The organism is Streptomyces sp. JN8, assembly GCF_055808075.1.
The window spans coordinates 1,826,121-1,883,791 of record NZ_CM147852.1 but is presented as its reverse complement, the minus strand read 5'-3'; the positions used below and the strand labels follow the sequence as shown (position 1 = coordinate 1,883,791).

34 protein-coding genes (1 of these 34 only partly in view) are annotated in these 57,671 nt (G+C 73.9%); 22 read left to right on the top strand and 12 right to left on the bottom strand.

The features are described 5' to 3' along the window. Positions 1-37: 37 nt before the first annotated feature. Entirely contained in the window at positions 38-1,441 is a 1,404-nt protein-coding gene (locus ACY0MR_RS08140) for a DUF7507 domain-containing protein (RefSeq protein ID WP_473560002.1), read from the bottom strand. Between the two features lie 466 nt (positions 1,442-1,907). Next, positions 1,908-2,906 (bottom strand): Gfo/Idh/MocA family protein, encoded by a 999-nt coding sequence (locus tag ACY0MR_RS08135; protein ID WP_473560000.1) that lies wholly within the window; start codon positions 2,904-2,906, stop codon positions 1,908-1,910. Between the two features lie 139 nt (positions 2,907-3,045). Between ACY0MR_RS08135 and ACY0MR_RS08130 the strand changes: the two genes are divergently transcribed. The 6 genes from ACY0MR_RS08130 (at position 3,046) to ACY0MR_RS08105 (ending at position 8,577) form a co-directional block, all read left to right on the top strand. Beyond that, positions 3,046-3,774, top strand: a complete 729-nt coding sequence (locus ACY0MR_RS08130; RefSeq protein ID WP_388807145.1) for a GntR family transcriptional regulator — start codon at positions 3,046-3,048, stop codon at positions 3,772-3,774. 122 nt (positions 3,775-3,896) lie between these two features. Continuing rightward, a complete protein-coding gene (locus ACY0MR_RS08125; protein ID WP_473559998.1) occupies positions 3,897-4,916 on the top strand; it encodes a sugar ABC transporter substrate-binding protein in 1,020 nt (339 codons plus the stop codon). Next, positions 4,913-5,968, top strand: a complete 1,056-nt coding sequence (locus ACY0MR_RS08120; RefSeq protein WP_388807116.1) for an ABC transporter permease — start codon at positions 4,913-4,915, stop codon at positions 5,966-5,968. The genes ACY0MR_RS08125 and ACY0MR_RS08120 overlap by 4 nt, the downstream gene beginning before the upstream one ends. Continuing rightward, the gene (locus ACY0MR_RS08115) at positions 5,965-6,759 is read left to right on the top strand and encodes an ATP-binding cassette domain-containing protein (protein WP_473559996.1); all 795 of its coding nucleotides are present in this window, start codon (positions 5,965-5,967) and stop codon (positions 6,757-6,759) included. The genes ACY0MR_RS08120 and ACY0MR_RS08115 overlap by 4 nt, the downstream gene beginning before the upstream one ends. Before the next feature lie 67 nt (positions 6,760-6,826). Next, positions 6,827-8,002 (top strand): ROK family glucokinase, encoded by a 1,176-nt coding sequence (locus tag ACY0MR_RS08110; RefSeq protein ID WP_388807118.1) that lies wholly within the window; start codon positions 6,827-6,829, stop codon positions 8,000-8,002. Next, positions 7,999-8,577 (top strand): hypothetical protein, encoded by a 579-nt coding sequence (locus tag ACY0MR_RS08105; RefSeq protein ID WP_473559994.1) that lies wholly within the window; start codon positions 7,999-8,001, stop codon positions 8,575-8,577. The genes ACY0MR_RS08110 and ACY0MR_RS08105 overlap by 4 nt, the downstream gene beginning before the upstream one ends. A gap of 97 nt (positions 8,578-8,674) precedes the next feature. Here the strand turns inward: ACY0MR_RS08105 and ACY0MR_RS08100 are convergent, their stop codons facing one another. Beyond that, positions 8,675-9,112, bottom strand: coding sequence for a MarR family winged helix-turn-helix transcriptional regulator (locus tag ACY0MR_RS08100; RefSeq protein ID WP_388807121.1), 438 nt, complete (start codon positions 9,110-9,112; stop codon positions 8,675-8,677). A 146-nt stretch (positions 9,113-9,258) separates the two neighbouring features. Between ACY0MR_RS08100 and ACY0MR_RS08095 the strand changes: the two genes are divergently transcribed. From ACY0MR_RS08095 to ACY0MR_RS08065, 7 genes are all read left to right on the top strand, one after another. Next, positions 9,259-10,773, top strand: a complete 1,515-nt coding sequence (locus tag ACY0MR_RS08095; RefSeq protein ID WP_473559992.1) for an MFS transporter — start codon at positions 9,259-9,261, stop codon at positions 10,771-10,773. Between the two features lie 414 nt (positions 10,774-11,187). After that, positions 11,188-11,406 (top strand): hypothetical protein, encoded by a 219-nt coding sequence (locus ACY0MR_RS08090; protein WP_055600716.1) that lies wholly within the window; start codon positions 11,188-11,190, stop codon positions 11,404-11,406. A 130-nt stretch (positions 11,407-11,536) separates the two neighbouring features. After that, the gene (locus ACY0MR_RS08085) at positions 11,537-12,343 is read left to right on the top strand and encodes a hypothetical protein (RefSeq protein WP_473559990.1); all 807 of its coding nucleotides are present in this window, start codon (positions 11,537-11,539) and stop codon (positions 12,341-12,343) included. Continuing rightward, a complete protein-coding gene (locus tag ACY0MR_RS08080; RefSeq protein ID WP_473559988.1) occupies positions 12,328-14,640 on the top strand; it encodes an NHLP family bacteriocin export ABC transporter peptidase/permease/ATPase subunit in 2,313 nt (770 codons plus the stop codon). The genes ACY0MR_RS08085 and ACY0MR_RS08080 overlap by 16 nt, the downstream gene beginning before the upstream one ends. A gap of 1 nt (position 14,641) precedes the next feature. Next, a complete protein-coding gene (locus ACY0MR_RS08075; protein ID WP_473559986.1) occupies positions 14,642-17,596 on the top strand; it encodes an NHLP bacteriocin export ABC transporter permease/ATPase subunit in 2,955 nt (984 codons plus the stop codon). Positions 17,597-17,770: 174 nt separating this feature from the next. Beyond that, entirely contained in the window at positions 17,771-18,325 is a 555-nt protein-coding gene (locus ACY0MR_RS08070; protein WP_404086199.1) for a hypothetical protein, read from the top strand. A gap of 121 nt (positions 18,326-18,446) precedes the next feature. Further along, positions 18,447-20,159, top strand: coding sequence for a long-chain-fatty-acid--CoA ligase (locus ACY0MR_RS08065; RefSeq protein WP_473559984.1), 1,713 nt, complete (start codon positions 18,447-18,449; stop codon positions 20,157-20,159). Between the two features lie 209 nt (positions 20,160-20,368). Here ACY0MR_RS08065 and ACY0MR_RS08060 read toward each other — a convergent pair whose 3' ends face one another. The 8 genes from ACY0MR_RS08060 to rpmB all read right to left on the bottom strand — a co-directional run bounded on the left by ACY0MR_RS08060 (position 20,369) and on the right by rpmB (position 47,241). After that, a complete protein-coding gene (locus ACY0MR_RS08060; protein ID WP_404086195.1) occupies positions 20,369-20,803 on the bottom strand; it encodes a hypothetical protein in 435 nt (144 codons plus the stop codon). Next, on the bottom strand, positions 20,800-21,888 hold the full coding sequence (locus ACY0MR_RS08055; RefSeq protein ID WP_473559982.1) for a flavin-containing monooxygenase: 1,089 nt from the start codon (positions 21,886-21,888) through the stop codon (positions 20,800-20,802). The genes ACY0MR_RS08060 and ACY0MR_RS08055 overlap by 4 nt, the downstream gene beginning before the upstream one ends. Positions 21,889-22,061: 173 nt before the next feature. Then, positions 22,062-35,222, bottom strand: coding sequence for an amino acid adenylation domain-containing protein (locus tag ACY0MR_RS08050; RefSeq protein WP_473559980.1), 13,161 nt, complete (start codon positions 35,220-35,222; stop codon positions 22,062-22,064). A 168-nt stretch (positions 35,223-35,390) separates the two neighbouring features. Next, on the bottom strand, positions 35,391-44,849 hold the full coding sequence (locus ACY0MR_RS08045; protein ID WP_473559978.1) for a type I polyketide synthase: 9,459 nt from the start codon (positions 44,847-44,849) through the stop codon (positions 35,391-35,393). Between the two features lie 575 nt (positions 44,850-45,424). Beyond that, positions 45,425-45,790 (bottom strand): hypothetical protein, encoded by a 366-nt coding sequence (locus ACY0MR_RS08040; protein ID WP_388796281.1) that lies wholly within the window; start codon positions 45,788-45,790, stop codon positions 45,425-45,427. A 47-nt stretch (positions 45,791-45,837) separates the two neighbouring features. Further along, a complete protein-coding gene (locus ACY0MR_RS08035; protein WP_392864105.1) occupies positions 45,838-46,419 on the bottom strand; it encodes an RNA polymerase sigma factor in 582 nt (193 codons plus the stop codon). Positions 46,420-46,699: 280 nt separating this feature from the next. Then, positions 46,700-47,005 (bottom strand): 30S ribosomal protein S14, encoded by a 306-nt coding sequence (gene rpsN, locus ACY0MR_RS08030; protein WP_473559976.1) that lies wholly within the window; start codon positions 47,003-47,005, stop codon positions 46,700-46,702. Next, complete coding sequence (rpmB, locus tag ACY0MR_RS08025; RefSeq protein WP_388796154.1) at positions 47,005-47,241, bottom strand: 50S ribosomal protein L28; 237 nt, start codon at positions 47,239-47,241, stop codon at positions 47,005-47,007. The genes rpsN and rpmB overlap by 1 nt, the downstream gene beginning before the upstream one ends. A 78-nt stretch (positions 47,242-47,319) precedes the next feature. On the opposite strand from rpmB, the gene rpmG reads away from it, so the two are divergent. The 7 genes from rpmG (at position 47,320) to ACY0MR_RS07990 (ending at position 54,467) form a co-directional block, all read left to right on the top strand. Then, entirely contained in the window at positions 47,320-47,484 is a 165-nt protein-coding gene (gene rpmG / locus ACY0MR_RS08020) for a 50S ribosomal protein L33 (protein WP_388796151.1), read from the top strand. Between the two features lie 250 nt (positions 47,485-47,734). After that, positions 47,735-47,980, top strand: a complete 246-nt coding sequence (locus ACY0MR_RS08015) for a type B 50S ribosomal protein L31 (RefSeq protein WP_361859411.1) — start codon at positions 47,735-47,737, stop codon at positions 47,978-47,980. Continuing rightward, the gene (locus ACY0MR_RS08010) at positions 47,980-49,128 is read left to right on the top strand and encodes a CobW family GTP-binding protein (protein WP_473559973.1); all 1,149 of its coding nucleotides are present in this window, start codon (positions 47,980-47,982) and stop codon (positions 49,126-49,128) included. Before ACY0MR_RS08015 ends, ACY0MR_RS08010 begins: the two co-directional genes overlap by 1 nt. Before the next feature lie 50 nt (positions 49,129-49,178). Beyond that, complete coding sequence (gene rpsR / locus ACY0MR_RS08005) at positions 49,179-49,415, top strand: 30S ribosomal protein S18 (RefSeq protein ID WP_361859405.1); 237 nt, start codon at positions 49,179-49,181, stop codon at positions 49,413-49,415. Between the two features lie 346 nt (positions 49,416-49,761). Further along, positions 49,762-51,996 (top strand): choice-of-anchor A family protein, encoded by a 2,235-nt coding sequence (locus ACY0MR_RS08000; RefSeq protein WP_473559970.1) that lies wholly within the window; start codon positions 49,762-49,764, stop codon positions 51,994-51,996. Positions 51,997-52,271: 275 nt separating this feature from the next. Beyond that, positions 52,272-53,585 carry a hypothetical protein gene (locus tag ACY0MR_RS07995; RefSeq protein ID WP_392864103.1) on the top strand — a complete coding sequence of 438 codons (1,314 nt, stop codon included), beginning with the start codon at positions 52,272-52,274 and terminating at the stop codon, positions 53,583-53,585. Positions 53,586-53,591: 6 nt separating this feature from the next. Next, complete coding sequence (locus tag ACY0MR_RS07990; RefSeq protein WP_392864102.1) at positions 53,592-54,467, top strand: YhjD/YihY/BrkB family envelope integrity protein; 876 nt, start codon at positions 53,592-53,594, stop codon at positions 54,465-54,467. On the opposite strand, the gene ACY0MR_RS07985 is transcribed toward ACY0MR_RS07990, so the two are convergent. Further along, complete coding sequence (locus tag ACY0MR_RS07985) at positions 54,468-55,469, bottom strand: PucR family transcriptional regulator (RefSeq protein WP_473561737.1); 1,002 nt, start codon at positions 55,467-55,469, stop codon at positions 54,468-54,470. A gap of 287 nt (positions 55,470-55,756) precedes the next feature. On the opposite strand from ACY0MR_RS07985, the gene ACY0MR_RS07980 reads away from it, so the two are divergent. Together ACY0MR_RS07980 and ACY0MR_RS07975 are read left to right on the top strand one after the other, a co-directional pair. Beyond that, positions 55,757-55,915 (top strand): hypothetical protein, encoded by a 159-nt coding sequence (locus ACY0MR_RS07980; RefSeq protein ID WP_388796134.1) that lies wholly within the window; start codon positions 55,757-55,759, stop codon positions 55,913-55,915. 161 nt (positions 55,916-56,076) lie between these two features. Then, positions 56,077-57,671, top strand: the 5' portion of a protein-coding gene (locus ACY0MR_RS07975; RefSeq protein WP_473559968.1) for a flotillin family protein. The gene runs 466 nt beyond the window's last position; the window shows 1,595 of its 2,061 coding nt (coding positions 1-1,595); the start codon lies at positions 56,077-56,079; the stop codon falls past the right edge of the window.

Sequence of the window (57,671 nt, the reverse complement as noted above, 5' to 3'; positions counted from 1 at the left end):
TTCCCGGCGAAGGCCCGCCCTCCCGGCCGGGGACCCGTCAGGCGCGGGGCGCGCAGGGGGTGCAGCAGGCGGGTGCCGGTTCGACGCACACGGTGACCGCGTCGGTGTTGTCGGACGGGTCGGGGTCCTTCTCGGCGGCGGTGACGGTGGCCGTGTTGGTGACACTGCCCGGCCGGGTGGCCTTGGCCCACACGGTGAGGGCGGCGCGCGCGCCGACGGCCAGCGCGCCGACGGACCACCGGCCGGTCTCCGGGTCGTAGCCGCCCGCGTCGGTGTCGGCGGAGAGGAGGACGAGACCGTCGGGAAGGCGGTCGGCGACCGTGACGCCGGAGGCCGGGCTGGGACCGGCGTTGTGGACGCTCAGGCGGTACGTGACGGTCTGGCCGACCGTCACGGTGGTCGCGTCGGCCGCCTTGGTCACGGCCAGATCGGCGGCCGGCCTCACCTCGGTCACCGCCTCGTCGGAGGTCGACGTCAGCGGCTCCGGCGTGGAGCCGAGCCGGTTCTCGTACGCGGCGACGGCGGTGTTGGTCACCCGGGTGCCCGCCGTCTCCAGACCGAGGGTGACCCGGTACTCGACGGTGGTGCCCCCGGGCAGAGCGGCGGTGTTGGCCAGACTGCCGCCCTGGGTGGCGGATGCTCCGGTGCCGAGCCGGAAGACCACCGTGTCGCTCGCGGCGTCGTACGCCGCCTCGTCGTCACCCGCCGGATCGGACTTCACGCCCGCGTTCGGGCCGTCGATGATCCGGAGCGAGCCGGGAACGTACGTCGTCCCCGGAGGCAGTACGTCGGTCAGGGTGAGCCGTTCGGCGGCTCCGCCCCCCTCGTTCCTGGCGGTGATCCGGTAGGTGACGACGTCGCCGACGTCCAACGGGCCGGCCGGGACGGCGGTCTTGGTGAGCACCACGTGGGGAGCGGTGCCGAAGAACACCCCGTCGAGGAAGTTGCCGACTCCCCGGTTGCCGCCGGCCGCCGAGACGGACCGGAAGGCGAACCGGGTGACGGTCTGCCCGGCCGGGACGGTGTAGGTGCCGGTGTAGTACCCCCACGCGGTGTTGCCGTCGGTGATGGAGCGCTGCTCCACCGTGTTGCCCGGAGCGCCGATGTCCAGGGCCATCGTGTCCTGTCCCTGCCGGCCGCGGTGGTACAGCCGCCAGTACAGCTTGGTGCCCGGGGTGGTGGGCAGGTCCTGGTAGAGGGTGGAGACCTGGTTGGCGTTGAGTTCGGCGAACTGCTCGCCCTCCGCGGAGGGCACGCCGTTGAAGCCGGAGTGCCACAGCTCGACCATGTGGTCCGTGGCGGTGGTGAGCCAGCCCGGGACGTGCCGGGGAGCCTGGGTCTGCGAGGCGTCCGGGAGGAACGCCATGTCGGTCACGGACGGCTGCTCGAAGGATCCGTTGACGAGGGCGACACGGAGGGGGACGGAAGGAGGTGTGCTCATGGTGACGTCTCCGATCGGTCGACGGTGCGCGAGGGCCCACCGCCCCGGACACGGGCCGAGGGGTGGGAACGCCCCGTAGCTCACCGCCCCCGCACCGCCGGGTACAGCGGGGCCCGGGACCTCCCGGCCAGCGCCGGCGGTCGGGTTTGCCCGCGGCGGACACCGCGCGTGACGGTGCTCCCGCCCCTCGCCGCCTCCCTCCGGCGACCTCACCGGTCACCCGTGGACCACGGCGCACGCGGGTATCTCCCGCGCTGACCGGATGACATGGCACTCTGGCGTTCACGCGCCACCGGAACGAGTGAACCGGTGATCGCCGAGTTGACGCTTGACGGCGGTCGGGCCGCGCCGACCGGCGGTCTCCGGTGCCTCGCACGACCGTGGACCCGGCCGCGACCGGCCGCTCGACCGCCCCGGCGGTCCGGCGACGGGACAGGCAGCCCCTAGCCGATGTCCGCCACCCGTCCTAGCCGATGTCCGCCACCCGCACCGGGCGCCGCTCCCGCCGCGACCGCTCGCAGGCCTCCGCGATCCGGAGCGCCGCCAGGGCCTCCCGACCGTCGCAGGGATTGGGCGCCTCGCCGCGTACCAGGCGCACGAAGGCGTCCAGCTCCGCCTCGTACGCGGGGGCGAACCGCTCCAGGAAGCCGGACCACGGCTTCCCCGGCGGGGCCGGCGCCCAGGGCTCCACCGAGGTGAGCGGGGTCCGGTCGTCCAGGCCGACCGCGATCTGGTCCAGATCGCCCGCCAGCTCCATGCGGACGTCGTACCCGGCGCCGTTGCAGCGGGTCGCCGTCGCCGTCACGAGGGCGCCGTCGTCCAGCGTGAGCAGCGCGGCGGCCGTCGACACGTCGCCGGCCTCCCGGAACATCGCGGGCCCGCCGTCCGACCCCGTCGCGTACACCTCCACGACCTCCCGCCCGGTCACCCAGCGCACGACGTCGAAGTCGTGCACCAGGCAGTCCCGGAAGAGGCCGCCGGAGAGGGGCAGGTACGCGGCCGGCGGCGGCGCCGGATCGGAGGTCGCCGCCCGTGCGGTGTGCAGCCGGCCGAGGCGCCCCGAGCGGACCGCCTCGCGCGCCGCCCGGTACCCGGCGTCGAAGCGCCGCATGAAGCCGATCTGGAGCTCCGTGCCCGCCGCGGCCACCGCCGCCAGCGCGGCCGCCGTCCCCGGCACGTCCAGGGCGATCGGCTTCTCGCAGAAGGCCGGCAGCCCCGCGCCCGCCGCACGGGCGATCAGCTCCGCGTGCGCGGCGGTCGCCGAGGCGATCACCACGGCGTCCAATGCGTGGGCGAACAGCGAGGGGACGTCGGGGGCGGCCTCCGCCCCCAGCGCGCCCGCGACCCCGGCCGCCCGCGAGGCGTCCGCGTCCGCCACCACCAGCGACCCGACCTCCGGGTGGCGGGCCAGCACGCCCGCGTGGAAGCTCCCGATCCGGCCCGTACCGATGAGTCCGATGCGCATGGCCCCACCGTGGAGCCGTCCGCCCCCGGTGTCAAGGATTTGTCAGGACAACCGGACGTCACGACTTCCCGTCATCCACGCACCGGGCTACGCTCCCCCCGTGTCCAAGCAGTCCGGCTCCTCCCTGCCCCCGCTCTCCGTGGACCGCAGCAGTCCGGTCCCGCTGTACTTCCAGCTGGCCCGGCAGCTGGAGAGCGCCGTGGAGAACGGCACGCTGACCCCGGGCACCCTCCTCGGCAACGAGATCGACCTCGCCACCCGCCTCGGCCTCTCCCGCCCCACCGTCCGCCAGGCCATCCAGACCCTCGTCGACAAGGGCCTCCTGGTCCGCCGCCGGGGCGTCGGCACCCAGGTCGTGCACAGCACGGTCCGCCGCCCGCTGGAGCTCAGCAGCCTCTACGACGACCTCGACGCCGCCGGCCAGCTCCCCGCCACCCGGGTCCTGGTCAACCGCGTCGAGCCCGCCACCGGCCCGGTCGCCGCCGCCCTCCGGCTCCCCGAGGGCAGCGAGGTCGTCTACCTCGAACGGCTCCGCACCGCCCACGGCGAGCCCATGGCCTACCTGCGCAACCACCTGCCCGCCGAACTCCTCGGCCCCGGCGGACCGGACACCGCGCGCCTGGAGGCCACCGGCCTCTACCGGCTGCTCCGCTCCGCCGCGCTCACCCTGCACAGCGCCCGCCAGGCCGTCGGCGCCCGCGCCGCGACCGCCGCCGAGGCCGCCCTGCTGGACGAGCGGGAGGGCGCCCCGCTGCTCACGATGGAACGCGTCACCTTCGACGACACCGGCCGCGCCGTCGAGTACGGCTCCCACCTCTACCGGGCCGACCGCTACACCTTCGAGTTCCAGCTGATGGTCCGTCCGTAGGCCGTACCCCACCGGCGGACGGGCCGGACACCCGCCCCCTGGCGAACGCCACGACCCGCATGACCGATACTGCAATGCACGCCTGCAATGCACGCAAAGGACACAAAGGAGGGCACGGCCTCGTGACCAGGCTTCGGACAGGAGGGGTACGCGCCGCAGTCGGCGCCGTGCTCGCGCTCGCGCTCACCGGGGCGCTCGCCGGGTGCAGCAGCACCGGCGGAAAGCGCGCGGAGGACGCCCGCAAGGCCGCCGAGGCCCAGGGCAGGGCGGTCGTGGACACCCCCCGCTGGACCTTCGCCATGGTGACCCACTCGGGCGACGGCGACACCTTCTGGGACATCGTCCAGAAGGGCGCCAAGCAGGCCGCCGCCAAGGACAACATCAACTTCCTGTACGCCCACAGCGACGAGGCCCAGCAGCAGGCCCAGCTGATCGACTCGTACGTCGCCAAGGGCGTCGACGGCCTGATCGTCACGCTCGCGAAGCCCGACGCCATGAAGAGCGCGGTCGAGAAGGCCGTCAAGGCCGGTATCCCGGTCATCACCGTCAACTCGGGCGCCGAGCAGTCCAAGGCCTACGGAGCCCTCACCCACATCGGCCAGGACGAGACCGTCGCCGGCGAGGCCGTCGGCGAGGAACTCGACAAGCGCGGCAGGAAGAAGGCCCTCTGCGTCCTGCACGAGCAGGGCAACGTCGGCCACGAGCAGCGCTGCGCCGGAACGAAGAAGAGCTTCGACGGCGAACTGGTCAACCTCTACGTCGACGGCACCAACATGCCGGACGTCAAGGCGTCCATCGAGGCCAAGCTCCAGTCGGACAAGGACGTGGACGCCGTCGTGACGCTCGGCGCCCCCTTCGCCGACGCCGCCGTCCAGGCCGCCAAGAGCGCCGGGAGCAAGGCCGAGATCGACACCTTCGACCTCAACGCCAAGGTCGCCGCCTCCCTCAAGGCCGGCACCCTCGGCTTCGCCGTCGACCAGCAGCCCTACCTCCAGGGCTACGAGGCCGTCGACCTCCTCTGGCTGTACCGCTACAACGCCAACGTCCTCGGCGGCGGCAAGCCGGTCCTCACCGGCCCGCAGGTCATCACGAAGGACGACGCGGCGAAGCTCGTCGAGTACGCCGAGCGGGGCACCCGATGAGCTCCACCGCGCCACCGTCGGACGGACTCGACCACGTCGACGAGAGACTGCTGCGCACCACCCCGCTGAAGAAGCTGCTCGCCCGCCCCGAGCTCGGCTCGGTCGTCGGCGCGATCGCCGTCTTCGTCTTCTTCTCCCTCACCGCCGACAGCTTCCTGAACCCGTCCAGCCTCGGCACGGTGCTCTACGCGGCGTCCACCCTCGGCATCATGGCGGTGCCCGTCGCGCTGCTCATGATCGGCGGCGAGTTCGACCTGTCCGCCGGCGTCCTGGTGACCAGCTCGGCCCTCGTCTCGTCGATGTTCAGCTACCAGATGACGGCGAACGTCTGGGTCGGCGTCGGCGTCTCGCTGCTCGTCACCCTGGCCATCGGCGTCTTCAACGGCGTCATGCTGACCCGTACGAAGCTGCCCAGCTTCATCATCACGCTGGGCACCTTCCTCATGCTGACCGGCCTGAACCTCGGCCTCACCAAGCTCATCAGCGGCACCGTCTCCACCAAGAGCATCGCCGACATGGAGGGCTTCCCCTCCGCCCGCGCGCTCTTCGCCTCGCAGCTGACCATCGGCGGCGTCGAGTTCAAGGTCACCATCCTCTGGTGGTTCGGCCTGGTCGCGCTCGCCACCTGGATCCTGCTCCGCACCCGCTTCGGCAACTGGATCTTCGCGGTCGGCGGCAGCGCCGACGCGGCCCGCGCGGTCGGCGTCCCGGTCCACCGGACGAAGATCGGCCTCTACATGGGCGTGGCGCTCTGCGCCTGGATCTCCGGCCAGCACCTGCTCTTCTCCTTCGACGTCGTCCAGTCGGGCGAGGGCGTGGGCAACGAGCTGATCTTCATCATCGCGGCCGTCATCGGCGGCTGCCTGATCACCGGCGGCTACGGCTCCGCCATCGGCTCCGCGATCGGCGCCCTCATCTTCGGCATGACGAGCAAGGGCATCGTGTACGCCGAGTGGAACCCGGACTGGTTCAAGTTCTTCCTGGGAGCGATGCTCCTCCTGGCGACCCTGCTCAACGCCTGGATCCGCAAGCGCGTGGAGGCCACCAAGTGACGGAGAAGACCGCGCCCCTCGTCGAGCTCGACGACGTCAGCAAGTACTACGGCAACATCCGCGCCCTCGAAGGGGTCTCCCTGGAGGTCCGCGCCGGCGAGATCTCCTGCGTCCTCGGTGACAACGGCGCCGGCAAGTCCACCCTCATCAAGATCGTCGCGGGCCTCCACCGGCACGACACCGGGACCTTCCGCATCGAGGGCGAGGAGGTCACCCTCGCCAACCCGCGCGACGCCCTCGACCGGGGCATCGCCACCGTCTACCAGGACCTCGCCGTCGTCCCGCTCATGCCGGTCTGGCGGAACTTCTTCCTCGGCTCCGAGCCCACGAAGGGCTCCGGCCCCTTCAAGCGGCTCGACGTCGGCCTGATGCGGACCACCACCCGCGAGGCGCTGCTCCGCATGGGCATCGACCTGCGCGACGTCGACCAGCCCATCGGCACCCTGTCCGGTGGCGAGCGGCAGTGCGTGGCCATCGCCCGGGCCGTCCACTTCGGCGCGAAGGTCCTCGTCCTCGACGAGCCGACCGCCGCCCTGGGCGTCAAGCAGTCCGGCGTCGTCCTGAAGTACGTCGCGGCCGCCCGCGACCAGGGTCTCGGCGTGGTCCTCATCACCCACAACCCGCACCACGCGTACCTCGTCGGCGACCGCTTCGTCCTGCTCAAGCGGGGCGTGATGGCCGGCAGCCACAGCAAGGGCTCCATCACGCTCGACGAGTTGACCCGCCAGATGGCCGGCGGCACCGAGCTGGAGGACCTGCGGCACGAGCTGGAGCGGCCGTCCGCGACGTGACGGACCCCCCGCGGCCCGCCGCCGAGGTAACGGCCCCTTGACACCGCACCTGGCAGAATCGGAGCCGATGAGTACCTACCGTGACCTCGCCCACCGGGGATCGGCCCGGGGCACCGTGCTGCGGACCGTCGGCTCCCGGGAGCGGCGCTCCCACCTGACGGCGCCGCGGGTGCCGACCGTCGGCATCGACATCGGCGGTACGAAGGTGATGGCCGGCGTCGTCGACGCCGACGGCAACATCCTGGAGAAGCTCCGCACGGAGACCCCGGACAAGTCCAAGAGCGCCAAGGTCGTCGAGGACACCATCGTCGAGCTGGTCCTGGACCTCTCCGACCGGCACGACGTGCACGCGGTCGGCATCGGCGCGGCCGGCTGGGTCGACGCCGACCGGGCCACGGTGCTCTTCGCCCCGCACCTCGCCTGGCGCAACGAACCCCTCAGGGACGCCCTCCAGAGCCGCCTCGCCGTCCCGGTCATGGTGGACAACGACGCCAACACCGCGGCCTGGGCCGAGTGGCGCTTCGGCGCCGGACGCGGCGAGGACCACCTCGTCATGATCACCCTCGGCACCGGTATCGGCGGCGCCATCCTGGAGGACGGCCAGGTCAAGCGCGGCCGGTTCGGGGTGGCCGGCGAGTTCGGCCACATGCAGGTCGTCCCCGGGGGCCACCGCTGCCCCTGCGGCAACCGCGGCTGCTGGGAGCAGTACAGCTCCGGCAACGCGCTGGTCCGCGAGGCCCGTGAGCTGGCGGCCGCCGACTCCCCGGTGGCGTACGGGATCATCGAACGGGTCAAGGGGAACGTCCCCGAGATCACCGGACCGCTCATCACCGAGCTCGCCCGCGAGGGCGACGCCATGTGCGTGGAGCTGTTCCAGGACATCGGGCAGTGGCTCGGGGTCGGCATCGCCAACCTGGCCGCCGCCCTCGACCCCTCCTGCTTCGTCATCGGCGGCGGCGTCTCGGCCGCCGACGACCTGCTCATCGGCCCCGCCAGGGACTCCTTCCGCCGCCACCTCACCGGCCGCGGCTACCGTCCCGAGGCCCGCATCACCCGCGCCCAGCTCGGCCCCGAGGCGGGGATGGTCGGCGCCGCCGACCTCGCCCGCCTCGTCGCCCGCCGCTTCCGCCGCGCCAACCGGCGCCGGGTGGAGCGGTACGAACGGTACGAGCGCTACGCCCAGGCCCTGCGCAGCGGGACCTCGGGCCGGGCCGCCCGTACCCCCGAGGATCCGCCTTCATGACCCGGCCCCACCAGTCCACCCCGCCGCGCGACCCCGGGGGCAAGCTCCCCGAGGACCACCGGCACATGATCCGCCGCCGCTGGCTGACCGCCGTCATCATCGTCCTGCTCGTCGGCATCCCGGCCGGCTACCTCGTCATCTCCGCGGGCCAGAGCCGCGACAGCGGCCGCGACAAGGAGCGCGAGTCGTCCGCGGCGGGCCTCCAGGACAACTGGCCCTCGCTCATGAAGCGCCGGATCTTCGAGGTGCCGATCCCCGCGGGGGCGTGGGACGTCGCGTACTACGAGACGAGCAACTGGAAGACCAGCCGGCTGTACGTCCAGTTCTCGACCACCGCCGCCGGCCTGGACGCCTTCCTGGCCGAGTCCGGCACGAGCCGCGCGGCCCTCACCCCGGGCCGCATCACGGTCGGCGACCGTGACGCCGACATCGTGGGCTGGCGCTTCGCCGAGGGCATGAGCTGGGCGGGCACGACGGTACGCCGCGAGGACCCGCGCCCGGCGACGGACCTGACGGTCGACCTGACGGAACCGGCGTTCCCCCGGGTGTACGCGGTCTCGACGACGAGCCCCTGAGCGGCGCCGGGTCCGTGGGGGAGGGCCCGCGCCGGTGCGAACGCCCCGACCGCGGGGCCGGGCGTCCCCGTCCCCCGCGCCCGCGCGGCGCGCGGAGTCAGGCGTTCTTCTCCATGCCCGGGCGCAGGCGGGCGAGCAGGTCGTAGAGGGTCGCGCTCTCGGCGGGGTCGAGGGTGTCGAGTGCGCCGCTCGTCGCCTGCATCTCCTCGCGCACGCGGCGGATGACGTCCCGGCCCTCGTCGGTCGCCACGACGTTCTTGACGCGGCGGTCTGAGGGGTCGGGTTCGCGGCGGACCAGGGCGCGCGCCTCCAGGCGGTCGATGATGCCGGTGACGTTGGAGGCGTCGCAGACCAGCAGGGTGGCCAGGGCGCGCATCGGCAGCGGGCCGTCGAGCTGTGCGAGGACCTTCGCCTGGGTGGAGGTCAGGCCGTGGTGCGCCGCGGCGGACGCGAAGTCGCGCCACTGGGCCGTGCCGATGGCGGCGAGGAGCTCCATGAGCTGGAGCCTGGTGGGCCGGGAGGTCGTCGCGCTCATGGGTCGAGGGTACTCAGAACACTTGACATTATCAATTGTTTACTTGACCACCTCAAGCATTCCGGTCTACCGTCGCGAAGTACTTGATGACATCAAACATCGATGATCTGAAGCTCCCGCGCCACCGGAAAAGGCCCCTCCCTGCCATGAGCCACGCCCCCACGCCGCCCGCCGCCGACCCCCGGCGCGAGACGGTCGTCGTCTTCGCCCTGAGCCTCGCCGCCATGGTCGTCTCGATGATGCAGACCCTGCCGGTCCCGATCCTCGGCCTCATCCGCACCGACCTCGGCGCCTCGACCGCCGACGTCAGCTGGGTCACCACCGCCACGCTGCTCTCCGCCGCCGTGTTCACCCCGCTGCTCGGCCGCTTCGGCGACCAGCACGGCAAGAAGCCCACCCTCGTCGCCGTCCTCGGCGTCATGGTCGCCGGCTCGGTCGTCGCCGCCCTCGCGACCTCGCTGCCCCTGCTGATCCTCGGCCGCGTCCTCCAGGGCGCCGCCACCGCGATCTTCCCGCTCGCCCTCTCCGTCCTGCGCGAGGAGGTCGGGCCGCAGCGGCTGCCCGGCGCCATGTCGCTGGTCAGCGGCACCCTCGCCTTCGGCAGCGGCCTCGCCCTCGTCGCCACCGGCCTGCTCACCTCCGGCGCCGACGCCGACTACCGCAGCGCCTTCTGGATGGCGACCGGCTTCGCGGCGCTCGCCCTCATCGCCGTCGCCCTCCTCGTCCCCGCGACCCGCCACAAGACCGGCGGCCGGACCGACCTCCTCGGCGCCCTCACGCTCGGCATCACCCTGCTGCTGCTCCTGCTGCCCGTGTCGCAGGGCCACGAGTGGGGCTGGGCCTCGGCCCGGACGCTCGGCAGCTTCGCCGGCGCCGCCGTCATGGCCGCCCTCTGGGTCCTCGTGGAGCGCAGGGTCCGCGAACCCCTCGTCGACATGAAGATGTTCGTCCACCGCCCGGTCCTCATGGCCAACCTGGCCGGCGTCCTCGTCGGCTTCGGCATGTTCGCGAACTTCCTGGGCGTCTCGTACCTGGTCCAGATGCCCGAGGCCCTCACCGGCTACGGCTTCGACGCGTCCATCCTGCGCGCCTCCGTCCAGTTCCTGCTGCCCGGGGCGATCGTCTCGCTGCTCGCCTCCCCGATCGGCGGCCGGCTGGTCCGGCACCGCGGCCCCCGCGCCGCCCTCGCCCTGGCCGCGGGCCTCGGCGCCGTCGGTTTCGCCTGGCTCGCCCTCGACCACGGCCACACGCTCTCCGTCATCGGCGCGGGGATCGTCGTCGGCGCGGCCGTCAGCTTCGGATACGCCGCCATGCCGGCCGTCATCATGTCGAGCGTCCCGCACCACCAGAGCGGCATCGCGAACGGCATCAACTCCATCTCCCGCTCCACCGGCAGCGCCGTCGGCAGCGCGGTCGTCACGACGATCCTCGCCTCGCAGACCGTCGCCCACCTCCCGGCCGGAGTCCCGCCGCTGCCCGCCGAGTCGGGCTTCACCCTGACCTTCTGGATCGGCGCCGCGGCGTTCGCCCTGGTCGCGGTGATCGCGGGCCCCGGCCTGCGCACACGGGCCGCCGGGACGGCGCCCGTCTCCGTCGGGGAGGCGCGGGGTCCGGCCGCCGCGGCCGGACCCGCCGCCCCCGAGAAGGCGCCGGTGTCCTAGCGGGCCCGAGGAGCCGCCGACACCCTCCGTGTCGGCGGTCTCACCCGGCGTCGCTCCGGCGAATCTTCACAGCGTGCGAGTGGAGGGGATCCTTCCCCTTGCCTCGTCCATCGGCCTTCCGGTCCCCCGCCCCTCGATTGAGGGGCGTATGTCCCCTTGCGTTCCCGGGGGTCGCCGGAGGGCCGATTTCTGTTACTCGATCCTGCGGAGAACCTGTGACGATCCCCGGGTGATCCGTCGCGCAGATCGAAACGCACTCCGTTCCGGTGACGAATCCGTGTGCCACGACCCGTCAACTCGGTTGGCCGGAAAACCCGTTCGCGTGCTTACATCTGCACATCGCGGCCGCCGTGTGAACGGTGCTTGATTCCGGCCGCGACAAAGAAATTCACACGAATTGAAGGGTGCGCCTCCATGCGTAACGACATCGAGACCCGTGAGATCGCCGACGCCGAGCTGGACGCCGTCTCCGGCGGCCTCGCCATCTCCGGTGGCCTCGCCGGCGCCGTGGTCGGCGACGTCAGCACCGTGCTCGGCACCGTGACCTCGCTCCAGACCGTCCAGGGCGTGCAGGCCCTGCCGGGCGTCGTCACCGGTCTCGCCGGTGTCAACGTCGGTGTCGCCGGCCTCTGAGCGACATCTTCGTGAACCCCGGAACGCTTTCCCGTTCCGGGGTTCACGGCTGCCTTTCCCGACCCTCGCGGGCGGGGAATCCACCGGGAATTCGGCAGGCCCGTGAAGAATGCGGTCGGAGGAAGGTTCCGTGCAGTTCCGTCAGAAGGCGCTTTCCAAGCTGCAATCCCCCGAAGAACTCGACCTGCCGGTGCGGTTGGCCCGCCCGCAGGGGCGACTCGTCCTGGCCGTCACCGTCGTCGTCATGGCCGCCGCGACCTTCTGGGCCTTCACCGGATCCGTACACGCGAAGCTGAACGCGCCCGGCGTCCTCACCCGGGCCGAGGGCAGCTACCTCCTGCAGAGCCCCTTCGCGGGACAGATCACCGCCGTACGCGCCGAGGAGGGCCGGACCGTCGCCGCCGGCGCGCCGCTGCTGACCGTCCGGACGCCGCAGGGCGACCGGGACGTCCGCGCGATCGACGGAGGACGGGTCACCACCCTCCTCGCCAAGACCGGACTCGTCGTCACCACCGGCGCCGACGTCGCGACCGTGGAGCGCGTGAAGGACCCGGACGCCCCGCTGGTCGCCATGCTCTACGTACCGGGCGGCAGCGGCGCGACGATCCCCGTCGGCGCCCAGGTCGACCTCGGCGTCCCCTCCGCGCCCCGGCAGCGCTACGGCGTGCTCCGCGGACGGGTCGAGGCGGTCGGCCGCGTCCCCCAGACACCCGCCCAGATCAGCGGCTTCCTCGGCGACCGGTCCCTCGCCGAGGAGTTCGCCCGGGACGGCGACCCCGTCGCGGTCCTCGTCCAGCTGGAACGCTCGACCGCGACCCGCTCCGGCTACCGGTGGTCCAAGGCCGACGGCCCCCCGTACGCCGTCGACTCCACGACCCCCGTCACCGCGACCGTCCACCTCGCCGCAGCGCGGCCCGTCGATTGGCTGCTCCCGTGACCGCGCCCGCCGACACGAGCCGGACCCCGCGCCCCGGGCCCGGCGCACGGCGGCGCCAACGCCCCACGCCCCGCGGCGGCGACCGCCGCCGCGCCGCGCCGTCCGGCCGGAGCCCCCGGCGCCGGCCCGTCCCCAAGGGCCGCACGCCCCGCCCCGTGCGCACCCCCACCGTGCTCCAGATGGAGGCGGTGGAGTGCGGCGCCGCCGCGCTCGCCATGGTGCTCGGCCACCACGGCCGGTTCGTCGCCCTGGAAGAGCTCCGCATCGCCTGCGGCGTCTCCCGTGACGGATCCCGGGCCAGCAACATCCTGAAGGCCGCCCGCAATTACGGCCTCACGGCCAAGGGCATGCAGATGGACCTGGCGGCCCTCGCCGCAGTGGGGCCGCCGGCCGTCCTCTTCTGGGAGTTCAACCACTACGTCGTCTACGAGGGCATCGGCCGCCGCCTCGGGCGCCGCGGCGTCCACATCAACGACCCCGCCAACGGCCGCCGTTTCGTGCCCATGGACGAGTTCGACACCAGCTTCACCGGCGTCGTGCTCACCTTCGAGCCCGGCGAGGGCTTCCGCCGCACCGGCCGGAAGCCCGGCGTCATGGGCGCGATGCCCGCCCGGCTGCGCGGCACCTCGGGCACCCTGCTCGCCGCCGTGCTGGCCAGCCTCCTCCTGGTCGTCGTCGGTGCGGCGATCCCCGCGCTGAGCCGTACGTACATCGACATGTTCCTCATCGGAGAGCAGACGTCGCTCCTCGGCGTGCTCTTCGCGTCGACGGCGGCGGCCCTGCTGCTCACGGCGGTGCTCACCCACCTCCAACAGGCGAACCTGCTGCGCGGCCGCGTCATCTCCTCCACCCTCGGCAGCGCCCGCTTCCTGCGGCACCTGCTCCGCCTCCCCGTCTCCTTCTTCTCCCAGCGCAACCCGGCCGACCTCGTCCAGCGCCTCCAGTCGAACGACGCGGTCGCCGAGACCCTCGCACGCGACCTCGCCGCCGCCGGCGTGGACGCCGTGGTCGTCGTCCTCTACGCGGTGCTGCTCTGGACGTACGACCCGCAGCTGACGCTCGTCGGCATCGGCGTCGCGCTGCTGAACGTCCTGGCCATGCGGATCGTGGTCCACATGCGGGCCACCGACACCCAGAAGCTCCGCGCCGAGAGCGCCCGGCTGACCAACACCGCCTACAGCGGACTGCAGCTCATCGAGACGATGAAGGCCACCGGCGGCGAGGACGGCTTCTTCCGCCGCTGGGCCGGGCAGCACGCCGTCACCCTCGACGTGCAGCAGCGGCTCGGCGTCCCCAGCATGTGGCTGGCGATCGTGGCGCCGACGCTCGCCGCGCTCAACAGCGCGCTGATCCTGATGATCGGCGGCCTGCGCGCGGTGGAGGGTCACCTCTCCGTCGGCCTGCTCGTCGCCTTCCAGGCCCTCGTCACCAGCTTCACCACACCGATCACCCGGCTCAACGGCGTCGCGGGCCGCATCCAGGACTTCGCCGCCGACGTCGCCCGCCTCAAGGACGTCGAGAACTTCCCCGTCGACCCGCTGTACTCCCGGCGCGAGCCGCCCGCCGCCACCCGCCGGCTGACCGGCCACGTGACGCTGGACGGCATCACGTTCGGCTACAGCCCCCTCGACGCCCCGCTCCTGAAGGACTTCTCGCTCGCCGTCGGCCCCGGGCGGCAGGTCGCGCTCGTCGGAGGCTCCGGCAGCGGCAAGTCCACGGTCTCCCGGCTGGTCTCCGGTCTGTACGCACCCTGGGAGGGCGCCATCCGCATCGACGGCATGCGACTGGAGGACATCCCCCGCGGCGCGCTCGCTGCCTCCGTCTCCTTCGTCGACCAGGACGTCTTCCTCTTCGAGGGGAGCGTCCGCGACAACATCGCCCTGTGGGACCCCTCCATCCCGGACGAGGCCGTCGTCGACGCCCTCCGGGACGCCGCCGTGTACGAGGTGATCGCCCGCCGGCCCGGCGGCATCCACAGCCGGGTCGAGCAGGACGGCCGCAACTTCTCCGGCGGCCAGCGCCAACGCCTGGAGATCGCCCGGGCGCTGGTCCGGCGCCCCAGCGTCATGGTCCTCGACGAGGTGACCAGCGCCCTGGACGCGGCGACCGAGCGGCTCGTCATCGACAACCTGCGGCGCCGGGGCTGCGCCTGCGTGGTCATCGCCCACCGGCTGAGCACCGTCCGCGACAGCGACGAGATCGTCGTCCTGGAGCGGGGCACCGTCGTCGAGCGCGGCCGCCACGAGGACCTGCTCGCCGCGGGAGGCGCGTACGCCCGACTGGTCAAGGAGCACTGAGGTGACCTCCCCCCACCCCGCACCCGTCGCCGCGGACCCGGTCGTCGCCGCCCTCGGCGGGCTCGGCACCCCCGTCGACTGCGCACAGCTGCGCAGTCTCTCCCTGGAAGGGCCGCTCGTCCTCTGGCTCGTCGTCGAGGGCGGACTCGACCTGTTCGCCGTCGACGCGGCGCAGGAGGGCCACTGGCACTTCCTCGGCCGCCTGGCCCCGGGCGCGCTGCTGCTCGGCCCCGCCGAGGGCCCCGGCCACACCCTGATCGGCCGTCCGCTCCAGGGCTGCCTGCTGCGCCGCATCGAGCTGCGCCGCCTCGCCCCGCACGGGCCGGGCGAGGCCGGGTACGGCGCGTACGGCCAGGACGTCCACGGCGGCGATCCGTACGGCTACGGGCCGTACGGCTACGGGCCGGACGCCTCCGCGTACGGCGGCGGGTTCGCGGCGGCGGGGTACGGGCCGGGCGCCCACGGCGTCGCCGGGGCGCCGCTGAGTCCGCTGGAGAACGCCTTCGCGCTCGGCGTCGGGCGCGGACTGCGCGTCCTCTACCAGGCGCCGCTGGAGAGCCGCGCCACCACCGGCCCGGGCGCGGCCGACGACGACGTGCTGTGGATGCAGATCGCCCCCGGCAGCGTGCAGTACGGCGCCGTGTACGAGGGGTACGACACCGCGGCCGCGCTCCTCGTCGACGGGGAGATGTGGCAGGGGATGGTCGATCAGCAGTACCGCCTGCTGTACGCCCTGGACGACTGGATCGAGCAGGTCGAACGCGCCCACGAGGACCGGACGGCGGCCGGCATCGAGGCCGGCGAGGCCGCCCGTACGCAGGCCGACCGGGCCCTGCTCGCCTCGATCGGCCGCCCCGGCGGACGGTCCCGCGGGGCCTCGGCGCGCGGTGGGGGCGACGACGCGGCCTTCGCCGTGTGCCGGCTGGTCGCGCGCGAGGCGGGCGTCTCCCTGACGGAACCGGTCGGAACCGCGGCCGGAGCCGACCGCGGCGACCCCGTCGAGCGCCTCGCTCGCGCCTCCCGGATCCGCACCCGGACCGTCCGGCTCCAGGGCCGCTGGTGGCGCGAGGACAGCGGGCCGCTGGTGGGCCGCCGGGAGGAGGACGGCGCGCCGGTCGCGCTGCTGTGGCGGCGCGGCGGGTACGTGGCCGTCGACCCGGCGACGGGGCGGCGCGAGCGGATCGGCGCCGCCCACGAGGGCGCGTTCGAACCCGGCGCCGTCATGCTCTACCGCCCGCTGCCCGAGGGACGCCCGGGAGTGCTGCGGCTGGTCCGCTTCGGGCTGCGGGGGACCGGCCGGGACCTGCGCGGCCTGTTCCTGGGCGGTCTGGTGGCGGTCGGACTCGGCGCGCTCGTCCCCCTGGCCACCGGCCGGGTCCTCGGCGCGTACGTCCCGCAGGCCGAGAGCGGACTCATCGTGCAGACCGCGTGCGCGCTCATCGCGACCGCCCTCGTCTCCGCCGCCTTCATGCTGCTCCAGAACATGGCGATCCTGCGGGTGGAGGGCCGGGTCGAGGCGACCCTCCAGCCGGCCGTCTGGGACCGGCTGCTGCGGCTGCCGGTGACCTTCTTCGCCGGCGGCTCCACCGGGGAGCTGGCCGGTGCGGCGATGGGCGTCAGCGCCATCCGCAGCGTGCTCTCCGGCATCGGCTCCGTCTGCCTGCAGGCGAGCACCGTGGGGGCGGTCAACCTCGTCCTGCTCCTCTTCTACAGCGTGCCCCTCGCCCTGGTCGCGCTCGCGATGCTGCTGGTCGTCGCCGGCCTCTTCCTGGGGCTCGGACTCTGGCAGCTGCGCTACCAGCGGCGGCTGCTCGCGCTCGGCAACAAGCTCAACAACCAGGCGTTCCAGACCCTGCGGGGACTGCCCAAGCTGCGCGTGGCCGCGGCCGAGAGCTTCGCCTACGCCGCCTGGGCGCGGGAGTTCGCCCGCACCCGGGAGCTCCAGCAGCGCATCGGCCGGATCAAGAACGCCGTCACCGTCCTCAACGCGGTCTGCCCGCCGCTGTGCATGCTGGTGATGTTCATGCTCCTCGCGGGACCGGCGCGCGGCAGCATGTCCGCCGCCGAGTTCCTCACCTTCAGCACCGCCGTGACGATCCTGCTGTCCTCGGTCACCCAGCTGACCGGCGCGTTGATCTCGGCCGCCGCCGTACAGCCGATGTTCGAGCAGCTCGGCCCGGTCCTCCGGGAGCCGCCCGAGGTGCGCGGCTCCAGCACGCAGCCGGGCGTGCTGAGCGGGGCGATCGAGGCGAGGAACGTCTCCTACCGGTACACCGAGGACGGGCCGCTGGTCCTGGACGACGTGTCGGTACAGGTGCGGCCCGGTGAGTTCGTCGCCATCGTCGGGGCCAGCGGATGCGGCAAGTCGACCCTGCTCCGCCTGCTCATCGGCTTCGACCGGCCGGTGGAGGGCGGTGTGCTCTACGACGGCCAGGACCTGGCGGCGCTCGACCGGGCGGCGGTACGCCGCCAGTGCGGTGTCGTCCTGCAGAACGCGCAGCCGCTCTCCGGCTCGATCCTCGACTGCATCCGCGGGGCGGAGCCGTACACCGCGGAGGAGGCCTGGGAGGCGGCCGCGATGGCGGGGCTCGCCGAGGACGTCAAGGCGATGCCGATGGGCCTGCACACCATGCTGTCCGACGGCGGGGGGACCGTGTCCGGCGGTCAGCGCCAGCGGCTGATGATCGCGCAGGCCCTCATCCGCAAGCCGCGGATCCTCTTCCTGGACGAGGCCACCAGCGCCCTGGACAACGAGGCCCAGCGGGTCGTCATCGAGTCCACCCGGGCCCTGCGCGCCACCCGCGTCGTGATCGCCCACCGGCTCTCCACGGTCATGGACGCCGACCGGGTGGTGGTGATGGAGGAGGGCCGGGTGGCCCAGCAGGGCCCGCCCGCCGCACTGCTCGCCGACACGGGCGGCGCCTTCCACACCCTCGTACGCCGCCAGCTCGGCTGACCGGACGCCTCCCCCCGGGGACGCGCCCGGACCGGGCCCGTCCACGGAATCCGGGCCTCCCCCGGGCAAAAGCCGGAATGCCTCGACGGAAGCCCTTTCGATCGGGGAAGCTGTCCCCAACAGGCCTTCAAACAGGCGTAGTTGAGCAGCTTCCGTATCATTCCGGGGGAGAAGATGGCAAGAGTCGCACAGCGATGGTTCGCCCGCACCGCAGGCATGTCCGCCGCGACCTTACTGATAGCCGGCGGTACGGCCGGCGTCACCTTCGCGGCGGAGGCGGACACCGCGACCGCGTCCGTCGTGGCGTACGACCCCAGCGTCAACAGCACGGCCAACTTCGCGGTGATCGCGACCACGCACCCCGACACCGTCGGCTGCAACGGCTACAACGTGACCGGGACGGGCACCGCCAGCGGCAAGCCCACCACCGGCGGGACGTGGACGCAGGACGAGGTGGTGTGTACCGCGACCATCCCCGGCAAGTACGACATCAAGGGGACGGCGACCATCACGGAGGCCGACGGGGACAAGCTCACCCTGACCTACCAGCTCACCGCGCCGCTGACCGCGGACACCCTGGTCTACCCGACCGGCACGTTCACGATCACCGGGGGGACCGGCAACTACGCGTTCGCGACCGGCAGCGGCAAGATGAACGCCCGGGTCAACCTCCTGGACCACGACCACGTCACCTCCAAGATCATGGGAGAGATCCTCTTCACGGGCTGATCCCGGCCTGATCGAGCAGCGGCGTGCGCCGGCGGATCGCCCCGGAGCACGCCGTCGGAGCCGGTCCCGCCTCGGGGCCGGCTCCGTCCTTCTGACGGCGCAACCTCCAAGGGGCCGCACCATGAAGAGCACGATGCAGGACCGCGAACTGCTCGTCCGTGACCTCCTCGGGCACGGGCAACGCGTCTACGCGGACAGCCGGGTGATCCGATGCGCCGACGGGCGCGGGGAACGTTCCTCGCAGACCTTCGCCGAGATCGCCGCCCAGGCCGAGCGACTCGCCGCGGCGCTGGCCCGACTGGGCGTCCGACTCGGCGAACGGGTCGCCACCCTCGCCTGGAACACCCCCGAACACCTGGTGGCCTACCTCGCCGTCCCGAGCATGGGCGCCGTGCTGCACACCCTCAACCTGCGCCTCCACCCGGACCAGGCGGGCTACATCGTCGAGCACGCGGAGGACGCGGTCCTCCTGGTCGACGCCACCCTCCAGGACATGCTCGTCCCCCTCGCCGGACGCCTCGGCCGCGTACGCCACGTGGTCGTCATCGGTGGCGAACCCGAGGTCGAGCTGCCCGGGCACATCGCCGTGCACCGCTGGGACGACCTGCTCGCCGCCGAGCGGCCCGGCTACGTCTGGCCCGACCTCGACGAACTGGAGGCCGCGGCCCTCTGCTACACCACCGGCACCACGGGGGACCCCAAGGGCGTGGCCTACAGCCACCGCTCGATCTCCCTGCACACCCTCGGCGTCTCGGGCGGCTCCGGCTTCGCCATGCACGAGGGCGACCGCGTCCTGCCCATCGTCCCCATGTTCCACGCCAACGCCTGGGGCTGGCCGTACTCCGCCTGGCTCGCGGGCGCCGACCTCATCATGAACGGCCCCCAGCTGCACACCCCCGACCTGGCCCGGATCATCAACGAGGAACGGCCCACCGCCGTGGCCGCCATCTGCACCATCTGGAACAGCCTGGTCCACCACGGCGAACGGCACCCGCTGGACCTCGGCTCCGTCCGGCTCGCCGGCTGCGGAGGCGCCACCCCGCCGCGCGCCCTGCTCCAGCGGCTCAAGGACCGCTACGGGGTCCGGCTGATCCAGGGCTGGGGCCTCACCGAGACCAGCCCCCTCGCCACCTTCGCCGTCCCGCCGCACGGCACCCCCGACGAGGAGGAGGTCGGCTGGCTGGCCAAGAGCGGCCGGGTGATGCCCTACGTCGACGTCCGGCTGATCGGCGAGGACGGCACCGAGCAGCCCTGGGACGGCACCTCGGTCGGCGAACTGGAGCTCCGCGGGCCCTGGGTCACCGGCTCGTACCACAACACCCCCGACTCCGCCGAGAAGTTCCACGACGGCTGGCTGCGCACCGGCGACCTCGGCGTGATCGAGCCGGGCGGCTGGGTCGTGGTCAGCGACCGCCTCAAGGACGGCATCAAGAGCGGCGGCGAGTGGATCTCCACCATCGAGCTGGAGAACGCGATCGTCGAGCACCCGGCGGTCCTGGAGGCGATCGTCGTCGGCGTGCCCGACCCCCGCTGGGAGGAACGCCCGCTGGCCTGCGTGTCGTTGGTACCGGGCGGCGAGGTCGACGGAGCGGGGCTCCGGGAGTTCCTCGCCGGACGGGTCGCCCGCTGGTGGGTGCCGGAGCGCTGGGCCTTCGTGGACGCCGTGCCCAAGACCAGCGTCGGCAAGTACGACAAACGGGCGGTGCGGGCCCGGTACGCGGAGGGCGCCCTCGACGTCTGGACACCCGGCCCGGCCGGCCCGGGCCCGCAGGCGGCGCCCGCGAAGCCGGGGGAGTCGGGGGAGTCGGGGGAACTGGGGGAGTCGAGGCGGTGAACGGCGGGGCCGCGCACGGGCGGTGAGCGGCGGGGCCGCTCCCTGGCTGTGAGCGGCGTGGCGGCGCCCCGGACGGCCCGGCGCCCCGGACGGCCCGGCGCCCCGGACGGCCCGGCGCCGGGACCGGCCGTGGGGGGCTGCCGGCCCCGATCCGTCGGGCCGCCCCCCGGCCCGTCCGTCGGCCGCAGCCCCCGGCCGGCCCGTCGGCCTCAAACCCCCAGCCGGTCCGCCGTCTCCGCCAGCAGCTCCCGCTGCCCGTCGGCGTCGAGACCGAGCTCCCGTACCAGCCGGAGCGTCAGCACCAGCCTGGCCTGGAGGGCCGCCTCGGGGTCCGGGAGCCCGCCGGCGGGCTCCTCCTCCCCGGCGAGGCCGGCGGCCAGCAGCGCCTCCAGGAACGCCGGGTCGAAGTCCTCCGCCCCCGCGTCCAGCGAGCCGAGGACCTCGGCGACGTACCCGCTGATCTCCCGGGGCTCCGCACCGTGCGGGAACCGCCGCCGGGTCGCCGTCCCGAAGGCGGCGCCGACGGCCCGGCCGTACGCGGCATCGGCGGGGTCGAGCGCGGCCGACTTCTGGGCGAACCCGATGAAGTCGAACGCCAGCAGCGCGCCCAGCACGTCGAGTTCGGTGGAGAGGGCACGGGTCATGAGGGCAGGCCTTCGGTCGTGGGCGGAGTGGTCGTGGCGTCCTTGCCGCGGACGCCGGCGGCGATCGCCCCCGCGATGTGCTCGGCGTCCCGGCCGACGAAGCCGATCAGCGCCGAACCGCGGGTGCGCATCCGGTACAGCCCCAGGTAGTAGCTGCCGGGGACCGCGCCCACGCCCTCGGTGTGGCGAGGCTGCCCCTCGTCGTCCAGCATGTCCGGGTCGAGCCAGCTCCAGTCGGTGCGGAAGCCGGTCGCCCAGATCACCGTCGACGGTTTGACGCGCTCGCCGTCCGCGGTCAGCAGCTCGGCGCCGTCGGCCGCGGTGATCCGGCCGACCGTACGGATCGAGCCCGCCGCGACGAGCCCGGGCACCCGGTCGCCGACCACCGGGTCGGGCGCCTGCATGCTCACCGGCAGCCGCATCACCCCGAGCACGCTCATCCACCAGAACATGTCCCGGCCCACGACCGTCTGCGGCAGCGGCGGGGAGACCGCCCCGCCGCGGCTGAGCACCACCTCGTGGGTCCCGGACAGCTCCGCGGCGATCTGCCGGCCGGAATTGCCGTCACCGACGACCACCACCGTCCCCGGCGCCAGCTGCGCGGGGCTCCGGTACTCGCTCGTGTGCAGCGCGGACACGTCCGCGCCCAGCGCCCCGGCGAACTCCGGGACACGCGGGACGCCGAACGCCCCGGTCGCGATCACCACCCGACCGGCCCGGCACGCGCCCCGCGTCGTACGCAGCAGGAAGCCGTCACCGTCCCGCCGCACCGACAGCACCCGGTGGTCCGCCAGCACCGGCAGGTCGAACCGCTCGGCGTAGTCCCGCAGATACGCCACCACCTCGTCCTTGCCGGGGTAGTGGCGGCCCTCGCCCGGGAAGGGCAGGCCCGGCAGCCCGGAGAACTGCGCCGACGTGAACAGCGTCAGCGAGTCCCAGCGCCTCTCCCACGTCTCGCCGACCTCACCGCCCGCGTCCAGCAGCACGCACTCCACCCCGGCCCGCCGCAGGTGGTACCCGACGGCGAGCCCGGACTGGCCCGCGCCGACGACGGCGACCGGCACGGAGGCCGGCAGCGCCCTCATCGGCCCGCTCCGGCGCCCCTGGCGGGATCGCCGCCGCTCCGCCGCCGTATCGGGGCGGCCTGATCACTTCGCATACCGATCGTCCTTACGTCGTGGACCCGGTCCGTGGAACCCGAGGACCGGTCCGGGGCTGGTCGGCCGGGCCGCCGCGCGGGCGGCCCGGCCGGGTCGGTTCAGTGGGCGTCGAGGGCCCGGCGCAGCTCGTCCGCGAGGACGCGCAACCGCTCCCCGCGCATCACCGTGTAGTGGTCGCCGGGCACGTCGACGAGGGCGGCGTCACCGGGGAAGTACTCCATCCAGCGGGACGCCGTCTCGACCGACGCACCGCCGTCCGCCGCCCGCAGCGACAGCACCCGTCCGGCGAAACCGCTCGGCGCGTACCGCAGCAGGGCCCGGTAGTTGCTCTGGAACCGGCCCACGATGGAGCTCAGCGTGTCGAGGTCGATGTCCTCCGACAGCGCCCCCGCCGCACGCGCCTCCGCGTGCAGCACCTCCACCGGCGGACGTCCGTCGAACGCCTCCGCCGGCAGCTCCCACGCCACCCCGGCCAGGCCCGCCAGGTCCCGGGCGAACCAGGACAGCAGCACCTCGTCGGAGACCGGCGCGCCCACGGCCGGCCCGGGCCGCTCCATCAGGTCGACCACGGCGAGCAGCTCGACCTCGGCACCCGCCGCGGTGAGCTGGGCCGCCATCTCCAGGGCGATCACCCCGCCCATGGACCAGCCGCCGAGCCGGTACGGGCCCTCGGGCAGCACCTCACGGACCGCCGTGACGTAGTGGGCGGCCATCTCCTCGACGCTCGGAAGTTCCCGGTCCGGGAGCTGCAGCGCGTAGAACGGCTGATCGTGGCCCAGGAGTTCGGCGAGCTCCGCGTAGCACAGCACGTCCCCGCCGACCGGGTGGACGAACACCAGCGGCGTCCGCCGGCCCGTCGTCCGCACCGGGACGAGCGCCCGCCGGCCCTCCTCGCCGCTGCCGGCCTCCCGGACCGCCTGCGCGAGCAGCTCGATCGTGGGCCGGGCGAACAGGCTGGACAGCGGCAGGCTGCGGCCCAGACCGCGGGCGATCCTGGCCATCAGCCGCACCGCGAGCAGCGAGTCCCCGCCGAGGTCGAAGAAGCTCGCGGTCACCCCGATCTCGGCCACCCCGAAGAACTCCGCCCAGATCTCGGCGAGCCGGCGTTCCACCTCGTCGCGGGGGGCGACGAAGCCGGCGCCCTCGGCGGCGACCTCGTCGGGCGCGGGCAGCGCCGCCCGGTTCACCTTCCCGTTGTCGCTCAGGGGCAGCTCGTCCAGGACCAGGATCCGCTGCGGCACCAGGTGCTGCGGCACCACCTTGCGCAGCGCGTCGGTGATCCGCTGCTCGGAGTCGTCCCGCCCCTCGTCGAGGACGACGTACGCGATCAGCCGCTTGGGGCCGTGCTGCTCGCCCGCCGCGACCACCGCGGCCGCCCGCACGCCCTCGCACTGGGTCAGCGCGGCCTCCACCTCGCCCAGTTCGATCCGGTAGCCCTGGATCTTGACCTGGGAGTCCTGCCGGCCGAGGAACTCGATGGCGCCGTCCGGCAGGAAGCGCCCCAGGTCGCCGGTGCGGTAGAGCCGTTCACCGGTGACCGGGTGGTGCAGGAACGCGGCGGCGGTCTTCGCCTCGTCGTTGAGGTACCCGCGGGCCAGGCCGACGCCGGCGATGTAGAGGTCGCCGGGGACCCACACCGGGCAGGGGCGCAGGGCGGCGTCCAGCACATGGAAACGCTGGTTCCGCATGGCCTTGCCGTAGGGGATGCTCACGCAGTCCTCGGCGACCTCCCCGATCGGGTGCAGGATCGACCAGATCGATGCCTCGGTGGCGCCGCCCAGGCTCCACAGCTCGGCGTCCTCCAGGAGCAGCCGGATCCGGCCCGGCAGCGTCACCGGGATCCAGTCCCCGCTCATCATGACCAGTCGCAGCGGCAGCCCGGAGAGCCGGTTCGCCAGGGCGTGCTCGGTGAACATCTCCATGAGCGCGGGCACGCTGTTCCAGATCGTCACCCCGTGCTCGGTGACGAGCTCCGCCCAGCGCGCGGGCTCGCGGTGCGCGGACGGCTCCGGCAGGACGAGGGCGCCGCCCGCCGACAGCAGGCCGAAGACGTCGTAGACGGACAGGTCGAAGTGCATCGCGGACAGTCCGAGGGCGCGGTCCGCCGCGGTGACCCGATAGCGCTCGTTGACGTCGACGATCGTGTTCAGGGCCGCGCCGTGCTCGATCATCACGCCCTTGGGCAGTCCCGTGGATCCCGACGTGAAGATCACATAGGCGAGGTCCGTGGGCGCGGCGCCGGACGGCCCCAGCGGGTCCGCCCCGCCGCCGGCCGCCGCGTCGGGCTCGTCGACCCGCACCACCGTCCTGGCCACGTCCCGCGGCCAGTCTGCGACCTCGTCCACCCACGGCTGGGTCACCACCTGCGATATCCCGGCACTGTCGAGCAGCACGTGCAGCCGCTCCGCGGGCACCCGGGCGTCGATCGGCACGTACGCCGCACCGGCCCGCAGGATGCCGAGGGCGGCCACGACCTGCTCCCAGCCCTTGTCCATGACGATCGCCACCAGGTCGCCGGGGCCGGCCCCCCGGTCCCGCAGCCGCCGTCCGACCTCGGCGGACCTGCGCTCCAGGTCCCCGTACGTCAGGGTCAGCGAGCCCGTGACGACCGCGGGCGCGTCGGGCGTCTCCGCCGCTCGGGCGAGCACGGCGTCGTGCAGCAGCCCGCCGGGCACCGGCCCGTCGGTGGCGTTGGCCTCGGCCCGTACCTCCAGGTCGGCGACCGGGGCGAGGGCGGGCCGGGGGCGCCGCCAGGCCGCCTGGTCGCGGGACAGCTCGCGCAGCATCCGCTGGTACGCCGCGAACATCGCGTCGACGCAGCCCGCCGGGAACAGCTCCTCGATCACGTCCCAGTTCAGCAGCAGCTCGCCGGCCTCCTCGACCGCCTGGTGGTCGAGCCACACCTGCGGGGTGCGGACCGAGCTGCTCACCTGCCGGCCGTTCTCACCGATCCCGGCGAGGTGCCGCACGACCCCGCCACGCTCGCCGTCCTGCTGTCCCTCCATGTTCACCAGGCTGGTGAAGACGACCGGGGCGGCGGCCCGCATCGACGCGCCGCGGGCCCGGTTCAGCTCCCGGAGCACCTGCACACCGCTGACCTGGCTGTGCTCCATGTCGCTCCACAGCCGGCGCTGGACGTCCGCGGCCCGGGTGGCGAAGGCGTCGGTCGCCGAGTCGCGGATCTCCAGCATCAGGGTCGTCGAGAACTGCCCGACGACGTCGCCGACCTGCGGGTGCAGCGGCAGCCGGTTGAAGTAGAGCAGGTTCAGGCAGAAGTCCGGCGTGGCACTCCACTCCGCGACGACCTGCGCGTACGCGGTGCACAGGGCCGCCGAGGGGCTGACCCCGGCCGCGGCCGCGTGCTGCTTGAACCGGTCCCAGTCCGCCCGTTCCAGCGTCGCGCCGCGGTGGGTGAACACCGGCCGCTCCAGGCTCGACGGACTCACGGCCAGCGGGAGCTGGGGAGCCGGCGGCAGCGTGTCGAGCCGGTCCCGCCAGTAGGCGAGGGCCCGGTCGTACTCGGGGCCGCTCTCCAGTGCCCGGGCCTCCCGCACGTAGTCCCGGTAGCGCAGGCGCAGTTCGGGCAGCGTCTCGCCGCGGTAGTGCGCGGCCCACTCCTTGAACAGGATCGACGTGCTGAACCCGTCGATGATCAGGGCGTCGAAGCCGGCGTGCAGCCGGATCACCCGGTCGTCGATCCGGGTCACCCGCACGTCGAACAGCGGCCAGCTCGCGGTGTCGAAGACCTGGTGCCGCATCTCCTCGTGGACCGCGACCAGTTCGGCCTCTCGCTCGGCCGGCTCCAGCGCGGAGGTGTCGGTCTCGCGGATCACGTAACCGGGGACCGTGCGCCGGATGCGCTGCTCGCCGTCGGCGGTGAAGACCGCCCGCAGCATGTCGTGCCGCTCGATCATCGCCCGGAAGGACGCGCCGAGCCGGTCCAGGTCCACGTTCTCCAGGTCGATCTCGATCTGGAAGTAGGTGGAGGTGTTGCCCAGTTCGAAGGCGTCGCCGCGACCCACGAGGTACGCCTGCTGGAGATCCGTCAGGCCGAACGGCCGGTACCGCTCGGCGTCCTCGTCCACGGGGGCGTCCGGTCCGCCGGGCCGCCCCTCCTCCTCCGTGTCCTCCCGGACCCCGGCGTCGGCACCGAGGGCGGTCAGGACGTCACCGGCGATGTCGTCGGTGCTGCGGCCGTCGAGGAACGCCGACATCGGCAGCAGGACCTCGAACTCCTTGTTCAGCGCGGTCCTGATCTTCATCGCGATCAGCGAGTCCAGGCCGAGAGCCTGCAGCGACTGCCGGGCGTCGAGCCGGGCCGCCGTCGTCCCGAGGGACCGGGCGACGGTACGGACCACCAGGGCCCGCACCGCGTCGGGCGACCCCGCGGCCTCCGGCGGCGGGGCGATGACGGTCGCGGCACGCGGCGGCGCCGCGGGCTCCGGGGCGGGCGTCCGCACGGCGGCGGGCGCCTGCCGCACCGCCGCGGCCGGCTCGGCCGCCGTCTCCGAACGGGGCGGCGCGGCGACGAACCGGACGCCGTCGGCCTCGGCCACCAGCCGGCCGTTCGCGGCGACGAGCCGGATGCGCGCCCGCGTACCGCCGTCGAACAGTTCGGCGTGACATCGGAGCCCGTCCTGGTGCCCGCCGCGGTCGTAGTGGACGAACCGTTCGAGGCCGGCCGGCACGAGGGCCGGGCCGTCCGCCGGGAAGCAGGCCAGGGCGGTCTGGAACATCGCGTCGACGAGCCCGGGGTGGAGCACGTACGGATCCGTCTCCGCGGGCGAGGCGGGCCGGATCCCGGCGGTGGCCTCGCCCCGGCCGAGCGTGATCCGCTCCACCCAGCGCACGGCCGACCCCAGGTACAGGCCGCGCTGCCACAGCAGCCGGTACAGCTCCTCACCGGTCAGCTCGCGCCCCGACCCGCCGGCGGCGAGCGCCACCGCCGGCGCGGCGGCGGCACCCGAACGGGCCGCGGCCCGCGCGTACAGCTGCCAGGCACCGGACGCGTCCTGGGCGTGGTAGTCGCACCGGGTGCCGTTCACGACGAGGTGCGCCGCGCGCCCCGCACCGGCCGGCGCGAGCGCCAGATCGGCCGGGAGCTCCAGGTCCTCGACCGACACCGGGCCCGGTCCGGCGAGCTCGGTGACCGCCTCGATCAGCGACTCGACGAGCACGCCGGCACTGACCACCGGACGGCCGCCGACCACGAACTCGGCCAGGCAGGGATGCGCCGACGGGTCGAGTGCCGGGGCGAACTGCGCCTCGGCGAGCGGCGACGACGGCAGCCGCGCGCCCAGCAGACTCCCCGCGGCGGCGGCACTCACCGCCGGCTCGGGAGCAGCGGTGCGCACCGAGGGGGCTTCCGGCCGGAGCCAGAAGTGCTGGTGCTGGAAGGGATACGGGGGGAGGGGCGTCGGCCCGGTGCGGTACGGGTGGAGGAGCGCCTGCCAGTCGACGGAGGCGCCGTGGGTCCATGCTTCGGCGGCGGCGTGGAGGAAGCGCTGATGGGTGCCGTCGTCGCGGTGGAGGGTGCCGAGGGCGGTGCTCCTGTCGGTGCGGCCCTCGGCGAGGGTCTCGGCGATTCCCGAGGTGAGGACGGGGTGCGGGCTGACCTCGATGAAGAGGGTGTCGGGTGTGGTGAGTCCGTTCACCGTCTCGGAGAGGCGGACGGTGCTGCGGAGGTTCTGGAACCAGTAGTCGGCGGTGAGCCGGGTGGTGTCGAGCGCGCCCGCGGTCACCGTCGAGTGGAAGGCGATGGCGGCGGGTCGGGGGGCGATGCCCTGGAGCCGGACGGTCAGGGTGTCCTGGATCTGGTCGACGTGGGGCGAGTGGGAGGCGTAGTCGACGGGGATGCGGCGGGCCCAGGTCCCGTCGGATTCGCAGCGCGCGAGGAGTTCGTCGAGGGCCCCAGTGCGTCCGGCGACGACGGTGGAGCGCGGGCCGTTCACGGCGGCGACGGTGAGGTCGGGCCGGTCGGAGAGGAGCTGCCGGGTCTCGTCCTCGGCGAGGTTGAGCCAGGCCATGCCGCCGTCTCCGGAGAGGGCGGTGAGGGCTTGGGAGCGGAGGGCGACGACGCGGGCGCCGTCGTCGAGGGTGAGGGCGCCGGCGACGACGGCGGCGGCTATCTCGCCCTGGGAGTGGCCGACGACGGCGGTGGGGTCGATGCCGCAGGAGCGCCAGAGGGCGGCGAGGGCGACCATCATGGCCCAGGAGGCGGGCTGGACGACGTCGACCCGGTCGAGGGAGGGCGCGTCGGGGTGGTTGCGGAGGACGTCGGTGAGGGACCAGTCGACGTAGGGCGCGAGGGCGGTCTCGCAGTCGGCGACGGCCCGGGCGAAGACGGGTGAGGTGTCGAGGAGTCCGGCCGCCATGCCGGCCCACTGCGATCCCTGCCCGGGGAACACGAACACCACGGGACCACCCGGAGTCCGGCCCGGCTTCGCACCGGTGACGGCCGCCGTGACCGGCTCGGTCTCGCCGGAGGCCAGTGCGTCGAGCCCGGCGAGGAGGCCGTCGAGGCCCTCGGTTCCCGGGACGGCGGCGCGGGACTCGAAGGCGGAGCGCCGCGTGGCCAGGGAGAACGCCACGTCGGCGGGCCGGATCCCGGGCCTGGCGCGTACGAACGCCGCGAGACGGCCCGCGGTCTCCGCGAGCGCGTCGGCGGAGCGCGCCGACAGGACCCACGGCAGGGCGCCCTCGGGACGCTCGGTCGCCTCCGCGGAGACCGGTTCGGTGGTGGGGGCTTCGGCGAGGATGACGTGGGCGTTGGTGCCGCTGATGCCGAAGGAGGAGACGCCGGCGCGGCGGACCCTGCCCTCGGTGGTGGGCCAGGGGCGGGGTTCGGTGAGGACCTCGACGCCGCCGGACTCCCAGTCGACGAGCTCGCTGGGCTTGCCGACGTGGAGAGAGGCCGGCACTTCGCCGTGCTGGAGGGCCATGACCATTTTGATGACGCCGCCGACGCCTGCGGCGGCTTGGGCGTGGCCGAGGTTGGATTTGAGGGAGCCGAGCATGAGGGGTCGGTTGGTGTCGCGTTGGTGGCCGTAGGTGGCGAGGAGTGCTTGGGCTTCGATGGGGTCGCCGAGGACGGTGCCGGTGCCGTGGGCTTCGACGGCGTCGACGTCGGTGAGGGTGATGCCGGCGTCGGTTGCCGCGGCGCGGATGACGCGTTCCTGTGCGGGTCCGCTGGGGGCGGTGAGTCCGTTGGAGGCGCCGTCCTGGTTGACGGCGGTCCCGGCGACGACGGCGAGGACGTCGTGTCCGAGTCGGCGCGCGTCGGAGAGTCGTTCGACGACGAGGACGCCGACGCCCTCTGCCCATGCCGTGCCGTCCGCGTCGGCCGAGAACGACTTGCAGCGTCCGTCGGCCGCGAGGCCCCGCTGACGCGAGAACTCGATGAACGTGTGCGGCGTGGACATCACCGCGGCGCCGCCGGCGAGGGCGAGGGAGCACTCACCGGACCGCAGGGCCCGCACCGCCAGGTGCAGGGCGACGAGCGACGACGAGCACGCGGTGTCCACCGTCAGGGCCTGACCCTGCAGACCCAGGGTGTAGGCCACCCGTCCCGAGGCTACACTGCCGGCCGTACCGGTCAGGAAATGGCCCTCGGCCTCCTCGGGAAGCCGGCCGCCGCCGTAGTCGTGGTACATCACCCCGGCGAACACACCGGTGTCGCTGCCGTGCAGCGTGCCCGGCTCGATCCCCGCCCGTTCCAGGGCCTCCCACGACACTTCGAGGAGCAGCCGCTGCTGCGGGTCCATCGCCAGCGCCTCGCGCGGCGAGATGCCGAAGAACGCCGGGTCGAACTCGCCCGCGTCGTGCAGGAATCCGCCCTGCCGCACGTACGAGGTGCCCGCGTGGTCCGGGTCCGGGTGATAGAGCGCGTCGAGGTCCCAGCCCCGGTCCGTCGGGAAGTCCGAGACCACGTCGCGCTGTTCGGCGACGACCTGCCACAGGCCCTCGGGCGAGTCCACCCCGCCGGGGAAGCGGCAGCCCATGCCGACGATCACGATCGGATCGTCGTCGGTCCGCGGGGCGGCCGCCGGTACGGGCTCCGGGGCGGCGCTCTCCGCCCGCTCCCGCGCGAGGGCCAGCGTGAAGTCGACGACGGCGGACGGCGTCGGGTGGTCGAAGACGAGGGTGGCGGGAAGGCGCAGTCCCGTCGCCGAGTTGAGGCGGTTCCGCAGCTGTACGGCGAGCAGTGAGTCGACCCCGAAGCCCTTGAACGGCAGGTGGGGGTCGATCCCGTCCGCCGAGTCGCGGCCGACGACCGCGGCGAGCTGGGCGCCCACGAGGTCGAGCAGCAGACGGCGGCCCTCCTCCTCGGACAGCCGGCCGAGCTTCCGGCGCAGACCGGACTCGCCGGAGCGCCGCCGGGGGACCCGTACCAGCGCGCGCAGCACCGGGGACAGGGTGCCGTCGAGGGCGTCGGACCGCAGGGCCGCCGGGTCCAGGCGGGCCGGTACGAGCATCGCCGCACCGTCGCCGAGCGCCCGGTCGAGGAGGGCGAGGCCCTGCTCCGTGGAGAGTGGGGCGATGCCGCGGGTCGAGAGGCTGCTCTCGTCCAAGTGACCGGTGAGACCCGTGCGTTCGGCCCACAGGCCCCAGGCGAGCGAGGTCGCGGCGAGCCCGGCGGCCCGGCGGCGGGCGGCGAGGGCGTCGAGGAAGACGTTGCCGGCGGCGTAGTTGGCCTGCCCCGGATTCCCGAGGACGCCCGCCACCGAGGAGAAGAGGACGAACGCGGCGAGGTCCTGCTCCGCGGTGAGTTCGTCGAGGAGTGCCGCGGCGTCCACCTTGGGACGCAGCACGGCGGCGAGCCGGTCCGGGGTCAGCGACTCCACCACCCCGTCGTCGAGCAGGCCGGCGGTGTGGACGACGGCGGTGAGCCGCACGCCGTCGAGGAGGCGCGCGAGCGCCTCGCGGTCGGCGGTGTCGCAGGCGGCGAGGGTGACCTCGGCGCCCGAGGCGGTCAGTTCGGCGGCCAGTTCCGCGGCGCCCGGTGCGTCGACGCCGCGGCGGCTGACCAGGAGGAGGCGGCGGGCACCGTGCTCGGCGACCAGATGGCGGGCGACCGAGGCGCCGAGGACGCCGGTTCCGCCGGTGACGAGCACGGAGCCGTCCGGGTCGAGCGGGACGGCGACCGGAGCGGCGGGGGCGTGCCGGACGAGTCGCGGGGCCAGGAGCGTGCCGGCCCGCAGGGCGAGCTGCGGTTCGGCGAGGACCGCACCGGGAACGTCGGCGACGTCGTACGCGGACTCCGGGTCGGTGTCCAGCAGCGCGAAGCGGTCGGGGTGTTCGGACTGGGCTGTCCGGACCAGCCCCCATACGGTGGCCTGGGCGGGGTGCGTGACGTCGGGGCCGGCGGCGCCCTCGGTCAGCACCAGCAGCCGGGAGCCCGCGAAGCGGGCGTCGGCCAGCCAGCCCTGCACCAGGTCGAGTGCCCAGCCCGCCGCGCGGTGCGCGGCACCGGCGAGGCCGGCCCCCGTGCTGTCGGAGTCCTGCGGCGAGCCCGGACATCGTACGGCGACGATCTGCGGAACGGGATCCGGCACCTCGGCCAGCGCGGTGACCGGACGGACGTCGACGGGCGTCGCCACGGCCGTCACCGGCTGCCACTCCAGGCGGAACAGCGCGTCGGCGCCGTGTCCGGCCACCGGACCGGCGGTGAACGGCCGCATCGTGACCGACTCCGCGGAGAGCACCGGGCGGCCCGCGCCGTCGGTGACGCGCAGGCTCACCCCTTCCTCGCCCCGGGGGGCGAGCCACACCCGCAGCGCGTCCGCGCCCTCGGCGAGGCGGGTGACGCCGGACCAGGAGAAGGGCAGGACCGTGCCGCCGTCCTCGCGCAGCAGGCCGACGGCGTGCAGGGCCGCGTCGAGCAGGGCCGGGTGGACCCCGAAGGACGCGGCGTCGAGCTCGGCGGGCAGGGCCACCTCGGCGAAGACGTCGCGGCCGGCCCGCCAGGCGGCGCGGAGGCCCTGGAAGGCGGGCCCGTAGTCGTAGCCCGCCTCCGCCAGGGTGTCGTAGCGGGTCTCGACGTCGATCTCGCGGGCGCCGGGAGGCGGCCACGCGGCGAGGTCGAAGTCCGTCGCCTCGTCGTCGGTGTCGAGCAGCGCCGCGGCGTGCCGCGTCCACGGGATCCCGGGGTCCGCGTCCTGCGCCCGGGAGTGCACGGCCAGCTCCCGCTGCCCGTCCGCGTTCGGCGGCTCGACGGTCACCCGGAGCTGCACGGCCTCGTCGGCCGCCAGCACCAGGGGCGTCTGCAGGGTCAGTTCGGAGAGCCGCCGCCATCCCATGCGGGCGCCCACGGCCATCGAGAGTTCCAGGAAGGCGGTGCCGGGCAGCAGCACCGTGCCGTGCACGGCGTGGTCGGCGAGCCACGGCTGGGTGTCGAGGCCGAGCCGCCCCGTGTACACCAGCCGGTCCTCCTCGACGAGCTCGACCACCGCGCCGAGCAGCGGGTGCCCGGCCGGGTTCAGGCCGAGCCCGCGGGCGTCCGTCGCGGCCGGTTCGGGCTGGAGCCAGTAGTGCTGGTGCTGGAAGGGGTACGGGGGGAGCGCGACGGTCCGGGCCCGGTAGGGCCGCAGGAGCGAGGGCCAGTCGACGGCGGCGCCGTGGGTCCACGCCTCGGCGGCCGAGTGGACGAACCGTTCGAAGCCACCGGCGTTGCGGTGGAGGGTGCCGACGGCGGCTCCGGCGTCGGCGAGGGTCTCGGTGATCCCGGAGACGAGGACGGGGTGGGCGCTGACCTCGATGAAGACGACGTCGGGAGCGGCCAGTCGGGCGACGACCTCGGCGAGGCGGACCTTGCTGCGCAGGTTGCGGAACCAGTAGGCGGCGTCGAGTTCGGCGGTGTCGAGGACACCGCCGGTCACGGTGGAGTGGAAGGAGACGGAGCCCGATCGCGGGGCGACGCCCTTCAGTTCGTCGGCGAGGACGCCCCGGATCTCGTCGACGTGGGCCGAGTGGGAGGCGTAGTCGACGGGGATGCGACGGGCCCAGGTCCCGTCGGATTCGCAGCGCGCGAGGAGTTCGTCGAGTGCTTCGGGCCGGCCGGCGACGACGGTGGAGGAGGGGCCGTTGACGGCGGCGACGGAGAGCTGTCCCTGCCAGGCGGTGAGGAGGTCCTCGACCTGGGCCTCGGGGACGCCCAGCCACGCCATGCCGCCGCCTCCGGAGAGGACGCGCAGGGCTTGGGAGCGGAGGGCGACGACGCGGGCGCCGTCGTCGAGGGTGAGGCCTCCGGCGACGACGGCGGCTGCGATCTCGCCCTGGGAGTGGCCGACGACGGCGGTGGGGTCGATGCCGCTGGAGCGCCAGAGGGCGGCGAGGGCGACCATCATGGCCCAGGAGGCGGGCTGGACGACGTCGACCCGGTCGAGGGAGGGCGCGTCGGGGTGGTTGCGGAGGACGTCGGTGAGGGACCAGTCGACGTAGGGCGCGAGGGCGGTCTCGCAGTCGGCGACGGCCCGGGCGAAGACGGGTGAGGCGTCGAGGAGTCCGACCGCCATGCCGGCCCACTGCGATCCCTGCCCGGGGAACACGAACACGACGCGCGACGAGGACACGCCGTTCTCGCCGTCGACCTCGCGCGAGGCGAGTGCGTCGAGACCGGCGAGGAGCCCGTCCCTGCCGTCGACTCCGGGGATCACGGCCCGGGACTCGAAAGCGGACCGCTTGGCCGCCAGCGAGAACGCCACATCGGCCAGGCTGAGCCCGGGCCGTGACCGGACGTACGCGGCCAGCCGGCCGGCGGCCTCGGCCAGCGCCTCACCCGAGCGCGCCGACAGCGTCCACGGCAGGGCCGCACCGTCCAGCCCGTCCGCGCCGCCGGTCGTCTCGTCCTCGGCGTCGGGTTCGGTGGTGGGGGCTTCGGCGAGGATGACGTGGGCGTTGGTGCCGCTGATGCCGAAGGAGGAGATGCCGGCGCGGCGGACCCTGTTTTCGGTGGTGGGCCAGGGGCGGGGTGTGGTGAGGACTTCGACGCCGCCGGTTTCCCAGTCGACGAGTTCGCTGGGCTTGCTGACGTTGAGGGTGGCGGGGAGTTGGCCGTGTTGGAGGGCCATGACCATTTTGATGACGCCGCCGACGCCTGCGGCGGCTTGGGCGTGGCCGAGGTTGGATTTGAGGGAGCCGAGCATGAGGGGTCGGTTGGTGTCGCGTTGGTGGCCGTAGGTGGCGAGGAGTGCTTGGGCTTCGATGGGGTCGCCGAGGACGGTTCCGGTGCCGTGGGCTTCGACGGCGTCGACGTCGGTGAGGGTGATGCCGGCGTCGGTTGCCGCGGCGCGGATGACGCGTTCCTGTGCGGGTCCGCTGGGGGCGGTGAGTCCGTTGGAGGCGCCGTCCTGGTTGACGGCGGTGCCGGCGACGACGGCGAGGACGTCGTGTCCGAGTCGGCGCGCGTCGGAGAGTCGTTCGACGACGAGGACGCCGACGCCCTCTGCCCAGGCGGTGCCGTCCGCGTCCGCCGAGAACGACTTGCAGCGTCCGTCGGTGGCGAGGCCCCGCTGACGCGAGAATTCGATGAAGATGCCGGGGGTGGACATGATGGTGACGCCGCCGGCGAGGGCGAGGGTGCATTCGCCGGAGCGGAGGGCTTGGACGGCGAGGTGGAGGGCGACGAGGGAGGAGGAGCAGGCGGTGTCGACGGTGAGTGCGGGGCCTTGGAGGCCGAGGGTGTAGGCGACGCGGCCGGAGGCCACGCTGGCTGTGGTGCCGGTCAGTCCGAACCCGGCCGCACCCGCTGCCGCCTCACCCAACCGCGGACCGTACTCCTGGGCGATCGCACCCAGGAACACCCCCGTGTCGCTGCCGTGGAGCGTGCCGGGCGCGATCCCGGCCCGTTCCAGGGCCTCCCAGGCCACCTCGAGCAGCAGCCGCTGCTGCGGGTCCATCGCCAGCGCCTCACGCGGGGCGATCCCGAAGAACGCCGGATCGAACTCCGCGGCCCCGCTCAGGAACCCGCCGTCGCGCACGTAGGACGTACCGGAGTGGTCCGGGTCCGGGTGGTAGAGCGCGTCCAGGTCCCAGCCCCGGTCCGTCGGCAGCCCGGAGATCACGTCGCGCTGTTCGGCGACGACCTGCCACAGGCCCTCGGGCGAGTCCACCCCGCCGGGGAAGCGGCAGCCCATGCCGACGATCACGATCGGGTCGTTGGCGCCGGCCTCCAGCTCGCGGACCCGCTGGCGGGACTGGTGGAGGTCGACGGTGAGGCGCTTGAGGTACTCGACGAGTTTGTCGTTGTCCGTGGATGTCATGGCGAAGATGCCCCCGTAGGCGTCGTGAAGCTGTGCGTGTGCGCGGGTCCGGGCGCGGCAGGCCCCGGGACGTGCCGGGGCGTGCCGCGCGCGGCGGACAGGAAGGGCGGACCGGGGTCCGGTCCGTGCGGAGCGCAGGTGGAGTCGTGGTGGGAGGGGGAGTGACGATCAGAGTTCGGAGTCGATGAACGCGAGGAGCTCGTCGACCGAGGCCGACTCGACCCGCGCGGCCAGATCCTGTTCGGCGGACCGGGTCCGCTGGGCCGGGACGCGGGCGACCAGGGCCTGGAGCCGCTGGACGATCTCGTCCCGGACGTCGTCCCGGGTGTCCACCGGAAGATCGGCCAGGGCCGCTTCGAGACCGTCGAGTGCGACCAGACCCGGCACGGCGTCCGGATCGGCCGAGGTGACGGGGTCCGGTTCGGCCGGGGCGAGTTCGGTGAGCAGCCGGGCCACGACGGCCGTCGGCGTGGGGTGGTTGAAGAGGAAGGTGGCGGGCAGCCGCAGATCGGCGCTGGTCTGCAGCCTGTTGCGCAGCTCCACGAGCGTCAGCGAGTCGCAGCCCAGGTCCTTGAAGGACCGGTCGGCGGGAATGCCGGACGCGGAGGAGCGGCCGAGCACCGCGGCGGCCTGCGCCCGGACGAGGTCCAGGAGCAGTTCCTCCCGCTCGGCCCGCCCCAGGGGGGAGAGCCGGTCGCGGAGGGTCGCGGTCGTGGGGGCCGGGGCGGCGGCCGCCGCCTCGGAGGGGCGCGGTGCGGTCGGAGCCAGCTCCCGCAGCACGGCCGGCAGCCGGTCGCCCAGCGTGCCGAGGGCGGCCCGGTCGAGCGGAGCCGGTACGAGCGCGGCGGCGTCCAGGCGCAGTGCCGCGTCCAGCAGGGCCAGGCCCTCGGCCCGGTCGATGGGAGCGAGCCCCGTGCGGGCGAGCCGGCTCCGGTCGGCCTCGGACAGCGAGCCCGCCATGCCGGCGGCTCCCGGTCGTCCCGCGGTGTCCGCCCACATGCCCCAGGCCAGGGACAGTGCGGGAAGGCGCCGGGCCCTGCGGTACTGGGCCAGGGCGTCGAGGTAGGCGTTGGCCGCGGCGTAGTTGCCCTGGCCGGCGCCTCCGAGGACCCCCATGACGGAGGAGAAGAGGACGAAGGCCGCGAGGTCCTGGTCGGCGGTCAGCTCGTGCAGGTTGCGGGCCGCGGTCGCCTTCGCCGCGAGGACGGTGTCCAGGCGGTCCGGGGTGAGTGCGGTGATCACCCCGTCGTCGAGCACGCCCGCCGCGTGGACGACGGCGGTGAGTCGCACGCCGTCGAGGAGGCGCGCGAGCGCATCGCGGTCGGCGGTGTCGCAGGCGGCGAGGGTGACCTCGGCGCCCGAGGCGGTCAGTTCGGCGGCCAGTTCCGCGGCGCCCGGTGCGTCGGCGCCGCGGCGGCTGACCAGGAGCAGGCGGCGGGCGCCGTGCTCGCCGACCAGGTGCCGGGCGACGAGCCCGCCCAGCGCGCCGGTGGCGCCGGTGACGAGCACGGTGCCGTCCGGGTCGAGGGCCGGGGGCAGGGTGAGGACCACCTTGCCGATGTGGCGTGCCTGGCTGACGTGGCGGAACGCCTCCGGGGCCCGGCGGACGTCCCAGGTGCTCAGCGGCAGCGGCGCGAGCGCGCCCGACGACAGCAGCGCGAGGACGTCCGTGAGGAGGGCGGCGATGCGGTCGGTCGGCTCCTGCAACAGGTCGAAGAAGCCGTAGGCCACGCCCGGGTGATCGGCGGCGACCCGCGCCGGATCGCGCAGGTCGGTCTTGCCCATCTCCACGAAGCGGCCGCCGCCGGGCAGCAGCCGCAGGGAGGCGTCGACGAACTCGCCGGCGAGCGAGTTCAGTACGACGTCCATGCCGCGGCCCCCGGTGGCCGCGGCGAACGCGGACTCGAAGTCCAGGGTGCGGGACGACGCCAGGTGCGAGCCCTCCAGACCCAGCGGCCGCAGGGCGTCCCACTTGCCGGGCCCCGCCGTGCCGTACACCTCCGCCCCGAGGTGCCGGGCGAGCTGGACGGCGGCCATCCCGACGCCGCCCGCGGCGGCGTGGATCAGGACGCGCTCGCCCGCGGACAGCCCCGCGAGGTCCACCAGGGCGTGGTAGGCGGTGAGGAACACGATGGGCGCGGACGCCGCCTGCGCGAACGTCCAGTCGGCGGGCATGGCGGCGACCCGCCGGTGGTCGGCGACGACGACCGGGCCGAACGCCCCGGAGAACAGGCCCATGACCCGGTCGCCGACGCCGAGGCCGGTGACACCGGGGCCGACCTCGGTGACCACGCCGGCCCCTTCGAGGCCGAGCAGACCGGGGTCGCCCGGGTAGAGGCCCAGCGTGTTCAGGACGTCGCGGAAGTTGACGCCGGCGGCGCGCACGGCGATGCGCACCTCGCCGTCGGCCAGCGGAGCCAGTGCCTCCGGGCAGGGTTCGAGCGCCAGGTGGTCCAGGGTCCCGCGCTCGCGGATCCCGAGCCGCCAGGCGGTGCTCCCGGCCGGGGGCACCAGCGTGGCGCCCACCGTCGCCCGGCCCAGCATCGGCACCAGCGACTCGCCCTGACGCAAAGCGAGTTGCGGCTCGCCCGCCAGGAGCGGCAGTGCGGTACGGCAGTCCGCGAGCGACTCCACGTCGAGGAGTCCGACGCGTCCGGGGTTCTCGGTCTGCGCCGAGCGGGCCAGACCCCACACGGCGGCGGCGTCGGGGTCCACGTCGGCGTCGGCCGTCGTGGCCACGGCGGACCGGGTGACGAGCACCAGCCGGGAGTCCCCGAGCCGGTCGTCGGCCAGCCACTCCCGGAGCAGGGCCAGTGCCCGGTGCACGGCGGTCGGCCGGCCGAGGGGGATGTCTCCGGCGCCCGCGTCGTCACCGCGGGCGCCGAGGCCGGTGAGCGGCGCGAGGACCACCGAGGGAGCGGGAAGCCCCTCGTCGAGGGCCCGGCCGAGGGCCGCGAGATCGGCGTACGACGCGCCGACGCCCAGGTCCGCGGAGCCGAGGGCGACGGCCGACGGGACCGCTCCGGGGTCCGCCGCGGCCGGGACCCAGTCCAGCCGGAGCAGGGACCGCGGTACGGCCACCTCGTCGCCGACCGGGCGCAGCACGAGCTCCCCGACCTCGGCGACCACCGCGCGGGACTCGTCGAACAGGGTCAGTGACACCGCGTCCGGTCCGGTGGCGGTGATCACGGCGCGGGCGGCGCGGACGCCGGGCCGGCGCACGGTCACGCCGTGCCAGGAGAACGGCAGCAGACGGCGGTTGCCGTCGTCGAGGGCCGTCATGACGATCGGGTGCAGGGCCGCGTCGAGCAGTGCCGGGTGCAGCCCGTACGACGCGGCGTCGGTCACCGACGGCGGCAGCGCGACCTCGGCGACGAGGTCCCCACCCTGCCGCCACGCGGCACGCAGCCCCTGGAAGACCGGCCCGTAGGCGTATCCGGCGGTGGCCAGCTCGTCGTAGCACCCGTCGACGGCCAGCGGCTCGCCCTCGCCGGGGTACGGGCCCGCCGCGGTCGCGTCGGCGGTGTCGTGCGGGGCGAGCACGCCCGTGGCGTGCAGGGCCCAGGGCTCGACCGCGCCGTCCGGTGTCTCGGCACGGGCGTGCACGGTGACCGCGCGCTGCCCGTCCGCGTCGGGTGCGGCCACGACGACCTGCGCCTCGATGCGGCCCTCCCGGGGCACGACCAGCGGTGCCAGCAGGGTCAGTTCGGCGACCCGTGGCGTCCCGGTGGCCGAGCCCGCGCGGCCTGCGAGTTCGAGGAACGCGGTGCCGGGCAGCAGGACCGCACCGAGGACCGCGTGGTCGGCGAGCCAGGGGTGGGTGCGGCGGCCCAGCCGGGAGGTCAGCACGACCTGCCCGGACGCGGCGAGTTCGACGGCGGGGCCGAGCAGCGGGTGACCGGCCGCCCCCTCGGCGCCGCCCGCGGTCAGCCAGTACCGCTCCCGCTGGAAGGCGTACGTGGGCAGGCCGGGCGTGGGCCCCGGGCCGAACACGGCGTTCCAGTCCGGGCCGCGCCCGCGGACGTGCAGGGTGCCGAGCGCGGCCGCCAGGGTGCGGTCCTCGGCCCGGCCGCGGCGCAGCACGGGCACGAACGCGAGTGCGTCGTCGTCCAGGCAGTCCTGACCCAGGGCCGACAGCACGCCGTCCGGGCCGAGTTCGAGGAAGGTCCGCATCCCGAGGCCGTGCAGCGCCGTCAGCCCGTCGGACATCCGCACTTCCCGGCGGACCTGCCGTACCCAGTAGTCGGCGGTGACCTCGACGGGGCCGCCGGTGACGGTGGACACCATGGTGATGCGGGGCTCCGCGTGGGCGACGCCGGCGGTGACGGCCGCGAACGCGTCGAGCATCCCGTCCATGCGGTGCGAGTGGAAGGCGTGGCTGACCACGAGCCGGCGCGTCTTGCGGCCCGCGGCGGCGAACGCCTCGGCGACCTGCTCGACCGCCTCGACGTCACCGGAGACGACGACGGCCAGGGGGCCGTTGACGGCGGCGACGCTCAGCTCGTGCCCGCGGCCGTCGAGCAGCGGGAGCACCTCCTCCCGCGAGGCCTGCACGGCCAGCATGGCGCCGCCGGCCGGCAGCGCCTGCATGAGTCGCCCGCGCGCGGCGACGAGGGTGCAGGCGTCCGGCAGGGTGAGGATCCCGGCGACGTGGGCGGCGGCGAACTCGCCGATGGAGTGGCCGAGGACGGCGTCCGGGGCCAGGCCCCGGTGTTCGAGCAGCCGGAAGAGCGCCACCTGGAGGGCGAAGAGCGCGCACTGCGTGTTCTCGGTCCGGTTGAGCGCCTCGGCGTCGCCGAACATCACGTCGCGGATGGGCGGTGTCCCGGGCAACGCGCCGCGGCGGGCGTCGAGTTCGGCGCACACCTCGTCGAGGGCAGCGGCGAAGACCGGCTCGCTCGCGTACAACTCGCCTCCCATGCCGACGCGCTGGCTGCCCTGCCCGGTGAACAGGTAGGCGAGCCCGTCGTCGGGGCGGGCCGTGCCGAGGGCCAGGGCGGAGTGCGTCCCGCCGCGGCCGAGCGCGGCCAGTGCCTGGACGGCCTCGGAACGGTCCTCGGCGGTGACGGCCGCCCGGTGGTCCAGTGCCGTACGGGTGGTGGCCAGGGAGCGGCCCAGGTCGCGGACCGACACCTCGGCGGAGGCGCCCAGCGCGTCGGCGAGCGCGGTGGCCTGGGCGCGCAGCGCCGCCTCGGTCCGGCCGGACAGGACCCACAGGGGCGTGCCGTCGTTCCCGGACTCGACACCGGACGCGGCGTCCGGTTCGTCGGCCGGGGCTTCGGCGAGGATGACGTGGGCGTTGGTGCCGCTGATGCCGAAGGAGGAGATGCCGGCGCGGCGGACCCTGTTTTCGGTGGTGGGCCAGGGGCGGGGTGTGGTGAGGACTTCGACGCCGCCGGTTTCCCAGTCGACGAGTTCGCTGGGCTTGCTGACGTTGAGGGTGGCGGGGAGTTGGCCGTGTTGGAGGGCCATGACCATTTTGATGACGCCGCCGACGCCTGCGGCGGCTTGGGCGTGGCCGAGGTTGGATTTGAGGGAGCCGAGCATGAGGGGTCGGTTGGTGTCGCGTTGGTGGCCGTAGGTGGCGAGGAGTGCTTGGGCTTCGATGGGGTCGCCGAGGACGGTTCCGGTGCCGTGGGCTTCGACGGCGTCGACGTCGGTGAGGGTGATGCCGGCGTCGGTTGCCGCGGCGCGGATGACGCGTTCCTGTGCGGGTCCGCTGGGGGCGGTGAGTCCGTTGGAGGCGCCGTCCTGGTTGACGGCGGTGCCGGCGACGACGGCGAGGACGTCGTGTCCGAGTCGGCGGGCGTCGGAGAGTCGTTCGACGACGAGGACGCCGACGCCCTCTGCCCATGCCGTGCCGTCTGCGTCCGCCGAGAACGACTTGCAGCGTCCGTCGGTGGCGAGTCCGCGTTGACGCGAGAATTCGATGAAGATGCCGGGGGTGGACATGATGGTGACGCCGCCGGCGAGGGCGAGGGTGCATTCGCCGGAGCGGAGGGCTTGGACGGCGAGGTGGAGGGCGACGAGGGAGGAGGAGCAGGCGGTGTCGACGGTGAGTGCGGGGCCTTGGAGGCCGAGGGTGTAGGCGACGCGGCCGGAGGCCACGCTGGCTGTGGTGCCGGTCAGTCCGAACCCGGCCGCACCCGCTGCCGCCTCACCCAACCGCGGACCGTACTCCTGGGCCATGACACCGGCGAACACGCCCGCCTGCGTGCCGCGCAGGGAGTCCGGGGCGATCCCCGCCCGCTCCAGGGCCTCCCAGCAGGTCTCCAGGAAGGCGCGCTGCTGCGGGTCCATCGCCAGCGCCTCGCGCGGGGAGATCCCGAACAGCTCGGCGTCGAACTCCGCCGCCCCCGCCAGGAACCCGCCGTCGCGCACATAGGTGGTGCCCACGTGCGCGGGGTCGGGATGGTAGAGCCCGTCGAGGTCCCAGCCCCGGTCCGTCGGGAAGCCCGAGACGACGTCGCGCTGTTCGGCGACGACCTGCCACAGGCCCTCGGGCGAGTCCACCCCGCCGGGGAAGCGGCAGCCCATGCCGACGATCACGATCGGGTCGTCGTCCCGGCCCGCGCGGTCCTCGGAGACCGCGGTGTCGTGCCGGTCCCCGGCCAGCAGGGCGGCCAGGGCGGCGGGGCTGGGGTGGTCGTAGACCACGGTGGTGGGGAGCTTGCGGCCGGTGGCGGCGACGAGGCGGTTGCGCAGCTCGACGACGGTCACCGAGTCGATGCCCAGTTCCTTGAACGTCCGCCGCGGCTCGATCTCGGCGGGCGAGTCGTAGCGGAGCACGGCGGCGGTGTGCGCCCGGACCAGCTCCAGGGCGGCCGGCCCGGTCAGCGTGCGGGCCGCTTCGCCGTCCGAGGCGTCCGGCGTCTCCCCGGCGGCCTCCGGCACGGGCACGCCCGCCGGGGGCGTCGGCGCGGCGCCCGCCGACGGCGGGCGGAGCGGGTCGGACTCGGCCGTGATCCAGTGGCGCCGCCGCTGGAAGGCGTACGTCGGCAGCTCGGCACGGGCGGCGCCGGCGGGCAGGACGGCGGACCAGTCCACGTCCGCGCCGTGGCAGAACGCCTCGCCGAACGCCGACAGGAGCCGCCGCCGGCCGCCCTCGTCGCGGCGCAGGGTGCCGAGCGCGGCGACCGGCAGGTCCGCGGCCTCCGCCGTCTGCTGGACGGCGAGCGCGAGCACGGGATGCGGGCTCATCTCGATGAACAGCTCGTGCCCCGCGTCGAGCAGCCCCCGCACGGCGGGCTCGAACCGCACGGGCTCCCGAAGGTTCCGGTACCAGTAGTCGACGTCCAGCTCGGACCCGTCGAGGACCGTGGCGGTCACCGTCGAGTGCAGCGGTACGACTCCGGTACGCGGTGCGATGCCGGCCAGCTCGGCCGGGAGGGTGTCGCGCACGGCGTCGACGTGCGGGCTGTGCGAGGCGTAGGCGACCGGGACGCGCCGGGTACGGACGTCCTCGCCGTACCGGGCGGCCAGGGCGTCCAGTGCGGCACCGTCGCCCGCGACCACGGTCATGCCGGGGGAGTTGACGGCGGCGACGCTCAACCCCGGGTGTCCCACCAGGTCTTCGCGCACCCGGTCGGCGGGCAGCGAGACGGTCAGCATGCCGCCGCCGCGTCCGGCCAGCGCGCCGAGCGCCGCGCTCCGCACGGCGACCAGGCGGGCCGCGTCGTCGAGGGTGAGGGCGCCGCTGACGGTGGCCGCCGCGATCTCGCCCTGCGAGTGGCCGACGACCGCGGCCGGTTCGACCCCCGCCGCGCGCCACAGCGCGGCCAGAGCGACCATCACCGCCCAGAGGGCCGGCTGGACGACGTCGTCGCGGTCGAGGGCGGGTGCGCCGGGGCGGCCGCGCAGCACATCGGTGAGCGACCAGTCCCGGTACGGGTTCAGCGCCCGCTCGCAGTCCTCGACGACCCGGGCGAAGACGGGTGCGGTGTCGAGGAGTTCGGCGGCCATGCCTGCCCACTGCGAGCCCTGGCCGGGGAAGACGAACACGGCCCGGCGGACGGCCTCGTGGCTGCTTCCGGCCACCGCCCCGCGGTGCACGCCCGCGTCGGCGACCGCGTCCACGGCGGCCAGGAGTTCGTCGCGGCCGGAGCCGACCAGGACGGCCCGGTGGCCGAAGACGGTGCGGTGGTGCGCGAGGGAACGGGCGATATCGGCCGCGCCGAGATCGGGGTGTGCGGCGAGAAAGGCGCGTAAGCGGTCCGCCTGCGCCCGGAGCGCCTTGTCGGTCCGTCCGGAAAGGACCCAGGCGAGCGGCTCGGAAGACCCGGAAGAATCAGAACCGGCCGGTGATTTCGGCTGCTGTGGCGCGATACCGACGGTCGCCGCGTCGTTCTCCGGCCGCGATCCGAGTACCAGGTGGCAGTTGGTCCCGCCCATTCCGATGGAGGTCACACCGGCGATCAGGGGGCCGTCGGGATGCGGCCAGGGGCCGGTTTCCGTCGCGGCGGCGATCCGGAGATCGGCGAAAGGGATCTGCGGATGGGGTGTCTCGAAGTTGAGGGTCGGGACGAGCTCCCGCGCGGAGAGGCAGAGAATCGTCTTGACGAGGCCCGCGATACCCGATGCGCCTTCGAGGTGACCGATATTGGTCTTGACGGACCCGAGCCTGAGGGGATTCTCCGGAGAGCGGGAGGAGGCGAAAACGGCGCCCAGAGCAGCTGCTTCGATGGGGTCGCCGACCCGTGTGCCCGATCCGTGTATTTCTACGTACTGTGCTTGTTCCAGCGGTATTCGCGCATTGTCCCAGGCATCGCGTATCACGCTTTCCTGGGCTTTTCCGTTGGGAGTGGGGAGCGTGTCGCTCGCGCCGTCGCTGCCGACGGCACCGCCGTGCAGCACGCAGTGGATGCGATCCCCGTCGGCCAGGGCCCGGCTGAGGAGTTTCAGTGCCACCACCCCGCCGCCCTCGCCCCGCACGTACCCGTTCGCCCGGGCGTCCAAGGTGTGACATCGCCCGTCGGGCGAGAGGCTGCCGAAGGCGGCCAGGGCGTGCGTGCTCTCCGGCGCGAGGTTGAGGTTGACGCCGCCGGCGAGGGCCACGACGGACTCGCCGCGGCGCAGACTCTCGCAGGCCAGATGCACTGCGACCAGCGCGGACGACTGCGCGGTGTCGACGACCATGCTCGGTCCGCGGAGCCCCAGGACGTACGAGACCCGGTTGGCGATGATGCCCCGGTGGAGTCCCGTCACGGTGTGCGCCGAGGTGGCTGCGGGGCCGGCGGCGCGGGTCACGGCCGTGTAGTCGTCGGCGATCGCGCCCATGAAGACGCCTGTGGCGGTGTCGGCGAGATCGGCCGGGACGATGCCGGAGTCCTCCAGGGCCTCCCAGGCCAGTTCGAGGACGAGGCGCTGCTGCGGATCCATCGCGGCCGCTTCACGCGGAGAAATGCCGAAGAAATCCGCATCGAACGCATCCACCCGGGGCAGGAATCCACCGGGGCGCGGGGACCCGTCGCCGAGGAAGGCGAGATGTGCGCGATCGGCGGGCGGCGCGGCAATGGCGTCGCGGCCGTTCCTGAGGAGGTCCCAGAATTCGGCGGGGTTCGCCCCGCCGGGAAAGCGGCAGGAAAGTCCGACGACGGCGACCGTCCGGTCGTCGATCCCGCCCGGCACCTGCTGCGACGGTCTTTCCTGGACCGTCGGCTCCTGGTTCTCCGCCGCACCGCCGGAAGATCCTCGTACCGCGCTGTGTGATGGCGTTGCTGCCGCCTGAATTTGGGCATGGCGGATCATGATGTTGTTGCTCCCCCCGTGAAGCACGATCAACGGCACGGCCGACTCGGCGGCCCAGCCTGACTCAATCTCAATTCGGACCCTAGCATCGAGTCGGCGCTCCGTAAACCAATGGCCAGGGCGCGGGAGTTGGTTCAGGAATCAATATGCCGGTAATCGGGGGGACCGGCCTCGGAAGCCTGTGTCGCGTACCTGCCGGGTTAACCGATGGGAAACATCCCGTACGTGCGCAGCGCGGTGCTTTCCCTCCCCGGAAGAAGTGTGCCGACGGGGAACGGCGGGCATTCCGGCGCCCTGTGACGCCCCGGCCCGGCGCTCTCGCCCCGGCCGTTCGGCAAGGGCGAGAATCAGCCGGACCGGGTGTCCGGAAGATCTGGCTCCCCGACCGCGGGGGGAGCCGCCGGGTGACGGCGCGCGCCACCCGTCCACCGGTCCACGGGCCGGCCGTGGACCGCTCACCGGGAGGCGGCCGGGACGCTTCCTTCGGTCGCCGGCTCGCCCGCGGCCTTCGCCGCCGGGTCCGCCTTGGTGAGGGTGCAGACCCCGTCCACGCACTGCCGCTCCAGCCGGCCGCGCGAGATCGTCTGCGCCAGACCGACCATCCAGCAGGTGGGGCAGCCGCGGAAGGCGATGAGAGCCAGCGGGGCCGCGAGCAGGGTGGCCGGTCCGGCGACGGGCACCATGGCGATCGAGCCGATGATCAGCCCGAAGCCGATGGCGCCGCGCGCCAGGTGGCGCGGGACGGACTTGCTGGCGAAGTTCAGGTCGTTCGCCGGGGCCTTCGTGCTGACCCGGATCTGGTCGCCCTGGGCGGGCTTCACGATGTTCACGGTCGTGACTCTCCTCCGACGGGTGGTCGATGGCTCGATCAGGCCGCCTGGTCGGTGGCCTCATCGGGTGCTTGGTCGATCGTTTCCAGTGACTGACGGACCGCCGCGCGCGCCCGGTGCAGCCGGGACTTCATCGCGGCGTTGCTCAGACCGAGGGAATGGGCCACGGTCCGGCCGGGCAGGCCCTGCACGTCCCGCATGATCAGGACCTGTCGCTGGTCGCGGGGCAGGGCGCCGACCGCGGCCGCGATCCGCTCCACCTCCAGCCTGTGCAGCACCGCCTCCTCGGCGGAGGGCTCCGCGGAACCCTCCGGCCCGGGCGACGGGTCGTCGGTGCGACGGACGAGCAGCCGCACCTGCCGGAGGCATTCGTTGCGCACGATCCGGAACATCCATGAGGCGAGCGCACCGGTGGCGCGCAGGCTGCCGATCTTCCGGTAGAGGATGATCAGCGCCTCCTGCGCCGCGTCCTCGGCGTCCTGGGGTGAGGCGCACAGCGAGTTGGCGAACTTGCGCACATGGGGCTGCGATTCCATGACGACGGTGGTGAGCGACGTGACGTCGCCGTCCTGAGCGGCCTTGATCAGCCGCTCGTCCGGCCAGGAGAAACGTTGGTTCATGTGGCTACTCATACCCGGCGGGCGCCTCGCGCGCAGGCACTCGTCAGCTTCGGCTCTTGAAGCGCCGCATGAGGTGCCAGCTGCACGCGCCCACGAGCAGGACTCCGATGACTACGAGGGCCGTGACCATTGTGTTCCTCCTGTTGCCTCGCCGGCCCGTTCGGCCGGTACACACATAAGAGACGGCGGGGTCCCCAGAGGATTCAGCTCCGGCGAAAGTTTTTTCCGTGGATCGCGCGGAGGGCCGCCCCGCGAGGCGGACGGCCCTCCTCCGGCGGGGCTACCAGGAGGACTTGGTCACTCCGGGCAGCAGTCCCGCGTGCGCCAGCCGGCGGGTGCCGATCCGGGAGAGGCCGAACCTCCGCAGATGGCCGCGGGGCCGGCCGTCGACGGCGTCGCGGTTGCGGACCCGGGTGGCGCTGGCGTCGCGCGGCTGCCGGTCCAGCTCCGCCCGCGCGTCCCGGCGCTGTTCGGGCGTCGACGAGGGGTGCCGGACGGTCTCCTTGAGCTCCGCCCGCCGCGCGGCGTGGCGCGCGACCACCTCCCTGCGCCGCTCGTTCTTCACGATCTTGCTGCGCTTCGCCATCAGACCTTCCCTCCCCGTGCCCGGATCCGGGCGACGGCCGCCTCGATCCCGATCCGGTCCACGGTCCGGACGGCCCGCGCGCTGAGGGTCAGGCGAACGGTCCGGCCCTCGCCGGGCAGCCGGTAGCGCTTGTGCTGGATGTTCGGGTCGAAGCGGCGCGGGGTGCGCCGGTGCGAGTGGGAGATGCGGTGGCCGAAGCCGGGCTCGGCGCCGGTCAGCTGACAGTGGGCGGACACGGGTGGCTCCTGTCTCTCGCGGTGGCCGCCAGGGCCACCACTTATTGGAAATGAAAATCGTTGTCGTATACTAGCGCCATGGCACGCAACGAACTCCGCCCCGTCATCAAGCTGCGCTCCACCGCGGGCACCGGCTTCACCTACGTCACCCGCAAGAACCGGCGCAACGACCCCGACCGGATGGTGCTCCGCAAGTACGACCCGACGGTCCGCCGTCACGTCGACTTCCGCGAAGAGCGCTGACCGCAGCCGCCCCACGGCGACCCGCACGGGCGGCCGTGGGGCGGCCCCCGAACCGGCACCCCCTCGATCCGGTGCCCCTCGATGCGGCGGCCGCCCCGAACCGGCGCCCCCCCCCCGAACCGGCGGCCGCCTGAACCGGCGGCCGGAACGCCGCCCACCCCGCCACCACCACCCGCCCCGGCCACCCACAGGGACACCCCGGACGGGACGGCCGCCGCTCCGGCGGCGGCACGAGAAGAAAGGCACTGCCATGAAGCCCGGCATCCACCCCGCCTACGGCCCCGTCGTCTTCCGCGACACCGCCTCCGGCTTCGCGTTCCTCACGCGCTCCACGCTGACCGGCGACAAGGAGATCGAGTGGGAGGACGGACGGACCTACCCGGTCGTCGACGTCGAGATCTCCTCGGCCAGCCACCCCTTCTACACGGGCACCGCCCGGGTGATGGACACCGCCGGACGCGTCGAGCGCTTCGAGCGCCGCTACGGGGCCCGCTGATGGCACCGGACACCCGACTGCCCGTCGTCATCGTCGCCGGAATCCACGCCGACGCCCGCAAGGAGGTCGTCGAGCGCCTGCTGCGTACCGTCCCCGGCAGCGTCGCCCTCCACCACGACCTCGCCGGCGCCCCCGACGGCACGGTGCGCCGGCTGGTCCGCGACGCCGGCGGAGTCCTCTCCGAGGGCGGGACACCGCTGGTCGACGGCTGCGCCTGCTGCGCCCTGCGCGAGGACCTCGTACCGGAGCTGCTGCGGCTGGCCCACGGTCCGACGCGGCTCGCCGTCGTCGAACTGTGGGACTCGGTCGAGCCGAAGACGATGGCCGAGGTCGTCGCGGCGTACTCCGGAGACCTCCTCGTGCTCACGAACGTCGTCACCGCGGTGGACCCGGCCCTCGTCCTGCCCTGCCTCGCCAACGGCGACGACCTCGCCGACGCGGGCCTCGCCGCCGCACCCACCGACCGGCGCACCGTCGGCGACACGTGGGCCCGTCAGCTGGAATACGCGCCCGTCCTCGCCCTCGTCGACCACGGGCAGGCCGACGACGAGGACCGCGCCCTGCTCGCCCAGCTGCACCCGACCGCCCGGCGCGTGGCGGCCGACTCGGCCGAGCTCGCCGCGGCCGCCTTCGCCGGCTTCGACGTCGAGGCGGCGGCCGCGGCGCAGCACCCCGCCTGCGCGCTGCTGCCCCACGACGCGGACGACGCCGGGGTCGCGACCCTCGTCTGGCACCGCCGACGCCCCTTCCACCCCGAGCGCCTCTACGCCGCGCTGGAGGACCTGTGCTGCGCGGCGGCCCGCAGCCGGGGCCGGTTCTGGCTCGCGGACCGGCCCGACACCCTGCTGGCCTGGGACGCCGCCGGCGGCGCCCTGTGCGTGGAGAGCGCGGGCCCCTGGCTCGCCTCCCTGCCGGACGCCGCCTGGGAGCTGGTCCCGCCGATGCGCCGGGCCGCCGCCGCCCTGGACTGGCATCCCGAGCACGGCGACCGCTGCCAGCACCTCGTCTTCACCTCGCCCGGCCTGGACCGCGAAGGACTGGAGCGGCTCCTGGAGTCCTGCCTTCTCACCGACGAGGAGTACGCGGCGGGACCGGACGGCTGGAAGGACCTCCCCGCCGCCTTCGCACCCCTGCTCGACGCCGCCTGACCCCTACCGCCCGCCCCCGACGACCCCGCAGCCGAGGAGAACCCCCCCCCATGACCCGCCGACCCGAACGCCGCACGCCCGTGAAGAGCCGCCCCAACCCGCTCGACGCCGCCGGAGTCACGTACATCGACTACAAGGACACCGACCTGCTGCGGGCGTTCGTCTCGGACCGCGGCAAGATCCGCAGCCGCCGCGTCACCCGCGTCACCGCCCAGCAGCAGCGCCTGCTCGCCGCCGCCGTCAAGAACGCCCGGGAGATGGCCCTGCTGCCGTACGCGGGCCGGTGAGGACCGGGCCGGGGAGGGGCGCCGACCGCCCGCCGGCGGGCCCACCCGCCCTCCGCGGGCCGACCGCCCACCCGCCCGCGACCGGCGGACCGCCACCCGGGGCCGACGAGCATCAGCCCGGAACAGGCGGACGAGCATCAGCCCGGAGCAGGGCCGACGACAGTTCGCCCGTTCCGGGCTGACGCACGTCTCCCGTCGCCCCGGGCGGCGGCCCTGCGCCGGGACCCCGTCCTCCTGCTCCATCTGGCAGGCGCCGTTCATGCCAAACAGTGATCACCGCCCCCGACCGGATCAACGCCGGGCCCTGCGCGTGGTGCCCCGACCAGCGGGAACACAGACTCCCGGCATGACATCTGACTCCCACCGCCGCCCGGCGCGCCCCCGGAGGCGCGCCGGCACCGCCGGGCTCGCGTATGCCGTGTCCCTCGTCGCGGTCCCCGCGCTCATGCTCGGTCCCGCCGCGTCCACCGCGCTCGCGGCGCCCCTTCCCGGCGGCCTCGGCCCCTGCGTCCCCGGGGACTGCCCCGACGAGTTCCCCGAGATCGACAACGGCGCCATCGCCGGACGCGACAACGCGATCAACATCTTCGTCGGCGACGACTTCCTCGTCCGCGGCCGGGCGGCCGAGGCCGAGGGGCGGGTCGTGGTCCTCGACGACTTCGACCAGAACAAGGACGCGGCCGCCGGCGGCACGTACAACCTCGGCATCGTCGGGGTGGGCTCCCGGGTCCCCCCGCCCGACGGATCGGACTTCCTCACCACCGGCGGGGGCGTCACCGTCGCCGCCGGCCAGACGCTCGACACCAAGGGCGGCATCGTGGAGGAGCAGGGCATCGTGCGCCACGCGGGCGCGGTGTCCGGCACGGTGACCGGCACCCTGGTGCAGGACGCGAACGCCGTCGCGCCGTACGCCGGTCTGCGCGACCAGCTCACCGCCGCCAGCAGCTGCTACGCCCGGGTCGACGGCAGCCCCAGGACGCCCACCGGAACGGCGGTGAACCAGGGCGGCCAGACGCTCTTCACCGGCGACGGGACCTCGCAGCTCCAGGTCTTCAACGTCGACTTCGACCTGGAGGGCCCGAACGGGCAGCAGGGCATCGTCTTCGCGAACATCCCCGACACCGCGACGATCCTCGTCAACGTCCTCGGCGAGACGCGCCGGCTGACCACGTACAGCGGCGGCATCGACGACGACACCGACCCGCTCAACGCCTACCGCGAGCGCCTGCTGTGGAACTTCCCCGACGCCACCTCGGTCAACCTGGCCGGCACCGGGCAGTTCCAGGGCAGCTTCCTCATCGGGAACCAGACGTCGAGCACGACCGTCACCCTGCCCGGCATCAACGGCCGCTTCTTCACCACGGGCTCCCTCACCCACACCAGCGCCGCGACGGGCGGCGGCGGCCAGGAGTTCCACGCCTACCCCTTCAACGGCGACCTCCCGAACTGCGACGGGACCAACACGGTCACCGGCGAGGTGCGGGTGCTGAAGACGGACGCGTCGTCGGGTGCGGCGCTGCCGGGGGCGACCTTCCAGTTGTGGAGGGAGTCGAACGGTACGGCGGGGCTGCAGACGTCGGGGACGGATCCGGACGCGCAGGTGGGCGAGGCGTGCACGACGGGCGCCGACGGTGTGTGCGAGCGGACGGTGGAGACGGGGACGTACTACTGGCAGGAGACGGCGGCGCCGGACGGCTACGACCTGCCGTCGCCCGCGGTCTTCGGCCCGCTGGTCCTGACCGAGGCGAACGCCGAGGCGGGCGTGTCCGTCCCGGCGGCCAACACCCCGAGCACCACCCCGGCCACGACCGGCGAGGTGCGGGTGCTGAAGACGGACGCGTCGTCGGGTGCGGCGCTGCCGGGGGCGACCTTCCAGTTGTGGAGGGAGTCGAACGGTACGGCGGGGCTGCAGACGTCGGGGACGGATCCGGACGCGCAGGTGGGCGAGGCGTGCACGACGGGTGCCGACGGTGTGTGCGAGCGGACGGTGGAGACGGGGACGTACTACTGGCAGGAGACGGCGGCGCCGGACGGCTACGACCTGCCGTCGCCCGCGGTCTTCGGCCCGCTGGTCCTGACCGAGGCGAACGCCGAGGCGGGCGTGTCCGTCACCGCGGCCAACAGCCGCACCCCCGTCCCGCCCGGCACCGGCTCCGTCAAGCTGCTGAAGAGCGACGCGGACAGCGGCCTGCCGCTGCCCGGCGCGACGTTCGAGCTGTGGGAGGAGACCAACGGCCGCACCGGTCTGCAGACGGACGGCACCTCGCCCGACACCCGCGTGGGGACGTCCTGCACCACCGACCGGGCGGGGCTCTGCTCCTTCGGTGAGCTGGAGTACGGCACCTACTACCTGAAAGAGACCGCCGTCCCGGACGGCTACGTCCTGCCGGCCGACCCGGTCACCGGTCCCTACACCCTCGACGCCGACCAGCGGCTCGTGGTGGCCCGGCTGGACAACAGCCGCGGCGAGGACCCGTGCGAGGACGGCGGCTACGGGGACGAGGGCTACGGCGACCCCGGTTACGGAGACCAGGGCTACGGCTCCTGCCTCCGCGGGAAGGCCCGCGCCGGCACCGCCTGAGCGCGCCGCCGGCACCGCCCGAGCAGGCCGTCGGCACTCCCTGAGCACGCCGTCGGCCCGCCCGCCGGGCGCCGACGAGGCCGCGCCCACCGCCCCTGGGGACGGTGGGCGCGGCCCGTTCGCGTCCTGGGCCCCCGGCCCGTTCGCCCCGCGCAGGCCCCCGGCGACGCCCCTGCCGGCCGTCCGCGCCGCGCCGTCTCACCCGTTCGATCCGCCCCGTCTGGCCGGAACCGCACAGTCGGGATTGGCTGGGTCCACACCGTGAGGAGGCACCTGTGGCCGCTGACGACAACGCCGGGAACGACGCGCACACGGACGAACTGTCCGCGCTGCGCGCACGGGTCGCCGCCCTGGAGGGCGAGGCGGCCGCCCGCCCGGCTCCCCGGCACCGCGGACGCTCCTTCCTGGCCGCCGTGCTCATCGTGATCGGGTGCGTCCTCGCCCCGCTCGGCATCGTCGCCGCCTGGACGTCCGACATCGTCGGCGACACCGACCGGTACGTCGCCACCGTCGCCCCGCTCGCCTCCGACGCCGACGTGCAGGCCGCGGTCGCGAACCGGGTGACCGCCGCGGTCATGGACCACATCGACCTCCAGGACCTCCTGGAGCAGGCCGCCCCCGAGGAACGCCCGCTGCTCGCCAAGGGACTCGACAAGCTCGGCGGGTCCCTGGAGAGCGCCCTCGCCAGCTTCGTCCACGACAAGGCGCAGGAGGTCGTCGCCTCCGACGCCTTCGAGACGGTCTGGACCGACGCCAACCGCGCCGTCCACACCTCCGTGGTCCGCGCCCTGACGGGAAGCGGCGACGGAGCCGTACAGATCAAGAACGACACCGTGACCGTCGACCTGGCCCCCGTGATCGAACGGGTCAAGCAGCGCCTGATCGACTCCGGGCTGACCGTGGCCGCCAAGATCCCCGAGGTCCACACCGACTTCACCGTCGTCAAGTCCGACGACATCGGCAAGGTCAAGACCTGGTTCCGGCTGCTCCAGGTCATGGGCCTCTGGCTGCCCGTGCTCGCGCTGCTGCTGGTGGCCGGGGGAGTCCTGCTCTCCACCCACCGCCGGCGCACCCTCATCGCCTCCTCGATCGGTCTCGCGGCCGCCGCCCTGGTCCTCGGCGTCGCGCTGACCGTCTTCCGCACGGTCTACCTCAACGCCCTGCCCGACAACGTCTCGCAGGCCGCCGCCTCGTCCGTCTACGACGCACTGATCCACTTCCTGCGCACCACGGTCCGCATGGTGGTGGTCCTCGGCCTGGTGGTCGCCCTCGCCGCCTGGCTCACCGGCCCCAGCCGCCCCGCCGTCGTCACCCGCCGCATGTGGAACTCCGGCATCGACGCGACCCGCGCCGCGGCGGACCGGGCCGGACTGCGGACGGGCCCCGTCGGCCCCTTCGTACGCCGCTACCGCACGTGGATCACCTGGATCCTGGTCCTGCTGGCGGTCCTCGTGTACGTCCTCTGGGACCACCCGACCGCCTGGGTGGTCGTCGGTCTCGCCCTGGTCCTGCTGTTCGCCTTCGCGGTGGTCCGGTTCCTCGCGGCGGAGCCTGCCGACGCCGACGGGGAAGCGCAGCTCCGGACGTAGCGACCGGTGCCCGGGAAGAGGACGGCGGCGGCCCTGGCGGCCCGCTGGCGGCACCTGCGGGCGAGGGCGGAGCACCGGCTCCCCGTCCTGACCGAGATCGCGAGCCGGCTGCTGGGCGGGAACCTGCTGGACGCGGGCACCAGACTCGCGGCTCAGGCCTTCCTGGCCGCCGTCCCCCTGCTGTTCGCGGTGGCGGCGTTCGCCCCGGCCGCCGTACGGGACCAGTTGCGCGACTCCCTGCGGGCCATGTTCGGGCTGAGCGGAGAGTCCGACGCCGAACTGCAGAAGGTCCTGAACGGCTCCGGCGACGAGGAACTGCGGGAGACGACCGGAGCGGTCGGACTGGTCGTCGCGCTGGTCTCCGCCACCAGCTTCAGCCGGGCCATGGCGCGGGTCTGCGAGCGCGCGTGGGCCCTTCCGAAGGCGAGGACCCGGGTCGCGGTCTGGCGCTGGGTGGTGTGGCTGCTCGCCCTGCTCCTGGTGGTGCTCGTCCAGGGTCCGCTGCGGGACGGCTTCGGCGCGGGCCTCTGGCTCGGCGTCCCGGTCTTCTTCCTCGTGAGCGTCGGCATCTGGATGTGGACGCAGCACCTGCTGCTGGCCAAGCGCGTCCCCTGGCTGCCGCTGCTCCCCGGCGCGGTCCTGGCGGCGGTGGCCACGAGCGCCCTCTCGCTGACGGCCCGGCTGTACATGCCCGCCGCACTCGACAAGGCGCTCGCGGAGTACGGCTCCCTCGGACTCGTCCTCACCATGCTGTCCTGGCTGATCGTCGTGTGCGCGGCGATCACCTTCGCGTTCACCATCGGCGCGGTCCTCGCCCAGGAGCCGCCCCTGCGCCGCCACCTGGGACTGGACGCGGTCGTCGCGGAGGAGGAGGCGGAGTGATCACAGGGGCTGGTCCGGCCAGCCCAGGAGCCGGGCTCCGACGACGGCGGTCTGCAGGGTGTAGCGCTGCACCGGGTCACCGGGATCGGCACCGGTCAGCCGGTGGATGCGGTCGAGCCGGTACGTCATGGCCCGCACGCTCAGACCGAGGCGGCGGGCCGCCTGGGCGGTGGTGCAGCCGGTGTCGAAGTACGCCGCGAGGGTGTCGAGTAGCGGCCCCGCGCCGCCGCGGGCCTGCTGGAGCGGGCCGAGGACGGTGCGCACGAGGTCGGCCATGGCCTGCCGGTCCCGGGTGAGGACCGGATACACGAGCAGGTCGGCGGCGCGCAGGACCGGATCGTCGAGGTCCATCCGCGCGGCGAGGTCGAGCGCGTTGAGGGCCTCCTCGTAGGAGTGGACGACGCCGCCGGGGCCCGGGTGCGCGCGGCCGATCGCGACCTGCCCGCCGTCGGTCGCGGCGTACGCCTGTTTGGCGAAGTGGGCGAGCACTTCGGGCTCGTCGGCGGGCGCGACGCAGATCAGCCGCCCGTCCTTGGTGGTGAGCAGGATGCGCCGGTTGCCGAAGCGGGCGATGAGCGAGGCCTCGACGGTGCGGGTGACCGCGAAGCCGTCCTCGTACGGCTCCCGCCCCTGGGCGACGGCCACGGCGTGCGCGTGGGAGAGGAGCAGGCCGAAGCGTTCGGCCCGCTCGGCCAGGCGGCCGAGGTCGCTCCGTCCGTAGAGCAGGTCGTCGATGAACTCGCGTCGTGCGGCCTCCTCCTGACGCACCGCCAGACGCTGGGCCCGTTCGTGGCCCTCCGCGAAGGCGTCGACGGCCTGTTCCACGGCGCTCAGGAGGTGCTCGGCGGAGGCCCTCGGCAGTGCGGGGCGCAGCCGCTCGGCGGCGGCGAGATGGGCGCGGACGAGGACGCGCAGACCGATGCCGGCCTCCGCGGCGCGCTCCCCCCACGAGCGCAGCGACTCGCGCTCCTCCCGGAGGAGGCCCCGGCCGGTCGTGCACATCAGGCCCAAGATCCCGGCGTACTCCTCCAGATGCTCCTCGCCCCGTTCCCGCTCTGTCACGACCCCTCCAGGATTTCCCTCGCCGCCGTCCCGCATTCCGGACGCGCGGTGTCCCAGACTGGCACGGCGCCCTCCGGGGTCCGCCACCGGCATCAAGAACGCGTCAAGATTGCCGGGTTGCGGCAATGCGCGGCCGAATGCGCCTGGGCCAGGATGGGTCGCGGAAGGGCACGGGCGCGAGCTCGATGCCGGGAGAGGGAAACGGCGACGTGTCAGGGGGAGGGGCCATGGGGGAGTACCCGTACGCCGCCCTCGGCGCCCCCGCGCCGTCGGGCGGCGTCGCCCTCGCCGCCGCCGAGTCGGCCTCCCGGGCGTCGGCCAAGCTCTTCCCCGACGAACCCGGGGCCTTCCGCCAGGACGCCGCCGGTCTGCCCGGGGCCTTCTAGCCGGGACCGAGCCGCCGCCCCCCGGGGTGGCGCCGTCCCTCCGCACCCTCGGTGGCGCGGGGAGCCGCGCCCGCACGGGAGCGCCCCTGCCGTCCGGTGCCCGCCCGGCCCGCCGCCCGAGCCCGCGGCCTCCCCTTTCCTCCATCGACACGGGGTCTCTCATGGATGCCATCACCGTGGGCATCGGCGTGTTCGTCGCCGCTGCCCTGCTCATCACCCTCCTGCTGGTCCTCGTCGTCAGCCGGCTCTTCCGCAAGGTGGAGCAGGGCAAGGCGCTGATCGTCTCCAGGATGCGGAAGGTCGACGTGACCTTCACCGGGCAGGTCGTCCTGCCCGTGCTGCACAAGGCCGAGGTCATGGACATCTCGGTCAAGACCATCGAGATCTCCCGGACCGGCCGCGACGGCCTGATCTGCCGCGACAACATCCGGGCCGACATCCGCATCTCGTTCTTCGTCCGGGTCAACAAGTCCGTCGAGGACGTCATCAAGGTCGCCCAGGCGATCGGCACCGCCCGCGCCAGCGACAAGGAGACGCTGCAGGAGCTGTTCAACGCCAAGTTCTCCGAGGCGCTCAAGACCGTCGGCAAGCAGCTCGACTTCACCGACCTCTACACCAAGCGCGAGGAACTCCGCTTCCGGATCATCGAGATCATCGGCATCGACCTCAACGGCTACAGCCTGGAGGACGCCGCCATCGACTACCTGGAGCAGACACCGCTCGCCCAGCTCGACCCGGGCAACATCCTCGACGCCCAGGGCATCCGCAAGATCACCGAACTGACGGCCGTGGAGAACGTCCGGACGAACGAGTACCGGCAGCACGAGCAGAAGGAGATCACCCGGCAGAACGTCGACGCCCGCGAGGCCATCCTGGAGCTGGAACGGCGCCAGGCCGACGCCGAGATCAAGCAGAAGCGCGAGATCGACACCGCACGGGCCCGCGAGGAGGCGGAGACCGCCCGCGTGGTGGAGGAGGAGAGGCTGCGGGCGCAGAGCGCGTTCCTCAAGACCGAGGAGCAGCTCGGGATCCAGCGGGAGAACCAGGCGCGCGAGGTGGCCGTGGCGCAGAAGAACCGCGAGCGGGTCATCGCCGTCGAGAACGAGCGGATCGAGAAGGACCGGCTCCTGGAGGTCATCGCACGGGACCGGGAGACCGAACTGACCCGCATCTCGGCCGAGAAGGAGGTCGAGGCGGAGCGCCGAGAGATCGCCGAGGTGATCCGCGAGCGGGTCGCCGTGGACCGTACGGTCGCCGAGCAGGAGGAGTCCATCAAGCGGCTGCGGGCGGTGGAGGAGGCCGAGCGGACCCGCCAGGCCGTCGTCATCGCCGCGGAGGCCGAGGCGCAGGAGAAGCTGGTCAAGGACATCAAGGCGGCGGAGGCGGCCGAGCAGGCCGCCGTGCACCGGGCCGCCGAGGAACTCACCCTCGCCGAGGCCCGCAACAAGGCCGCCGACATGGACGCGCGGGCCAAGATCCGCCTCGCCGAGGGAGTCCAGGCGGAGGCCGCCGCCGAGGGCCTCGCCGCCGCACAGGTCCGCGAGCGGGAGGCCGACGCGATCGAGCGGACCGGACGGGCCGAGGCCGAGGCCACCGAGGCGCGGCTGCGTGCCGAGGCGGAGGGCCTGCGGGCCAGGGCGCTCACCGAGTCCACCGCGATCGGCGAGAAGCTCAAGGCCGAGGCGGAGGGACTCCAGCAGAAGGCCGTCGCCGTCGCCGCGTTCGACGAGGCGTCCCGCACGCACGAGGAGTACCG

Coding starts and splice junctions, on each gene's coding strand:
- ACY0MR_RS08140 (WP_473560002.1), bottom strand. CDS start 1,441: ATGAGCACACCTCCTTCCGTCCCCCTCCGTGTCGCCCTCGTCAACGGA.
- ACY0MR_RS08135 (WP_473560000.1), bottom strand. CDS start 2,906: ATGCGCATCGGACTCATCGGTACGGGCCGGATCGGGAGCTTCCACGCG.
- ACY0MR_RS08120 (WP_388807116.1), top strand. CDS start 4,913: ATGAGCTCCACCGCGCCACCGTCGGACGGACTCGACCACGTCGACGAG.
- ACY0MR_RS08110 (WP_388807118.1), top strand. CDS start 6,827: ATGAGTACCTACCGTGACCTCGCCCACCGGGGATCGGCCCGGGGCACC.
- ACY0MR_RS08105 (WP_473559994.1), top strand. CDS start 7,999: ATGACCCGGCCCCACCAGTCCACCCCGCCGCGCGACCCCGGGGGCAAG.
- ACY0MR_RS08100 (WP_388807121.1), bottom strand. CDS start 9,112: ATGAGCGCGACGACCTCCCGGCCCACCAGGCTCCAGCTCATGGAGCTC.
- ACY0MR_RS08095 (WP_473559992.1), top strand. CDS start 9,259: ATGAGCCACGCCCCCACGCCGCCCGCCGCCGACCCCCGGCGCGAGACG.
- ACY0MR_RS08090 (WP_055600716.1), top strand. CDS start 11,188: ATGCGTAACGACATCGAGACCCGTGAGATCGCCGACGCCGAGCTGGAC.
- ACY0MR_RS08070 (WP_404086199.1), top strand. CDS start 17,771: ATGGCAAGAGTCGCACAGCGATGGTTCGCCCGCACCGCAGGCATGTCC.
- ACY0MR_RS08065 (WP_473559984.1), top strand. CDS start 18,447: ATGAAGAGCACGATGCAGGACCGCGAACTGCTCGTCCGTGACCTCCTC.
- ACY0MR_RS08060 (WP_404086195.1), bottom strand. CDS start 20,803: ATGACCCGTGCCCTCTCCACCGAACTCGACGTGCTGGGCGCGCTGCTG.
- ACY0MR_RS08055 (WP_473559982.1), bottom strand. CDS start 21,888: ATGAGGGCGCTGCCGGCCTCCGTGCCGGTCGCCGTCGTCGGCGCGGGC.
- ACY0MR_RS08050 (WP_473559980.1), bottom strand. CDS start 35,222: ATGACATCCACGGACAACGACAAACTCGTCGAGTACCTCAAGCGCCTC.
- ACY0MR_RS08035 (WP_392864105.1), bottom strand. CDS start 46,419: ATGAACCAACGTTTCTCCTGGCCGGACGAGCGGCTGATCAAGGCCGCT.
- rpsN (WP_473559976.1), bottom strand. CDS start 47,005: ATGGCGAAGCGCAGCAAGATCGTGAAGAACGAGCGGCGCAGGGAGGTG.
- rpmG (WP_388796151.1), top strand. CDS start 47,320: ATGGCACGCAACGAACTCCGCCCCGTCATCAAGCTGCGCTCCACCGCG.
- ACY0MR_RS08015 (WP_361859411.1), top strand. CDS start 47,735: ATGAAGCCCGGCATCCACCCCGCCTACGGCCCCGTCGTCTTCCGCGAC.
- ACY0MR_RS08010 (WP_473559973.1), top strand. CDS start 47,980: ATGGCACCGGACACCCGACTGCCCGTCGTCATCGTCGCCGGAATCCAC.
- rpsR (WP_361859405.1), top strand. CDS start 49,179: ATGACCCGCCGACCCGAACGCCGCACGCCCGTGAAGAGCCGCCCCAAC.
- ACY0MR_RS08000 (WP_473559970.1), top strand. CDS start 49,762: ATGACATCTGACTCCCACCGCCGCCCGGCGCGCCCCCGGAGGCGCGCC.
- ACY0MR_RS07985 (WP_473561737.1), bottom strand. CDS start 55,469: ATGTGCACGACCGGCCGGGGCCTCCTCCGGGAGGAGCGCGAGTCGCTG.
- ACY0MR_RS07980 (WP_388796134.1), top strand. CDS start 55,757: ATGGGGGAGTACCCGTACGCCGCCCTCGGCGCCCCCGCGCCGTCGGGC.